Source organism: Micromonospora sp. NPDC000442 (assembly GCF_042898635.1).
Taxonomy (GTDB): domain Bacteria; phylum Actinomycetota; class Actinomycetes; order Mycobacteriales; family Micromonosporaceae; genus Micromonospora.
In genome coordinates this window covers 1-54,923 of record NZ_JBIAYZ010000025.1, presented here as the reverse complement: position 1 = coordinate 54,923, position 54,923 = coordinate 1, and the positions used below count along the sequence as shown (strand labels likewise).

At 69.1% G+C, this 54,923-nt stretch carries 55 protein-coding genes and 3 tRNA genes (1 of these 58 running past the window's edge); 35 read left to right on the top strand and 23 right to left on the bottom strand.

The window, feature by feature from the left end; genetic code table 11:
* Nucleotides 1–827, bottom strand: the 5' portion of a protein-coding gene (locus ACFY2A_RS27525; protein ID WP_387175841.1) for a MurR/RpiR family transcriptional regulator. The gene continues 4 nt to the left of window position 1, outside the view; the window shows 827 of its 831 coding nt (coding positions 1–827); the start codon lies at nucleotides 825–827; its stop codon lies off the left edge, out of view.
* 191 nt (nucleotides 828–1,018) lie between these two features.
* Here ACFY2A_RS27525 and ACFY2A_RS27520 point away from each other — a divergent pair, with 191 nt between their 5' ends.
* The 3 genes from ACFY2A_RS27520 to ACFY2A_RS27510 are packed head-to-tail and all read left to right on the top strand — an operon-like array spanning nucleotide 1,019 to nucleotide 5,685.
* Nucleotides 1,019–2,872 carry a trypsin-like peptidase domain-containing protein gene (locus ACFY2A_RS27520; protein ID WP_387175816.1) on the top strand — a complete coding sequence of 618 codons (1,854 nt, stop codon included), beginning with the start codon at nucleotides 1,019–1,021 and terminating at the stop codon, nucleotides 2,870–2,872.
* Complete coding sequence (locus ACFY2A_RS27515; protein ID WP_387175814.1) at nucleotides 2,872–4,677, top strand: hypothetical protein; 1,806 nt, start codon at nucleotides 2,872–2,874, stop codon at nucleotides 4,675–4,677. The genes ACFY2A_RS27520 and ACFY2A_RS27515 overlap by 1 nt, the downstream gene beginning before the upstream one ends.
* Nucleotides 4,678–4,701: 24 nt before the next feature.
* A complete protein-coding gene (locus ACFY2A_RS27510; protein WP_387175812.1) occupies nucleotides 4,702–5,685 on the top strand; it encodes a glycosyltransferase family 2 protein in 984 nt (327 codons plus the stop codon).
* Nucleotides 5,686–5,732: 47 nt separating this feature from the next.
* On the opposite strand, the gene ACFY2A_RS27505 is transcribed toward ACFY2A_RS27510, so the two are convergent.
* Genes ACFY2A_RS27505 through ACFY2A_RS27485 form a run of 5 tightly spaced genes read right to left on the bottom strand, consistent with a single transcriptional unit; the run spans nucleotide 5,733 to nucleotide 10,979 of the window.
* Nucleotides 5,733–6,443, bottom strand: coding sequence for an NDP-sugar synthase (locus ACFY2A_RS27505; protein ID WP_387175810.1), 711 nt, complete (start codon nucleotides 6,441–6,443; stop codon nucleotides 5,733–5,735).
* Nucleotides 6,440–7,456, bottom strand: a complete 1,017-nt coding sequence (locus ACFY2A_RS27500) for a GDP-mannose 4,6-dehydratase (RefSeq protein WP_387175808.1) — start codon at nucleotides 7,454–7,456, stop codon at nucleotides 6,440–6,442. The genes ACFY2A_RS27505 and ACFY2A_RS27500 overlap by 4 nt, the downstream gene beginning before the upstream one ends.
* Before the next feature lie 15 nt (nucleotides 7,457–7,471).
* The gene (locus ACFY2A_RS27495) at nucleotides 7,472–8,407 is read right to left on the bottom strand and encodes an NAD-dependent epimerase/dehydratase family protein (protein WP_387175806.1); all 936 of its coding nucleotides are present in this window, start codon (nucleotides 8,405–8,407) and stop codon (nucleotides 7,472–7,474) included.
* The gene (locus ACFY2A_RS27490; RefSeq protein WP_387175804.1) at nucleotides 8,404–9,423 is read right to left on the bottom strand and encodes a glycosyltransferase; all 1,020 of its coding nucleotides are present in this window, start codon (nucleotides 9,421–9,423) and stop codon (nucleotides 8,404–8,406) included. The genes ACFY2A_RS27495 and ACFY2A_RS27490 overlap by 4 nt, the downstream gene beginning before the upstream one ends.
* Before the next feature lie 26 nt (nucleotides 9,424–9,449).
* Entirely contained in the window at nucleotides 9,450–10,979 is a 1,530-nt protein-coding gene (locus tag ACFY2A_RS27485) for a lipopolysaccharide biosynthesis protein (protein ID WP_387175802.1), read from the bottom strand.
* A gap of 496 nt (nucleotides 10,980–11,475) precedes the next feature.
* Here ACFY2A_RS27485 and ACFY2A_RS27480 point away from each other — a divergent pair, with 496 nt between their 5' ends.
* On the top strand, nucleotides 11,476–12,420 hold the full coding sequence (locus tag ACFY2A_RS27480; protein WP_387175800.1) for an endo-1,4-beta-xylanase: 945 nt from the start codon (nucleotides 11,476–11,478) through the stop codon (nucleotides 12,418–12,420).
* A gap of 198 nt (nucleotides 12,421–12,618) precedes the next feature.
* Entirely contained in the window at nucleotides 12,619–14,082 is a 1,464-nt protein-coding gene (locus tag ACFY2A_RS27475) for a sugar transferase (RefSeq protein WP_387175839.1), read from the top strand.
* Nucleotides 14,083–14,146: 64 nt separating this feature from the next.
* Here the strand turns inward: ACFY2A_RS27475 and ACFY2A_RS27470 are convergent, their stop codons facing one another.
* The gene (locus ACFY2A_RS27470; RefSeq protein ID WP_387175798.1) at nucleotides 14,147–15,220 is read right to left on the bottom strand and encodes an LCP family protein; all 1,074 of its coding nucleotides are present in this window, start codon (nucleotides 15,218–15,220) and stop codon (nucleotides 14,147–14,149) included.
* Between the two features lie 105 nt (nucleotides 15,221–15,325).
* On the opposite strand from ACFY2A_RS27470, the gene ACFY2A_RS27465 reads away from it, so the two are divergent.
* From ACFY2A_RS27465 to ACFY2A_RS27455, 3 genes are all read left to right on the top strand, one after another.
* Entirely contained in the window at nucleotides 15,326–16,159 is an 834-nt protein-coding gene (locus ACFY2A_RS27465; RefSeq protein ID WP_363916649.1) for a class I SAM-dependent methyltransferase, read from the top strand.
* A 4-nt stretch (nucleotides 16,160–16,163) separates the two neighbouring features.
* A complete protein-coding gene (locus tag ACFY2A_RS27460; RefSeq protein WP_387175796.1) occupies nucleotides 16,164–16,982 on the top strand; it encodes an MOSC domain-containing protein in 819 nt (272 codons plus the stop codon).
* Between the two features lie 101 nt (nucleotides 16,983–17,083).
* Nucleotides 17,084–17,389, top strand: coding sequence for a hypothetical protein (locus ACFY2A_RS27455; RefSeq protein ID WP_387175794.1), 306 nt, complete (start codon nucleotides 17,084–17,086; stop codon nucleotides 17,387–17,389).
* A gap of 255 nt (nucleotides 17,390–17,644) precedes the next feature.
* Here ACFY2A_RS27455 and ACFY2A_RS27450 read toward each other — a convergent pair whose 3' ends face one another.
* The gene (locus ACFY2A_RS27450; RefSeq protein ID WP_387175792.1) at nucleotides 17,645–19,543 is read right to left on the bottom strand and encodes a CocE/NonD family hydrolase; all 1,899 of its coding nucleotides are present in this window, start codon (nucleotides 19,541–19,543) and stop codon (nucleotides 17,645–17,647) included.
* 270 nt (nucleotides 19,544–19,813) lie between these two features.
* On the opposite strand from ACFY2A_RS27450, the gene ACFY2A_RS27445 reads away from it, so the two are divergent.
* Complete coding sequence (locus tag ACFY2A_RS27445; protein WP_387175790.1) at nucleotides 19,814–20,809, top strand: expansin EXLX1 family cellulose-binding protein; 996 nt, start codon at nucleotides 19,814–19,816, stop codon at nucleotides 20,807–20,809.
* 79 nt (nucleotides 20,810–20,888) lie between these two features.
* Here the strand turns inward: ACFY2A_RS27445 and ACFY2A_RS27440 are convergent, their stop codons facing one another.
* From ACFY2A_RS27440 to bcp, 3 genes are all read right to left on the bottom strand, one after another.
* Nucleotides 20,889–21,437: a GNAT family N-acetyltransferase gene (locus ACFY2A_RS27440; protein ID WP_387175787.1), complete on the bottom strand. Its 549-nt coding sequence runs from the start codon at nucleotides 21,435–21,437 to the stop codon at nucleotides 20,889–20,891.
* A 92-nt stretch (nucleotides 21,438–21,529) separates the two neighbouring features.
* Nucleotides 21,530–21,616: transfer RNA gene (locus ACFY2A_RS27435), tRNA-Leu, on the bottom strand.
* Between the two features lie 99 nt (nucleotides 21,617–21,715).
* Complete coding sequence (gene bcp, locus ACFY2A_RS27430; protein WP_387175785.1) at nucleotides 21,716–22,192, bottom strand: thioredoxin-dependent thiol peroxidase; 477 nt, start codon at nucleotides 22,190–22,192, stop codon at nucleotides 21,716–21,718.
* Nucleotides 22,193–22,345: 153 nt separating this feature from the next.
* Between bcp and ACFY2A_RS27425 the strand changes: the two genes are divergently transcribed.
* The 4 genes from ACFY2A_RS27425 to ACFY2A_RS27410 are packed head-to-tail and all read left to right on the top strand — an operon-like array spanning nucleotide 22,346 to nucleotide 24,999.
* Nucleotides 22,346–23,062 carry an energy-coupling factor ABC transporter permease gene (locus ACFY2A_RS27425; RefSeq protein ID WP_387175783.1) on the top strand — a complete coding sequence of 239 codons (717 nt, stop codon included), beginning with the start codon at nucleotides 22,346–22,348 and terminating at the stop codon, nucleotides 23,060–23,062.
* Entirely contained in the window at nucleotides 23,059–23,445 is a 387-nt protein-coding gene (locus ACFY2A_RS27420) for a PDGLE domain-containing protein (RefSeq protein WP_387175781.1), read from the top strand. Before ACFY2A_RS27425 ends, ACFY2A_RS27420 begins: the two co-directional genes overlap by 4 nt.
* A gap of 5 nt (nucleotides 23,446–23,450) precedes the next feature.
* Nucleotides 23,451–24,221: a cobalt ECF transporter T component CbiQ gene (gene cbiQ, locus ACFY2A_RS27415; RefSeq protein ID WP_387175779.1), complete on the top strand. Its 771-nt coding sequence runs from the start codon at nucleotides 23,451–23,453 to the stop codon at nucleotides 24,219–24,221.
* Nucleotides 24,222–24,228: 7 nt separating this feature from the next.
* Complete coding sequence (locus tag ACFY2A_RS27410) at nucleotides 24,229–24,999, top strand: energy-coupling factor ABC transporter ATP-binding protein (protein ID WP_387175777.1); 771 nt, start codon at nucleotides 24,229–24,231, stop codon at nucleotides 24,997–24,999.
* On the opposite strand, the gene ACFY2A_RS27405 is transcribed toward ACFY2A_RS27410, so the two are convergent.
* Genes ACFY2A_RS27405 through ACFY2A_RS27390 form a run of 4 tightly spaced genes read right to left on the bottom strand, consistent with a single transcriptional unit; the run spans nucleotide 24,989 to nucleotide 27,870 of the window.
* Nucleotides 24,989–26,122, bottom strand: coding sequence for a hypothetical protein (locus tag ACFY2A_RS27405; RefSeq protein ID WP_387175775.1), 1,134 nt, complete (start codon nucleotides 26,120–26,122; stop codon nucleotides 24,989–24,991). The two genes, ACFY2A_RS27410 and ACFY2A_RS27405, sit on opposite strands and share 11 nt — an antisense overlap.
* Nucleotides 26,119–26,835, bottom strand: a complete 717-nt coding sequence (locus ACFY2A_RS27400; protein ID WP_363916673.1) for a thioredoxin domain-containing protein — start codon at nucleotides 26,833–26,835, stop codon at nucleotides 26,119–26,121. Before ACFY2A_RS27400 ends, ACFY2A_RS27405 begins: the two co-directional genes overlap by 4 nt.
* The gene (locus ACFY2A_RS27395) at nucleotides 26,828–27,316 is read right to left on the bottom strand and encodes a MauE/DoxX family redox-associated membrane protein (RefSeq protein WP_387175773.1); all 489 of its coding nucleotides are present in this window, start codon (nucleotides 27,314–27,316) and stop codon (nucleotides 26,828–26,830) included. Before ACFY2A_RS27395 ends, ACFY2A_RS27400 begins: the two co-directional genes overlap by 8 nt.
* The gene (locus ACFY2A_RS27390; RefSeq protein ID WP_387175837.1) at nucleotides 27,313–27,870 is read right to left on the bottom strand and encodes a sigma-70 family RNA polymerase sigma factor; all 558 of its coding nucleotides are present in this window, start codon (nucleotides 27,868–27,870) and stop codon (nucleotides 27,313–27,315) included. The genes ACFY2A_RS27395 and ACFY2A_RS27390 overlap by 4 nt, the downstream gene beginning before the upstream one ends.
* 299 nt (nucleotides 27,871–28,169) lie before the next feature.
* On the opposite strand from ACFY2A_RS27390, the gene ACFY2A_RS27385 reads away from it, so the two are divergent.
* The 3 genes from ACFY2A_RS27385 (at nucleotide 28,170) to ACFY2A_RS27375 (ending at nucleotide 31,676) form a co-directional block, all read left to right on the top strand.
* Nucleotides 28,170–29,834 (top strand): copper resistance CopC/CopD family protein, encoded by a 1,665-nt coding sequence (locus tag ACFY2A_RS27385; protein ID WP_387175835.1) that lies wholly within the window; start codon nucleotides 28,170–28,172, stop codon nucleotides 29,832–29,834.
* Between the two features lie 13 nt (nucleotides 29,835–29,847).
* Nucleotides 29,848–30,609: a YcnI family protein gene (locus ACFY2A_RS27380; protein ID WP_387175771.1), complete on the top strand. Its 762-nt coding sequence runs from the start codon at nucleotides 29,848–29,850 to the stop codon at nucleotides 30,607–30,609.
* Between the two features lie 140 nt (nucleotides 30,610–30,749).
* Nucleotides 30,750–31,676: a hypothetical protein gene (locus tag ACFY2A_RS27375; protein ID WP_387175769.1), complete on the top strand. Its 927-nt coding sequence runs from the start codon at nucleotides 30,750–30,752 to the stop codon at nucleotides 31,674–31,676.
* 276 nt (nucleotides 31,677–31,952) lie between these two features.
* Here the strand turns inward: ACFY2A_RS27375 and ACFY2A_RS27370 are convergent, their stop codons facing one another.
* Nucleotides 31,953–33,248 carry a glycosyltransferase 87 family protein gene (locus ACFY2A_RS27370; protein ID WP_387175767.1) on the bottom strand — a complete coding sequence of 432 codons (1,296 nt, stop codon included), beginning with the start codon at nucleotides 33,246–33,248 and terminating at the stop codon, nucleotides 31,953–31,955.
* Between the two features lie 73 nt (nucleotides 33,249–33,321).
* On the opposite strand from ACFY2A_RS27370, the gene orn reads away from it, so the two are divergent.
* A complete protein-coding gene (gene orn, locus ACFY2A_RS27365; protein ID WP_363916681.1) occupies nucleotides 33,322–33,912 on the top strand; it encodes an oligoribonuclease in 591 nt (196 codons plus the stop codon).
* Nucleotides 33,913–34,048: 136 nt separating this feature from the next.
* Nucleotides 34,049–34,124: transfer RNA gene (locus ACFY2A_RS27360), tRNA-His, on the top strand.
* A 167-nt stretch (nucleotides 34,125–34,291) separates the two neighbouring features.
* On the opposite strand, the gene ACFY2A_RS27355 is transcribed toward ACFY2A_RS27360, so the two are convergent.
* Nucleotides 34,292–35,560 carry an Ig-like domain-containing protein gene (locus ACFY2A_RS27355; protein WP_387175765.1) on the bottom strand — a complete coding sequence of 423 codons (1,269 nt, stop codon included), beginning with the start codon at nucleotides 35,558–35,560 and terminating at the stop codon, nucleotides 34,292–34,294.
* A gap of 126 nt (nucleotides 35,561–35,686) precedes the next feature.
* On the bottom strand, nucleotides 35,687–36,952 hold the full coding sequence (locus tag ACFY2A_RS27350) for an Ig-like domain-containing protein (RefSeq protein WP_363916685.1): 1,266 nt from the start codon (nucleotides 36,950–36,952) through the stop codon (nucleotides 35,687–35,689).
* Between the two features lie 187 nt (nucleotides 36,953–37,139).
* Here ACFY2A_RS27350 and ACFY2A_RS27345 point away from each other — a divergent pair.
* From ACFY2A_RS27345 to ACFY2A_RS27330, 4 genes are all read left to right on the top strand, one after another.
* Nucleotides 37,140–37,215, top strand: a tRNA-Lys gene (locus ACFY2A_RS27345).
* Nucleotides 37,216–37,421: 206 nt separating this feature from the next.
* Entirely contained in the window at nucleotides 37,422–37,862 is a 441-nt protein-coding gene (locus tag ACFY2A_RS27340; RefSeq protein WP_387175763.1) for an NUDIX domain-containing protein, read from the top strand.
* Between the two features lie 71 nt (nucleotides 37,863–37,933).
* Nucleotides 37,934–38,140, top strand: a complete 207-nt coding sequence (locus tag ACFY2A_RS27335; protein ID WP_387175761.1) for a hypothetical protein — start codon at nucleotides 37,934–37,936, stop codon at nucleotides 38,138–38,140.
* Between the two features lie 16 nt (nucleotides 38,141–38,156).
* The gene (locus tag ACFY2A_RS27330) at nucleotides 38,157–38,837 is read left to right on the top strand and encodes a YdcF family protein (protein WP_387175833.1); all 681 of its coding nucleotides are present in this window, start codon (nucleotides 38,157–38,159) and stop codon (nucleotides 38,835–38,837) included.
* Nucleotides 38,838–38,843: 6 nt separating this feature from the next.
* On the opposite strand, the gene ACFY2A_RS27325 is transcribed toward ACFY2A_RS27330, so the two are convergent.
* Nucleotides 38,844–40,070: a helix-turn-helix domain-containing protein gene (locus tag ACFY2A_RS27325; protein WP_387175758.1), complete on the bottom strand. Its 1,227-nt coding sequence runs from the start codon at nucleotides 40,068–40,070 to the stop codon at nucleotides 38,844–38,846.
* A 370-nt stretch (nucleotides 40,071–40,440) separates the two neighbouring features.
* Here ACFY2A_RS27325 and amcA (ACFY2A_RS27320) point away from each other — a divergent pair, with 370 nt between their 5' ends.
* The 5 genes from amcA (ACFY2A_RS27320) (at nucleotide 40,441) to ACFY2A_RS27300 (ending at nucleotide 43,006) form a co-directional block, all read left to right on the top strand.
* Nucleotides 40,441–40,608 (top strand): multiple cyclophane-containing RiPP AmcA, encoded by a 168-nt coding sequence (gene amcA, locus ACFY2A_RS27320; protein ID WP_387175756.1) that lies wholly within the window; start codon nucleotides 40,441–40,443, stop codon nucleotides 40,606–40,608.
* A complete protein-coding gene (locus ACFY2A_RS27315; RefSeq protein WP_387175754.1) occupies nucleotides 40,605–40,952 on the top strand; it encodes a hypothetical protein in 348 nt (115 codons plus the stop codon). Before amcA (ACFY2A_RS27320) ends, ACFY2A_RS27315 begins: the two co-directional genes overlap by 4 nt.
* Nucleotides 40,949–42,085 carry a cyclophane-forming radical SAM peptide maturase AmcB gene (amcB, locus tag ACFY2A_RS27310; RefSeq protein ID WP_387175752.1) on the top strand — a complete coding sequence of 379 codons (1,137 nt, stop codon included), beginning with the start codon at nucleotides 40,949–40,951 and terminating at the stop codon, nucleotides 42,083–42,085. The genes ACFY2A_RS27315 and amcB overlap by 4 nt, the downstream gene beginning before the upstream one ends.
* Nucleotides 42,082–42,267: a multiple cyclophane-containing RiPP AmcA gene (gene amcA, locus ACFY2A_RS27305; protein WP_363916693.1), complete on the top strand. Its 186-nt coding sequence runs from the start codon at nucleotides 42,082–42,084 to the stop codon at nucleotides 42,265–42,267. The genes amcB and amcA (ACFY2A_RS27305) overlap by 4 nt, the downstream gene beginning before the upstream one ends.
* 70 nt (nucleotides 42,268–42,337) lie before the next feature.
* Complete coding sequence (locus ACFY2A_RS27300; protein ID WP_387175749.1) at nucleotides 42,338–43,006, top strand: pentapeptide repeat-containing protein; 669 nt, start codon at nucleotides 42,338–42,340, stop codon at nucleotides 43,004–43,006.
* 118 nt (nucleotides 43,007–43,124) lie between these two features.
* Here the strand turns inward: ACFY2A_RS27300 and ACFY2A_RS27295 are convergent, their stop codons facing one another.
* Nucleotides 43,125–43,577: an NUDIX domain-containing protein gene (locus ACFY2A_RS27295; protein ID WP_387175747.1), complete on the bottom strand. Its 453-nt coding sequence runs from the start codon at nucleotides 43,575–43,577 to the stop codon at nucleotides 43,125–43,127.
* A 355-nt stretch (nucleotides 43,578–43,932) separates the two neighbouring features.
* On the opposite strand from ACFY2A_RS27295, the gene ACFY2A_RS27290 reads away from it, so the two are divergent.
* Nucleotides 43,933–44,139 (top strand): hypothetical protein, encoded by a 207-nt coding sequence (locus ACFY2A_RS27290; protein WP_387175745.1) that lies wholly within the window; start codon nucleotides 43,933–43,935, stop codon nucleotides 44,137–44,139.
* A gap of 224 nt (nucleotides 44,140–44,363) precedes the next feature.
* On the opposite strand, the gene ACFY2A_RS27285 is transcribed toward ACFY2A_RS27290, so the two are convergent.
* Nucleotides 44,364–44,606: a hypothetical protein gene (locus tag ACFY2A_RS27285; RefSeq protein ID WP_387175743.1), complete on the bottom strand. Its 243-nt coding sequence runs from the start codon at nucleotides 44,604–44,606 to the stop codon at nucleotides 44,364–44,366.
* Between the two features lie 38 nt (nucleotides 44,607–44,644).
* On the opposite strand from ACFY2A_RS27285, the gene ACFY2A_RS27280 reads away from it, so the two are divergent.
* The 3 genes from ACFY2A_RS27280 (at nucleotide 44,645) to ACFY2A_RS27270 (ending at nucleotide 46,654) form a co-directional block, all read left to right on the top strand.
* Nucleotides 44,645–44,812, top strand: coding sequence for a hypothetical protein (locus tag ACFY2A_RS27280; protein ID WP_387175741.1), 168 nt, complete (start codon nucleotides 44,645–44,647; stop codon nucleotides 44,810–44,812).
* 277 nt (nucleotides 44,813–45,089) lie between these two features.
* The gene (locus tag ACFY2A_RS27275) at nucleotides 45,090–45,644 is read left to right on the top strand and encodes an RNA polymerase sigma factor (protein WP_387175739.1); all 555 of its coding nucleotides are present in this window, start codon (nucleotides 45,090–45,092) and stop codon (nucleotides 45,642–45,644) included.
* A complete protein-coding gene (locus ACFY2A_RS27270; RefSeq protein WP_387175737.1) occupies nucleotides 45,644–46,654 on the top strand; it encodes a CU044_5270 family protein in 1,011 nt (336 codons plus the stop codon). Before ACFY2A_RS27275 ends, ACFY2A_RS27270 begins: the two co-directional genes overlap by 1 nt.
* 68 nt (nucleotides 46,655–46,722) lie before the next feature.
* Here ACFY2A_RS27270 and ACFY2A_RS27265 read toward each other — a convergent pair whose 3' ends face one another.
* A complete protein-coding gene (locus ACFY2A_RS27265) occupies nucleotides 46,723–47,961 on the bottom strand; it encodes a PQQ-dependent sugar dehydrogenase (RefSeq protein WP_387175735.1) in 1,239 nt (412 codons plus the stop codon).
* Nucleotides 47,962–48,094: 133 nt separating this feature from the next.
* On the opposite strand from ACFY2A_RS27265, the gene ACFY2A_RS27260 reads away from it, so the two are divergent.
* Nucleotides 48,095–48,553 carry a hypothetical protein gene (locus tag ACFY2A_RS27260; protein ID WP_387175733.1) on the top strand — a complete coding sequence of 153 codons (459 nt, stop codon included), beginning with the start codon at nucleotides 48,095–48,097 and terminating at the stop codon, nucleotides 48,551–48,553.
* Between the two features lie 231 nt (nucleotides 48,554–48,784).
* On the opposite strand, the gene ACFY2A_RS27255 is transcribed toward ACFY2A_RS27260, so the two are convergent.
* Nucleotides 48,785–48,919, bottom strand: a complete 135-nt coding sequence (locus ACFY2A_RS27255; RefSeq protein WP_387175731.1) for a hypothetical protein — start codon at nucleotides 48,917–48,919, stop codon at nucleotides 48,785–48,787.
* 173 nt (nucleotides 48,920–49,092) lie between these two features.
* On the opposite strand from ACFY2A_RS27255, the gene ACFY2A_RS27250 reads away from it, so the two are divergent.
* The 3 genes from ACFY2A_RS27250 (at nucleotide 49,093) to ACFY2A_RS27240 (ending at nucleotide 54,802) form a co-directional block, all read left to right on the top strand.
* The gene (locus tag ACFY2A_RS27250) at nucleotides 49,093–50,457 is read left to right on the top strand and encodes an endo-1,4-beta-xylanase (RefSeq protein ID WP_387175729.1); all 1,365 of its coding nucleotides are present in this window, start codon (nucleotides 49,093–49,095) and stop codon (nucleotides 50,455–50,457) included.
* 4 nt (nucleotides 50,458–50,461) lie between these two features.
* Nucleotides 50,462–51,943: an RICIN domain-containing protein gene (locus ACFY2A_RS27245; RefSeq protein ID WP_387175727.1), complete on the top strand. Its 1,482-nt coding sequence runs from the start codon at nucleotides 50,462–50,464 to the stop codon at nucleotides 51,941–51,943.
* 162 nt (nucleotides 51,944–52,105) lie between these two features.
* Nucleotides 52,106–54,802, top strand: coding sequence for an RICIN domain-containing protein (locus tag ACFY2A_RS27240; RefSeq protein WP_387175725.1), 2,697 nt, complete (start codon nucleotides 52,106–52,108; stop codon nucleotides 54,800–54,802).
* The last annotated feature ends 121 nt before the right edge of the window (nucleotides 54,803–54,923 follow it).

Below are 54,923 nucleotides of genomic sequence, written 5' to 3'. Positions count from 1 at the left end.
CCGAGGAACAACTGTCGACGGGCCGCTGAGGCTTCGAACGCCTCCAGCCGCCGCTGGGTCTCGGCCGGGGCGGCGTCGCAGATCGCCTGGAGCAGCACCATGGCCAGGGTCATCGGAGCGGTGTGCAGGTCGAACACGAGTTGCGCGCCGACCGCGGCGGAGAGCACCACGTCGGCGTGCTCGGTCGCCGGGCTCACCGGCGAGTCGGTGATCGCGACGACCGTCAGCTGCGCCTCGCGGGCCGCACGCAGCGCGTCCAGGGTCTCCCGGGGGTAGCGCGGCAGCACGAACGCCAGCAGCGCCCGCGCGCCCGCCTCGGCGGCCTGTTCGAGGCGGTCGGTGAGCAGGCTGCCGCCGTCGTCGAGCACCCGCACGTCGGGATGCACCTTGGCGGCGAAGTACGCGAAGTACGCGGCCAGCGGCGCGGCGGAGCGCAGGCCGAGCACCGGCAGCGGCCGGCTGGCCGCCAGCAGACGCCCGGTCTCGGCGATCCGCTCCCGGTCGGCCAACTGCCCGGCCAGCCGGTCCAGGTTGCCGATCTCGGCGCGTACCGCCTGCTGAAGTTCGTTGCCGGCGGTGGCCGGGCCGGGCGCGGCGGCGGTCAGCTCGCGCAGCCGGCGACGCAGGGCCGGGTAGCCGTCGTGGCCCAGCGCCACCGCGAACCGGGTGACCGACGGCTGACTGACCCCGGCCAGTTCGGCGACCTCGGCGGCGGAGAGGTAGCCGATCGCGGGGGCGTGCTGCACCAGACAGTGCGCGATGCGCCGCTGCGTCGGGGTGAGCCGGACCCCGTCGAACAGGCCGACGACCCGCTCCGCCGACGCCATGGCAACTCCCTCATTCACCCCGTGACTCTATGCATGAAAACTTTCATCCGGCAAGCTGATCTGCCCATTCCATTGTGGACGACGTCTGGTCTGCGGTTTCGGGACCGCCCTCGGAAATGGGGCGACCAGCGGGCAGATAGGGGTGCGGCAGGTGGATAGGATCCGCACCGCGGTCGAGTAGAGGAGTTGCCATGCAGCCGGACGGCCCCTACCGGTACACCCACCTGCTGGGCGGGTCGCCGGTCGGTAAAGCGTGGGCGGCCGTGGACGGGCAGGGTCGCTTCGTCACGGTGGCCGTGCTGGACGCCACCGTGGCCGCCACCGCAGGCTGGCGTGAAGCGTTCGCCGGCACCGCCAACAGTCTCGCTCAAGCACCAGGTAATGCCCCCTTCGCGTACGCGGACTTCTCCGCGCCCGCACCCTGGGTCGCCTACTCCGCCGAGGCTGGCCCGGCGGCGGAGCAGTTGTTCCGAGCCCTCGGCGTCGACTACCAGCCCGTGCCCACGTCTGCCCCTCCCGTGTCCGGTCCGCCGCAGCCGGTTTCGGGTTTGCCGCAGTCCGTGTCCGGTGCGCCGCAGCCGGTGTCCGGTGCGCCTCAGCCGGTGAGCCCGGTTCCGACGCAGCCCGCCTACTCGGCCCCGATTTCCGGCGCGCCAACCTCCCCCAGCTCTGGTCCGTCCGTCGACGAACGGGGCTATGACCCGTTCACCGCGCCGGCCCGCCGCATCCAGCCCTCGACGCCATCAAAGCGGCGAACCGGACTCTGGGTTTCGCTGGCCAGCCTCGTACTGGTGGTGGCGCTCGGCTCGGGTGTCGCCGTCTGGGCGCTTGCCGGTGACGACTCCGAGCCGCCGTCGAGTCCACCGGCGGCCGGTCCCTCGGCGTTTCCCAGCGGAGCCCAGGTCGAGCCGGGTTTGCGGCCGTGGGCGCAGGCGGTCCCGTTCAGCTCGGAGGAACGAGCACTGGCCGCAGCCGCCCCGTCGCTCGTCTTCGTGGAGGCGGTCTTCACCGGCTACGTGCGGGACGCCAGCACGAACGTCCCCGTTCGTAGCACGCCCATCATTTTCACCCGGCGGTGCAGTGCCTTCGTGGTCAACCCGGACGGACATGCCCTCACCAGCACGTCCTGCGTGCAGCCGACCGAGGAGAACGCCAGACAGATCGCCCTCGATGCGGTGGCCCGAATGCTCGTACGCGAGCGGGAGTTGACGGATGCGGAGGTCCCGGGCTACGTGCAGACCAACCTGCCCAAGGTCCGATTCACCGGAATCGAACCGGACAGCCCACCGGCTGGCGAGGTTTTCGCGCAGCTCAATACCGCCACCGGCAATCAGACAACCTCACCGGCCATTCCGGTCGAGGTTGTTCGCACCCTGCCTGCCGAGGCGGGCAACACCGCACTCATCAAGCTCACCCAGGACAACCTGCCTGCGGTGGAACTCAACCCGTCGGCCGGGCTCGAGGAGGGCGGCACGGTGCTCATCATCGGGTTCGCCACCACTGACTCGGAGTTCCGCACTGCGACCTACCGACCGCAGTCGAAACTGGTGACGATCAGTGGGTCGGGGCGGCGGGGGCCAGTGTCGATCCACCGGATCAGCGAGGACCTCGGCAGCGCCTCCCACGGCGGCGTCGCCCTTGACCCCAGCGGTCGGATCGCCGCGATGGTCGACCAGGATCATGCTCGCCCGGACCGGGCCAACCGGGTGCTGTTGCCCGCATCCACGGTCAGCGGCCTGCTGGACGAGGCGGGCGTCGAGAACACGCTCGGTGACACCGACAAGCTGTACCGAAACGCTCTGGACTCCTACTTCGCTGGTGACGACGGCACCGCGATCGCTGAGCTCGAGCGGGTCGCCGAGTCGTCCCCCGGCAATCTCCTTGCCCAGGCGTACCGGCAGAACGCCATCGAACGACAGCAGAACCAGGGCACCCCGACAGGCGGGTCGTCCTGGATCACGGTGCTGCTCGTGTCCGCCGGTGCGGCCGTCCTTGTCGCGCTGATCATCCTCGTGGTGCTGATGGCGCGTCGGAGGTCGAACTGATGCCCAGCGCGTCTCCCGTTGCGGTGCCGGACGCGGGCACCGTCCCGGCACGCCGGGCCTCCCGGATCCTCACCACCGCCATCGTCGTCCTGGTCGGTGTGCTGCTGGTGCACGTACTGGTCGAGACCTGGGCTCAGGTGCTCACCGGTCCGAGCAGCGAGGACCCTCGGGCGAACCTGGAGAATGCGGCCCAGTGGCCGAAGCACGTCAAGACGGGGTTGTATCTCGGCCTCGCAGCGGTGACGGTGACGAAGGTCCTCCTCGACCGACTATGGCAACGCTTCCGCACCTTCGCCGATCTTGCCCTGGTCGTGCTGGGTCTGGTGATGTTGCTCGCCGGTGTGGTCAATGACTCGTCGATGACCCTGATGGGGGAGGCGCTCTTCGTCTATTTCCGTGGCGTCATCGTCTTCTACGCGTTACGGGCCGCCGATCTGAACTGGGTCCTGGTTCGCCGGATGCTGATTCCGGTGGCCGTTGTGCTGGGCGTCAACGTGGTGCTCGCCCTCGTCCAGATGGTGATCGGTCATCCGGCGTACACCGCGCTCGGTTGGGTCGATCTCACCTGGGCCGACCAGAGTCGGGCGCAAGGGCTGCAGCCCCACCCCAACCACCTCGGGCATCTCCTCGGGCTCGCTCTGCTGGGCTTCATCGCCTGGGTCGCGGTGAGTGGCCGGGTCGGCCGCAGTTGGTGGATCGTCGCCTCAGTGGCGGCACTCGCCATGTCCGCGACCCAGTCCCGCGAGTCCCTGCTGGGCGTGCTGGCCGCGGGGCTGTTGATCGCGGTGTTGGTGCGAGGAAGCGCACGACGGGTCCTTGGCGTCTGTCTCATCGTGGTGCTGTGCACCGTCGCGCAGATCGCTGTCCGTCCGGACAACCGCGCGGAGTGGGAGCGCCGGTTGGAGAACACCCTGACCGGATTTCGGAACCCAGCCGGTAGCGAGCCGGAAAGGGTCACGCCGCCGGCTGCCACGGCCACTCCGTCCGTGCCGTCCAATGTAAAACCATCCAGTCGACCGGGTGACGCCGAGGCGACCCCATCTGCCGAGCCGTCGCCACGTGCGACCAACCCGTCCGCACGACCCACGGCTACGTCCCAGGCGAGCCAGGGAACGCCGCAAGCGACCACGTCGGCGAAACCGTCCTCGGCCGCCCCGTCGCCAGCACCCGTACGCGAGATCCGGGTCCTCTACCTTCAGCAGGCGGCGCGGATCCTGCCGCGCCAGCCGATCCTTGGCTTCGGCATCGGCCAGTTCGGTGGCATCGTGGCCGAGAAGGACAACCCCAACTGGCACAAGAATCCAAAGTTCGGCCCGGAGGGATTCAACCGGTACGGCTTCCAGGCTGTCCAGGTCGATTCCTTCTGGCTTCACCTCGTCATGGAGGTGGGCCTGCTCGGGCTTGTCGTCTACCTCGTCTGGCTGGCTGCGGTCGCCCGGCCGTTGGTGCACCGAGCCCGACACGATCGACGCTCCAGACGGGCGAGCCCTCAGGCCACGATCTGGGGCATCGCCGCGATCGTGTTCGCATGTGTCGTCGGATTCCTCTCGCCGTCGATGGAGGACCCGTTACTGCCGCCGCTGCTTTGGGCGATCGTCGCGGTGGGCTGGTGGGCGACCCGTCAGCCCGGAGACACGGCGGTCACTACCAGGGCCACCGGGGTGCCGTCCCCGCTACCGGCCGCCCGCAACGGCGAGGAGGCCGACACGCAGATCCTCTCCACCGACGAGATTCTCGCCCAGTCGCGGCAGGTACGTCGGTCGACTGACTTCGGTGCAGAGGGCGTGAATCGGACGTTCGGTTGACCCCCATCCACTTTAGGTAGTGGTGTGGGGTATCGCCGATCGCTAAACTGCCATCTGCCGCCGGAACCTGTCGACGTTGCGGCCACTCGTAGCAGGTCGCCGATGCGCCGGGAGCGAGTGACCAACACGGGGGTGGAGTGCGACATGGGTGAGGTAGGCGTGCGTAAGAGCATGCCGGCTGTCGATGCACCGACCGTCGGCTTCATGGAACCCGTGCGCGAAGTCAAACCTGCGATCTCTGTGTGCATCGCGGTAAGAGACCGGCCGGATCTCGTCGTCAAGTCGATCCGAAGCGTGCTCGCGGGCAGCTTCGGCGACTTCGAGGTGGTGGTGGTCGACGACGGCTCGGCCGTGCCGGTCCAACAGTGCCTTGCCGAGGCGGAACTTCTGGCCGACCAGCGCATCCGGCTGGTTCGTCAGAAGCCACTGGGGATCAGCGCCGCGCGCAACAATGCGTTGCGGATCGCTCGTGGAAGATGGATCACGGTCCTCGACTCGGACGACGAACTGGCCGGGGATGGGTTGGCACGGATCCAGGAGTTCGTCGCCGCCACCGGCGCCTCCTGGATTTACACGGACTACGAGGAATTCGTCGGGGAATCGGCGAAGAGGATTAACCTGCCCACGTACACCAGCAGCCGTCAGATGCTCTGGTCCGTGCTGGCTCGGCCGAGGCTGCCCTTCAAGCACTCCGGGATGTCGATCGAGCGGGAGCTGTTGGTACAGCTGGGTGGGTACGACGAGCAGTTGCCCATCAAGGTCGATGTCGAGCTCGTCCTGCGTGCGCTCACCAGTGGCGTCCAGCCCCGGCACCTTCCGCATCCGGTCGTGCGGTTCCACCGGCACCCGGGCAGTATCAGCCGTCGACGTTTCACCGGCCTGATGGTCTGGTTCGACCTCATCGACCGTTACCGCCGACCGAAGGTGCCGGGTCTGGCCCTCGGGATCAAGGCGATCCGCGCGGGCAGCGAGATCGGCAAGTGGCTGGTCTCGTCACTCGGCCGATAGGGAAGTCGAGCCGGCGCCGCCAGGGCGACGGCTCGACCGCTACCCGGTCACGCCTGGGGGAGGAAACCGCTCGGGTTCTCGGTGAACATCTTGTTGGCCAGGCTGTAGTCGTCCACGCGACCGATGTCGAGCCAGAACCCCTGGTGTCGCCAGCTCCGGATCCGTTGGCCTTTGGCCAGTAGATCAAGGATGAGTTGGGGCATGTCGTACGGGCCTGCGGGAATGTTGGCCAGGGCGGCAGGTGACATGGCATAGGCACCCATTGACACGTCCAGTTTCAACGTCGGCTTCTCCTCGTATCCCACGAGATCGCCAGAAGCGTCGATCTTGAGTACCCCCAAGTCGATCTTCTCCGCCCGGGTGTGGACGCTTACGGTCACTGTGGCGCTGCCGGCCCGGTGCTGCGCCATCAACGCGGTGAAGTCGAGGTCGGTCAGCAGATCGCCGTTCATGACGAAGAAATCGTCGGTCAACTGATCAGCGAGCTGCCGTAACGGCCCTGCAGTGCCCAGCGGCTGATCCTCCCGCACGTAGTCGATGTTGATACCCCACCGACGCCCATCTTCGAAGTAGCCCTCCAACAGGTAGGCCAGGTGGCCGGTAAGCAGCGTCACCTCGTCAACGCCGTGCGCCTTCAATTGTCGGAGCAGGATCTCCAGGATGGGGAGGTCACCAACCGGCATCAGCGGCTTGGGGAAACTGGTGGTGAAGGGGCGGAGCCGAGTTCCCCGTCCACCGGCCAGGATCACGGCCCTCATACCGCGTACCGGTCCACGTCGAAGCGGTCCAGATGGGCCCGGACGTACTCGATGACGTCCGCCAGACCTGCTCGAAGACCGACTGTCGGTTGCCACCCACATCGCTCCCGCGCCCGGTCGGTCGCCGCGACCAGTTCGAACACCTCGCTCTGCGGCGGACGTAGCCGCTTGTCGTCCGCCACCACCTCGATCTCCGGCCGTCCGGCGATTTCTCCGATCAGCCGGGCAAGATCGCCGATGGAGATACCCCGGCCGTTCCCGATGTTCGTCACCTGGCCGACGCAGGCATCCGAGGAGGCGACCGCGAGGAATCCGTTTACCGTGTCCGAGACATGGGTGAGGTCGCGTACCGGGCGTAGGTCACCCAATGCGATCTTGTCTCGGCCAGCGACCACCTGCGCGGCGATCGTCGGAATGACGGCGCGGGCGCTCTGCCGCGGACCGTATGTGTTGAAGGGGCGGATGGTTGCCACCGGTACATCGAACGAGCGGTGAAACGACTCGGCCGTCGCGTCCGCGCCGATTTTCGAGGCCGAGTAGGGGGACTGGGGCTGGAGCGGATGATTCTCGTCAATCGGCGTGTATCGGGCCGTGCCGTAGGTCTCCGAGGTGGAGGTGTGCACGATGCGGCGGGTCCCCAGGTCACGCGCAGCTTCCAAGACGTTCAGAGTGCCGGTGACGTTGGTTGCGACGTACGAGGCGGGGGCGACATAGCTGTAGGGGATGGCGATCAGAGCTGCGAGATGGAAGACCGCGTCGCACCCGTCCATGCTGCGGCGCACCGCGAAGGGGTCAGTGATGTCCGAGTGCACGATCTCGACCGCGCGGAGTACGTGCGGATCCACGTCGCGGAGCATGCCGATGTCGGACCGTCCGGTGTAGCGCACCATGGCCCGTACTTCCGCACCGGCGCGGACCAGCCGCTCGGTCAGATGGGAGCCGATGAACCCACCAGCACCCGTGACGAGGATGCGACGCCCCGCCCATTCCTGGTCTTTCGTCGACGCGGTCATGCGTTGCCTTCCTGGTCAGTCGTGGGCCGGGCGGTCGGTCAGTTCGGTGAGCAACTCGCGGAGACTCTCCCGCAGCGGTATCTCGGCCTTCCAACCCGTCCGGGCTGCGAGCCGCTCCGCCGAGCCCACCTGGAACCGGATGGCGCTTCGACCCTCGATGAGTTCCACGACGCGGTGGTCCAGATTGGCGAGGTCGAGCAGTGTCTCCAGCACGGTACGGACGGTCACCCCGGAACCCGAGCAGACATTGTAGATATCTTCGGCCTGGCTGATCTCAGCCAGTTCCACGTACGCTCGCGCGACATCCCGGACATCGGTGAAGTCCCGCACCGCATCGAGGTCCGCCACCTGGACCCGATCACTGCGGCCGGCGAGAACGGCGGCGATCCGGCTGGCCAGGGCACCTGCCAACGTCGCACTGCTCTCGCCTGGACCGACATGGTTGAAGGGGCGAGCCACTGTGACTCGGAGCCGGCCATCCGCAGCCATAGCGAGCGCAAGTGATTCCGCAGCCGCCTTGGCATGCCCGTAGGTATTCAACGGGCGGGGCAGCGTATCTTCGCTGATCGGGTTCTCGGCCGACGGCACGCCACCGTACTGTGCCGCCGACCCGGCCAGCACCAGGTGCGGCGGCGTCCCGACGTCGGCGGTGCGCAGTGCCCGGCAGAGGTTGTACGTCGACTCCACGGCGTCCGCGACGACGTCCGTCAGGGAGCCGTTCCGCTGAGGAACGGTCGCGGCCAGATGCAGGACGACAGTCGGTCGAATCGCATCGACCGCTGCCGCGACCGCTGGCGCATCCCTCAGGTTGAGCTGGAGGTACCGTTCGCCCGCCGGTACCGTCCGCTGCCGGCGTCCCACGCCGACGACGTTGTGCCCACGGGCGACAAGCTGCCGGCGCAGATGGTGACCGACCCATCCATGTGATCCGGTGACCAGCGTCGTGGTCATGATTTCAACAAATCGTGGTAGATCTCGGTGATCCGGTCGGCGACAAGGTGCTCGTCCAACCAAGCGTTCTGCTCACGGCCGTCGGCCCGGGAGCCGGCGTCCAGTACCTCGGTCACCCGGTCGGCCAGGTTCTCGACCAGGCTGGACCGTTCCGGACCGGTCACCCCGCCGGAGGGGAATCGGACCACGGCCCCGGGCCGTACCCCGGACAGGACCTCCTGGACATCGCCGACATCCACCGAAACGACCGGAAGGCCCATCGCCGCTGCCTCCTTGACGACGGTCGGAGAACCCTCGCTACCCGGGCGGGAGGTGAACAGCAACACGTCGGCAGCGTCGTACTTGCGGACCAGATCGGCTTCGGGTTGGCCGGGTGTGGAGAGGATCAGCTCACGTACCGACGGATCCCGCTGCCTCAAGCGGGTCACGACCTCATGGAACAGGTCATAGCCCTTGACCGGCCTGCTCGGATCGGCGCCGAACAGGACCACTCGGTCGGTGCCCGAGATGCCGAGTGCCTGCCGGGCGGCGCTCCGATCACCCGGCTGGAACAGCCGAAAGTCGACGCCGTTGGCGACGACGTGACCAGCCGGATCCCGCGCGGTCTCGGCGAGCCGCCGAGACACGTAGATCCGTGCCCGGCTGCCGCCCCAACCCAGCCGCGTCATGAATCGCTGGCGGGGAACGTTGATGTCGCTGCCGTAGAGCGAGAGCACGCGGACCGGGTGACCGGCGAATCGGGTAGCGGGCGCGGTCATGCCGTAGTGCACATGGACGACGTCGTAGCCTCCCGTCCGCGCCCGCCGACGTACCCTGGGTGCCGCCGTGAGGTAGTCCCACTTGCCGCGCGACTGGGCGACGACTTCCACATCGACGTGATGCCCGCGGCTGCGCAATGCCGCGACCTGACGTTGTACGAAGATGCCCCGGTAACTTCCATCCTCCGGCCAGAGGTTGGTGACCGCCAAAATCCGGAGCGCACGGTCGGTGGTCCCGTGCTGGTGTGCGTTGTTCACTGCTTCCCCTCGTGACATGAAGCGATTCAGCCGGCTTCCGTCGCGGAACGCCGGCGCGCCTGAAGAACTCCGAGCAGTGCGCGGAGGTCGGACCGCAGCACCGCAGCTGCCACTGTCAGCACGCCGACACTGATCGCGGCAGCAGACCAGGTCCAGGTCCGCATGAGGTCGGAATGCGCCAGGAGCGCCCCACCCGTCAGCAGCCCGACACAACGCACCAGGATCGGGCCCCATTGGAGCCGGTGCAGACGCTGGACCGCGATCACGGGGATCGCCGCGGTGACCGTCGTGCCCACCAGGTAACCGACGGCGATCCCGGTCGCGCCCAACGTCGGTGCGGTCCAGGCGGCCACAGCCAGGCCGGTCACGCATCCGACCACCGCGGAGGCGACTGGGATCCGGGTACGGGCGGCGGCATCGCTGGCGAGCGCGTTTACCGATGGCACCTGAAGGATGCCGATGAACGAGGCACAGAGCATGACCCGGAGAACCTGGGCACCATCGGCGTACGCACTGCCGCCGAAGAGGGTGAGGATGAGCGGGGCGGCCATCAGTCCGGCCAGAAAGAGCGGCGTCATCGTCACGGCCAGTGCTCGGGTCGCCGCGTCGACCTGGCGTCGCACCGCGCCGGTGTCGCCCGCACCTTGGGCACTGGCCATGGCCGGGAACAGCGCGAGGGCCAGTGCCCGGGGAAGGAAATAGAGAGGAGCTGTCAGGGCGATCGCGGCAACCAGGTAGGCGACCTCCGCCGGAGTGACGAACTGTCCGGCGAGCAACTGGGTGCCTTGAAGGAAGCCAGCGCTGGCGAGGGTCCCGATGCTGGCGAGCACGGTGAAGGTGACGATCTCCCGCCGGTGGAAGCGGCCACCGGTGGGCACCACCTCCCGACGCCGGTGCAGACGCAGTTGCCAGCGGCTCAGCACGACGAAAAGCCCGTACCCCAGGCAGAGCGGAAGCAGGTAGGTCGTCCTGGCGGTGACGACGACGGCCACGGTGCTTGCGACGGCGAGCAGGGAGGTGCCCACCTCAATGCGCGCGTACCTGGCGACCAGGCCGTGCCCGTACAGGGCAGCCTTGTCCAGGGTGTACAGCGAATAGGTGATGGTTAGCAGCGCTAGGGAGGCCAGGTCCCACGGCTTCAACGGGTGGAACGCATTCACCGCGATCGTCGTCGCCGCACCGAGCACCAGCGACGCGACCAGCCCGAGCCGGTAGAGAAAACGGTGCACCGCCCACGCGCCAGCCACGTCGCCGGCTCCACGATGGAAGGCGACGAACTTCGACAGACCACTGGACACTCCGCCGGGCAACACGAGGCTTGCGACCATGCTCGCCGCGAGCATGATGCCGACCAGACCATAGGTGGTTCGGTCGGTTGAGTGACTGGTCAGCGAACCATGCACGAGTCGCGTGCCGCCGACGGCCATCAGCGCGAGCATGGACAGGGCACCAGCCCGGACGATGGCCGAACCGGCGCGACCGGAGGATGGTCCGGCCACGACGGGCTCGGCCTGCTCGGCCTGCTCGGCAGGCGAGGAAGCCAGCTGGCTCGGCATGGGTGGCGCGCCGACGGATCCGCCAGCGGTTTGCCTGCCGTGGGTCACTGTGAGTTCACCCGATTCGTCGAGAGGGCCACCACCTGGTGACGGCGTCGCGTGTAGCGGTCAGGGATCGTACCGACCTGATCCCGCCCCGCTGGCGCCAACCGGACGGCACCGCCCCGCCACCCCGTAATATCCTTCAGACGCATCAGTTGGGCCTCGTCACTGGCGTCGCTACCTTCGTCTGAGGATGGTAATGGCCGAAGAGGTCAGCTCCCGCACCGTGACAACGGGTGCCGCGCGCTCGGCCTGGTCGCCGAAGCTGCCGCGATCCGCCGCACCGACCGCTGTGCCGACCGTCCGACGGATCGGCAGATGGGCCACAGCGGGGCTGACGGTAATGGCACTGTTCCTCGTCGCCTGTGCAGCATATGTGGGTTGGGACCGGGACGTGGGGCAGGCCGATCCTCCGTCCGGCCAGGATGCTCCGGCCCTCACGTTGCGCGGCCTGATGCCCGAAAACGTGCGGATCGGAGCAGCGGCCGACGGTGCGTTGCTCGATGCGGATCCCCGGTACCGCGCCACGCTCGCGGCGGACTTCAATGCCATCACCGCAGAGAACGCGATGAAGTGGGCCAACCTGGAGCCGACGCCGGGCGCGTACGACTGGACGGCGAGCGACCGCCTGATCTCCTTCGCGCAGGAGAACGGCCAGGCGGTGTACGGACACACGTTGGTGTGGCACAGCAGCGTTCCGCCATGGGTGTCGGAGGCGTGGTCCGCCGAGCGGCTCAGGGCGGCACTTCGGCAGCACGTCGTGACGACGGTGACCCGCTATCGCGGCCAGGTGTGGGCCTGGGACGTGGTCAACGAGGTGCTCGCGGAGGACGGGAGCCTGCGCGACTCCATGTGGCTGCGACGGCTCGGGCCGAGCTACATCGCCGACGCGTTCCGTTGGGCGCACGAGGCAGACCCCGACGCTCGCCTGTTCATCAACGAGTACGGCGTGGAAGGGCGCACCAAGAAGGCAAACGGACTGTTCAAGCTGGTCCGCGGGCTGAGGGCCGATGGGGTACCGGTGCACGGAGTGGGCTTCCAGGCCCACCTTCGCCTGGATGCCGTCCCCGAGGACCCGATCGGGAACATGCGACGGTTCGCCGCTCTGGGTGTCTCGGTTGCGGTCACCGAGCTGGACGTACGCCTCGCGCTACCAGCCAAGCCCGAAATGCTCCTCGATCAGGCCCTGCTCTACCAGCACATGCTCAGAGCGTGCCTTGCCGTGTCGACCTGCGAGTCGTTCACCGTGTGGGGGTTCACCGACGCCAGCAGCTGGATCTCGGCGCACTACCCCGGGTACGGCGCGGCCTGTCTCTACGACAAGGACATGCGGGCGAAACCAGCGCGCGACCTTTTGCTGCATGAGTTGCGGACTCACGCGGATGAAACGCCGAGCTGATCTTGCCGATCAGTTCGAGCCGATTCGCCACTAGGCAGGCATCCGGTCAGCGCATAAGGTGCATCTCGCGATTTCCTACGGGGGCGAAGTGAAAGGAAGATCGTGTCCGTGCAGACTCAGTTCCTGGCGACCGTAGCGTCCCAGCGTGCGCCTCGCTTCGACCCGGATCTAGGGGTCATCACGCCGCCGTCGAACGGGATGCCCCGGTCGGTCTTCGGTCGTCCGGTCGCCCCCCGGGCGAAGTGGCGACGGCGCTACATGACCTGCCTGATCCTGCTGGACTTCCTCGCCGCGTTGGCCGCCAGCCGCACGGTCGTCACGGTGTTCGACGACGCGGACGCGGGATTCTGGGACGAGCGGATGCTCGGTGGGGCGGTGAGCACCTTCGCACTGGTGGCAAACGTCGTCGTGCCGCTGATGTGGATGACCATCCTCGCCGGTGCCGGCGCGTACGACCGACGGGCGCTCGGTCGTGGCACGGAAGAACTCAAGCGGGTGGTACGAGCCAACGTGGCGATGGCCGCCGCGGTCTCCTTCCTCGCGCTGGGGTTGAAGAAGGACCTCTCCCGGGCAACGGTCGCCGCCATCATCATCGGCCTGCTGGTGTACACCGTCTTCTTCCGCTTTGTCGCTCGGGTGGTGCTGCGCCGGATCCGGCGGGTCAGCCAGCGAGCGTCGCAGAAGGTGCTGCTGGTGGGTCGGCTCTCCGACGCGCTGGCGGTGCACGAGGTGGTGACCCGCAACTCCGGCGCGGGACTGCGCCCCATCGCCATCCACCTGCCCAAGCATCCCGGTACGCGCGAGCGGGTGCAGGCTCCGGTCCCGGTCTACCTCGGCTGGGACCTGGTGCCGTTGGTGCAGCAGTTGGGCGCCGACACGATCGCGGTCTGTGGCCCGGCCAGCCTGGAGTCGTACGAGCTGCGCAAGCTGGCCTGGCAACTGGAGGGCACGGGCCTGGACCTCGTGGTGGTGCCGCAGGTCACCGACGTCACCGGCCCGCGAATCCACGTCCGCCCGATCGAGGGCCTGCCGCTGCTCAACGTCGAGGAACCGACGATCTCCGGTCTGTCGCTGCTGGCCAAGAGCCTGATCGACCGGATCGCCGCGCTGTTCGGGTTGATCGTGTTGAGTCCGGCGCTTGTCGGTATCGCACTTGCCATCAAGTTCACCGACCCGGGCCCGGTGATGTTTCGGCAGTCCCGGATCGGCCACCAGGGCAAGGCGTTCAAGGTGTGGAAGTTCCGCACCATGTATACGGACGCGGAGCAGCGGCTGGAGGCACTGCGAGCGCACAACGAGAGCGACGGCCTCCTGTTCAAGATGAAGAACGATCCGCGGGTCACTCCGATCGGCCGTCATCTGCGTGCACTGTCGCTCGACGAGCTGCCACAGTTGATCAACGTGTTGGTGGGGCAGATGTCCCTGGTCGGTCCGCGTCCGCTGCCCACCGAGGACGACGACTACCGTGGCGATGTCCGTCGTCGGCTCCTGGTGCGTCCCGGCATCACCGGGCTCTGGCAGATCTCCGGCCGGTCGGACCTCACCTGGGAGGACGCCGTCCGGCTTGACTTGCACTACGTCGACAACTGGTCGTTGGTCTACGACCTCGGCATCCTCTGGCGCACGGTTCGGGTGGTCCTGGACCGGCGGGGCGCGTACTGACGCCTACCCGAAAGCACAATGTCAATGGGGTGGCACCTGGGCGTCCAGGGCGCCACCCCATCGGTCACTTCTTGCCGGCGTTGCTGATGATCTCCTTGACCGCGTCCCGGCGAACCGCCTCATAGAACGGACCGACCCGCTCGTCGTCGGCGAACACGACGCTCTCCGAGCCGACCCGTCCCGTGCCCTTGGTCGGGCTGGTCAGGAAGAGGAGATTGCCACCGCGTAGCTTGCGGTTCTCGGTGGCCATGTCCAGCAGGGACAGGTCCTTGTCAACCGAGAGCGAGCCGGACGTGGCCTGGAGGAACGAATTCAACCGGGCCGGATTGGTGAGGATGCCGCCCGAGGTGGCCTTGTTCAGGATGGCCTTGATCACTTGCTGCTGGTGCTTGATCCGGGTGAAGTCGCCGTCGGCGAACTGCTTGCGCTGCCGGGAGAAGTCGAGCGCGGCCGCGCCATCCATCGTCTGCAGACCGGCCTCGAAGGTGCGGTGCGGCGGATGGATGGAGGTGAACCGCTTCTCCGATTCCACCTCGATGCCGCCGAGGGCGTCGATGATGTCCTTGAATCCCGCGAAGTCCACCATGACCACGTGATCGATCCGGACCTTGGTGAAGTTCTCCACGGTCTGCACCATCAGCGGCACGCCGCCCCAGGCGTACGCGGCATTGATCTTCGCGTCGCGACCGCCGCGACCCTCCTTCGAGCGAGGCACGGCGACCCAGGTGTCGCGGGGGATCGAGATGAGCTGGGCGCTGGCGCGGCCCTTGGGCAGGTGCGCGAGAATGATGGTGTCGGTCCGGGAGCCGCCCGGGTTCTCCGGGTCGCGTGAGTCGCTTCCGAGAATGAGTATGTTGCGGGCATCCGCGGCGACCACCTCGGGTCGGGTCTCCTCGGGCACGTTGTCGAACGCGTCGACCCGCTCGATGTCGGACTCGACGGACTTGAGGTAGAAGCCGCTCGCCACCACGCCACCCACGCCGAGCAACGACAGCACCAGCAGCACGATCAGCGTGATCCGCAGCCAACGTCGGCGAGGCTTGTCAACCGACCCGCCCGTCGTCTCCGAACCGTCGGTGTCCCCCGTCGGCAGGGTCTGCTCCGGGGCGATGGTCCCCACCTGCTCACCACTCGACATGGCGGTGATGCTACTGACTCCATGTTCCGGCTGTGTGCCCCTGTCCAGCCCATTGAAGCGGGCATTGTTACTTCGCTGTTTCCGTACGTCTGGTAGAACGCAGCGGTGGATGCCGTCAAGCTGCGCCGGGCGATCGCCCGTACCCGCCTCGCCCCCGTCGCCGCCTTTCCGAAACGCCTGGTCGCCGTCGCGCGGCACGACGCGAAGGTGCTGCGCACCTCAGCCCGCTGGCTGGTCGCCTCGCGGGAGCATCACAACTACACGTACGAGCTGACAAAGCTCAGTCGCCACCATCTCGCCTGGTTCGTCAGCGTCGTCTGCGAACTGCCGGTCAAGCAGGTCCGCAAGTACCTCGCCGAGATTGAAGCCGATGACGCGCTGCGGCAGCACATCAGCTCCGCCATCGCGGGCGCCGCCCGTCGCGGTCTGGCCGACAAGCAGGTCCGCTACGCCCGCCGCATCGGCTGGTACGCGATGGTCCGGGCCAAGCGACCGAAGCACATCGTCGAGACCGGCGTCGACAAGGGGCTGGGCAGTTGCGTACTGGCCGCCGCGCTGCTGCGCAACGCCGCCGAGGGACATCCCGGCCGGGTCAGTTCCATCGACATCAACCCCGAGGCCGGCTACCTCGCCCGCACCGCACCCTGGTCGGAGGTGATCGACCTGGTGATCGGCGACTCGGTCGAGTCGATCACGGCGCTGGACCGGCCAGTCGACCTGTTCCTGCACGACAGCGACCACAGCCGCGCCTACGAGCGGCGTGAGTTCGCCGCCGTCGAGCCGAAGCTGGCCCCGGGCGCGATGCTGCTCACCGACAACGTCACCCACACGAACGTGCTGGCCGAGCACGCCGAACGCACCGGGCGGCGGTTCCTCGCCTACCGGGAGACGCCGGCGAACCACTGGTACCCGGGCGACGGCATCGGCGTGGCATGGTAGCCAGGTGCGGCTGAGCGGGATCACCACCTATCCGGTCAAGGGCTGCCGTGGTCTCGTCCACGGCGCGGCCGCCGTACGACCGTGGGGGTTGGGCGACGACCGACGGTGGATGCTTGTCGACGCCGAGGGGGTCGGCGTCACCCAGCGTGAGGCCACGTCGCTGGTCCGGGTGCACGCCCGGCCCGGCCCCGACGGGCTGCTGCTGCGCGCCGACGGCCACCCCGACCTGGTGGTGCCCGAACCGACCGACGTCACGCCGGTACCGGTGCGGACCTTCCGCTGGCGGGTGCTGACGGTCGAAGCGCTGCCCGCCGGGCCGGCCGCCGACGCCTGGTTCGGCGCGCTGCTCGACCGGCCGGTCCGGCTGGTCCGGCTGGCCCGACCGGCCCGGCACATCCCGCCGGGCGACCGGAAGTACGACCCCGGCGACCAGGTCAGCTTCGCCGACGCGTACCCGGTGCTGCTGGCCAGCACGGCGTCGCTGGCCGCGCTCGGCGACTGGCTCGCCGCGGGCGGTGCGCAGCCGGTGCCGATGACCCGCTTCCGGCCCAACCTGGTGGTCGACGGTGCCCCCGCCTGGGCGGAGGACGAGTGGGCCGGGCGCGGGCTGCGCATCGGAGCCGTCCGCTTCCGCGCCGCCGAACCGTCGGCCCGCTGTCTGGTCATCACCACCGACCAGGAGACCGGGGTACGCGGCCGGGAGCCGCTGCGAACCCTCGCCCGGCACCGCAACATCGATCGTAAGGTCCTCTTCGGACTCAACCTGGTGCCGTTGGAGGCGGGTGAGGTGAAGCTCGGCGATCCGGTGGAACTGGCCGACTGACCAGGTGGACACGGCCCGGCGACGACCGGCGGACAGCTCTTGCCGCCGGGCGGCCGGCGGATCGATGATGGCCGAAGGGGACCTCGACCAAGGAGTCTGAGATGTCGGTGATCCATCATCCCCGGGTGGCGTGGGACGTGGCCCGGACGCTGGTCGGGGCGGTACCCGACGATGAGCGCTTCCGCAGCATCGCCGGTGAGGTGGTACGCCTGCTGGGCGAGGGGATGGCACAGTCGCTGCGGGAGACGCGGGACCGGCTGCGCTCGGCTCCCGACGACGGCCGTGACCTGGTGGAGGCCGGCGTGTGGCGGGTCCGGATCGAGGACGCGCTGCGCAGCCACCCGGACGCCGTGGAGCCGCTGCGCCGGCTGGTCACCACCGGCCAGCCGAGATGGATCCCGTCTTAGCTTTCGCTTAGCTCGCTTGTCCGGGCGGTCGAGTCTCCGGCAGCATGGCTGCACGTGACCGACGGAATCGGCGGCCCCGCCGGCCGGACACCGGCTCAGCGTCCCGCGCTGCGTCGTTGGCTGGCCGGCGGGGCCGTGGCCACCCTCGCCACGCGTAATCCAGGGCCCTTTCGCAGCACCAGCAGGCTGCGGTACCCGCCGACACGACCGTCGGGCCCGCGCCGGTCTTCGGCGCGGGCCCTCGGGGTGAGAAGGTCAGCAGGCTCCTAGGTCAACCCAGACGCCGTACTGACCGGTGGTGCCCGGCTCCTGGTTCTGCGTCCACCACTGGGCACGCCAGCGGTGGCCGTTGTGCGACACCACGTCGTTGGTGTTGTAGACGGCGGCGGGGCTCCACGCCGGGTCGGCGCAGGACGGGGCTGGCGCGACGGTCAGCGGCAGGATCGCCCGGCTGGTCCCGAGCGCCACCGTCAGCTGGCCCGCCAGCGGGTCCGAGTGGACGAACGCGTTCAGGTTGCCGGTGAGAATGAGACCGATCTGGCTGCCTGCGGGGAAGACGTAGTCCTTGGGCTCCAGCAGGACGGTGCCCGTGGCCTGTTGCCCCGGAGTCAGGGGAGTGCCGGTGGTCAGCGACAGGCGGTTCTTGGCATCGAGCGAGCCGCGTGCCACGACGCGGGTGACCGACCCGCCGGTGTAGTGCACGAGCAGAGCCGTGAGCGGGGTGCTCGTGGTGGCCGAGGTGAACGTCACCTCGATCCGGGCGGCGCCGGAGAGCCGGCTCTCCGAGGCGAGGGTCGGCCCGAGATACGCCAGCCGGTAGCTCCGCACGGTGCCGGGGCTCGCCACCATCGTCGACTCCGCCACCGCGCCGGAGCTGGTGAACTGCTGGCTGCCCGCTCCCGCGGTGGTGGTGAGGCTGCCGGCGCCCCCGTTGCCGGCCGGGCCCAGGTACAGCGACGTGTCCGTGGTGCCGGCCGGCGGCCACCCGGTCTCGTTCACCTGGGTGCCGTCCGGTCGCGCGATGGTGGCCTGCGGCTCGTTCATCACACCGTTGGCGATGTCGTACAGCCAGTAGTCCATCCACCGGCCGACCGGGTCCTTGGACTCGCTGTAGAACGGGTCGACGTGCTCTCCGTCGTGCAGGTACACCTTGCGCGGGACGTCATGCGTGACCAACTCGTCCCAGTAACGGCCCCACTGGGTGGTCTTGACGTTGTCGTCACGCTGCCCGTGCACGAGGAACACCGATGCCTGGACCTGATCCACGTCGTTGCGGTAGTTACGTTCCGCGAAGAACGGGCTGTAGTCCCACTCGGCCAGCGTCTCACCGTCACCGATGGCCTGGTACTGGGCCGTGCAGTTCACCAGGGACTGGTCGTTGCCCCAGCGGGAGGTGAACCCCTCCATGTAGCGGACGCTCCAGCTGCGGTACCCGATGCCCTGGGCCCGGGTGTAGTCGTACCAACTGGAGATGCTGCTGACCGGCACGATCGTCTTGAGCCCGTCGATGCCCGTCTCGGCCACCTGCGTGGCCAGGGTGCCGTCGTACGAGGTCCCGTACATGCCTACGTTGCCGGTGCTCCACGACGCGACCGCAGCGGTGCCGTCGGCGTAGCTGGCGGTTGTACGGCCGTTGAGCCAGTCGACGACGGCGGCCACGCTCCGCTCGTCCGACTCGCCACCGACCGACAGGCACCCGTCGGACGTGCCCGTACCGGCGATCTCGACCTCGAGCACCGCGTAGCCTCGCGGTACGAAGTACTCGTCCAACCAACCGCTCCAGTGAACGGCCGGGTCACCGATCGGGTCGGTCACCGTGCTGCGGCGGGCCGCCGGGCTCTGGACCGTCCAGTACGGACTTGCCTTGACGATCGATGCGACCTGCATGCCGTTGGCCGTCTCCGCCGGCCGGATCAGCTGGACGGTGATGGTGTCGAGCAGGCCGTCACCGTCGCTGTCCATGTCCGAATCGACATGCACCGTCTCGTTTATCGCGTTGGCCAGGGAGAAGACCGGTTGGGTGGCGCCGTCCTCAACAGCGATCTCGGGTGGGGCCGCCGCCGCCTGACCGGGTGCGAAGAGCGCGCCCGTCGAGACTGCCAGTACCGCGGCGAGAACGCCTGCCGGCCGCCTTGCTCGTGCGTGTGCAGACAATGATCATCCGTTCGGTCATGTGCCACCCACGCCCTCATCCCCGCGTGGATGGCATTCCTGTCGATTACGGAATGCGCATCCATGCACACCGTGTCAGGGATGCGGTCCGCCGAGAACCCGTTTGTGATCAGTGTCCAATTCGGAGTTCGGGCCTTCCGGCCAACGCACCGGCATGGTTCGCTACGGGAACCGCGGGTGGGTGTTGCCCAAACTTAGTTTTCAGTTAGCTCGCTTGTCCGCCAGCCCGCCGGTCCGGCAGCATCGGTCCTCATGATCGACGCCACCACCGCCGCGGACGAGCCTGGGATGCCTGCGTCCCGTCCTGGTCTGGGCCGCTGGCTCGCCGGTGGGAGCGTCGCCGCCCTCGCCGTACTCCTCGGGGTCACCCTTGCGGTGCGCTCGGGCGCCGCGCCCGCCTGTGCCGCGCTCCGCGCCGTCGGCGGGCTGCTGGCACCGCCGGTCGCCGGGCCCGAGTACAAGGGCAAGGCGACCTTCTACGACTCGCGTGGGGCCGGCGGGAACTGCTCGTACCCGGCCGCCCCCGCCGACCGGCTCTACGTGGCGCTCGGCACCGACGAGTACGCCGCCGGTGCCGCCTGCGGCGGATACCTGGAGGTGACCGGGCCGAAGGGCACCGTACGGGTCATGGTGATGGACCGGTGCCCCGAGTGCGGACCTGGCCACATCGACCTGTCCCGGGAGGCGTTCGCCCGCATCGCGGACCCGGTGCAGGGCATCGTCGACGTCAGCTACCGACTGGTCGTCGATCCGCCGCTGTCCGGTCCGCTCACCTTCCGGATCAAGGAGGGCGCGTCGCAGTGGTGGTTCGCGGTGCTGGTGGCCGGCCACGGCAACCCCCTTCGCTCGGTCGAGGTGCGGCAGGGCGGTTCGGGCCAGTGGCGGGCGGCCGCTCGGGAGAGCTACAACTACTGGCTGATCGACTCCGGCGCCGGGCCCGGTCCGTACCAGATCCGGGTCACCGACACCCGTGGCCACCGGGTCACCGCCACGGGCGTCAGGATGGCGCCGGGCACGGTGCAGCGCAGCTCCGTTCGGATGTACGGGAGCAGCTCACGTGGGTCCGTCACGGCCACCGGATCACCGTCGGCGCGTGCGAAGCCGTCCGTCAGCGCGTCGACCCGCGCCTCCGCCCGCCCGACGCCGTCGGCCGAAGTGACGACCGGTTCGACCACGTCGGTCGAGCCGACCGCGGTTGACGCGTTCGCGCCCGCACCGCTCGCCGCGCCCTCGCCCGGCTGCGGCTGACGCTGCGACCGGCCGAGCTTCCCCTGGCGGCCGGAGTGTCGACCGGCCGCCGGCCGCCGGAGCTGTCCGCCGGGGCCAGTCAGCCGGTTGTGCCTTGATCCTGCCGGTCTTCCGTCACGCCGAGCCACATCAGGATCTCGTCGCGGTCGTCGCCGGGGGCGACCCGGATCGCGGCGGGCCAGCGGCCGACCTCCCGGTACCCGAGCCGCCGGTAGAAACGGTCGAGCCCGAACCCGTCGCGCACGGTGACGTGCAGCGCCGCCAGCCCGAGGCGGCGAGCCACCCGTTCGGCCTCGCGCATCAGCGCCTCGCCGAAACCACGCCCCTGCGTGTCCGGATGCACCATCACCCGGGTGAGCACCCGCAGGTGCGGCTTCAGGTGGAACCGGGGATCGGTGAAGATCGCCATGGCGACCAGCCGGTCGCCGTCGTAGCCCAGCAGCAACCGGTCCGGCCCGTCCGCGATGTCGGCCAGCGTCGGGTCGGCGATGGTGCGGACCTCCGCGGCGGTGACCGGTGCCACGAAGCCGACCGCGCCGCCGGCGTTTGTCACGTCGACCCAGAGCGCGACGATCCGTTCGCGCAGCTCGGCGGTCAGTTCGGGGTCGAGGACGAAGTGCAGACTCACGCCCGTCATCCTCGCCCGGTCACTGTCCCGGTCGCCGGTGATGGTGACGAGCCCGACAGCGCTGTGATCCCTCTTGTCGGGGGAGCGTCCAGTGGTGCGGGAGGGGGGACTTGAACCCCCACATCCTTTCGGACAATAGGACCTAAACCTATCGCGTCTGCCGATTCCGCCACTCCCGCCGGCCTGAGTGATTCTAGAGCGACACCTGGCCGTGTCGAGCCCGGCCCTCCCTCCGTCACCACCGGCCCGACGCGTGTCGCGCCGACCGGTACGACGATTCAGTCCAGGCCGAGGTCGCGGCGCAGCTTGGCGACGTGGCCGGTGGCCTTGACGTTGTAGAGCGCCCGCTCGATGCGGCCCTCCTCGTCGATGACGAAGGTGGACCGGATCACCCCGGTGACGGTGCGGCCGTACATCTGCTTCTCGCCGTACGCGCCGTAGGCGGTCAGCACGGTTTTGTCGGTGTCGGCGACCAGCGGAAAGGTGATCGCGTCGCGCTCGCGGAACTTCGCCAGCTTCTCCGGCTTGTCCGGTGAGATGCCCACCACCTCGTATCCGGCGGCCTGCAACGAGGCCAACGAGTCGCGGAAGTCGCAGGCCTGCTTGGTGCAGCCGGGAGTCATCGCGGCGGGGTAGGCGTACAGCACGATCTTGCGACCGCGCAGGTCGGCCAGGGCGAGCTGCCCGCCGGTGTCGGTGGGCAGGCTGAACCCGGGCGCCGGGTCACCGGGGGAGAGGCGGGCGGGTGCGGTCATGGCACGACCCTACCGTCGGGTGGCGTCGCCCCGGCCGGCACGGCACGGCAGCGAGGCGTACGGCACTGTTGCCAGGTATTGGCAACAGCATGGTGCGGGAAATACGCTCACCCCTGCTGGCGGGCACGGGTCCGCCGGCACGTGGGAGGTCACGTGGAAACCCTGGCGATGCACATCTCCAACGGCATCATCAACGGCCCGGTCGCCGCGGTCTTCGCGGTGATCGCGCTGGCGGCGATGGCGTACTGCGTCATGCGTGGCCGGCAGGACCTGGACGACCGGCTGGCGCCGATGGCCGGCCTGGTCGCCGCGTTCATCTTCGCCGTGCAGATGCTCAACTTTCCGATCTTCACCGCCGGGGTCAGCGGCCACCTGCTCGGCGGTGCGCTCGCCGCCATGCTTGTCGGGCCCTGGGTCGGCGCGCTCTGCGTCGCGGTGGTGCTTGTGGTGCAGGCCCTCGTCTTCGGTGACGGTGGCGTGGCCATGCTCGGCCTCAACATCACCAACATGGCCGTGATCGGCATCGCCGTGGCGTACCTGCTGATCGCGCTGCTGCTTCGGGTACTGCCCCGCACCCCGGCCGGGTTGGCGGCCACCGCCTTCGTCTCCGCGCTGGTCAGCGTGGTCGTCGCGGCGATGGGCTTCGTGTTGCAGTACCAGCTCGGCGGCACCACCGATCTCGGCGGCAACCTGGCCGGCCTGGCCGGCACCATGGCCGTGTCCCACCTGTTCATCGGCGTCGGCGAAGGGCTGATCACGGCCACCACCGTGGTCACCGTGGCGAAGGTCCGCCCCGACCTGGTGTACGCGCTGCGCGCCCTGAAACCGGCCGCGCCGGTGACCGTGCCGACCGTCGGAGGTGTCCGGTGAGGAAGTGGGGTTTCATCGTCGGTGGACTCCTCGTCGCCCTGCTGCTGGCCGGCGTGGTCAGCAACTTCGCCTCGTCGCATCCGGACGGGCTGGACTCGTCGCTGCGCGAGGGCTGCACCTTCGACGCCGACGACGAGATCACCGGCGGCAGTTGCCCGGCGCAGCAGGAGCAGGAGCACGAGATCGGCGGACCGCTTGCCGACTACGGCATCGCGGGTATCGACAACGATTTCCTCTCCACCGGGCTCTCCGGCGTGCTGGGCGTACTGCTGACCTTCGCGGTGGCCGGCGGTGCCTTCTGGCTGGTCCGCCGCCGGCAGCCGGGGGCGGAGCACGCGACCCGGCCGGAGCGCACCGACCCGGCCGCCACGAGCGGCGGGTAGCCGAGGTGGGGGCAGGTCACGCCCACGTGCTGTACCGGGCGGGCGACTCCCCGGTGCACCGGCTACCGCCGGAGGTCAAGATCGCGGCGATGGTGGCGTTCACCATCGCCGTGGTCGCCACCCCCCGCGAGGCGCTCTGGGCCTTCGGCGCGTACGCCCTGCTGGTCGCGGTCGTCGCGGCGCTGGCCCGGGTGAACGCCCGTTGGCTGCTGCTGCGGTCGACAATCGAGCTGCCGTTCGTGCTCTTCGCCTTCGCCCTGCCGTTCCTCGGCGCGGGCGAACGGGTGGACGTGGCCGGGCTGCACCTGTCGGTCGACGGTCTCTACGGCGCATGGAACATCATCGCCAAGGGCACCCTCGGCGTGTGGGCGTCACTGCTGCTGGCGGCGACCACCAGCACCCGTGACCTGATCGTGGGGCTGGACCGGCTGCGCTGCCCGCAGATCCTCACCCAGATCGCCACCTTCATGCTGCGCTACCTCGACGTGCTTGTCGGCGAGGCCCGGCGGATGCGTCTGGCCCGGATCTCCCGGGGCGACGACCCGCGCTTCGTGTGGCAGCTGCGTGGCTTCGCCGCCGGCATCGGGGCGCTGTTCCTGCGCGCCTTCGAGCGCGGCGAGCGGGTCTACCTGGCGATGCTGTCGCGCGGCTACTCCGGCCGGATGCCGACGGTGTGGCAGGGCACCGCGGCGGCGACGACCGGGCAGTGGCTGATCGCGGCCACCGTACCGGTCCTGGCGGGCACCGTCGCCGCCACCGCCGCCGTCCTGACATGATCGAAGCGTGCAGCCCACTCCGCCCAGCCTGGACGTCCGTGGCGTCCGGTACGCCTATCCCGACGGCCATGTCGCGCTGCACGGCGTCGACCTGACCGTGGCGCGCGGCGAGCGGGTCGCGCTGCTCGGCCCCAACGGAGCCGGCAAGACCACGCTGGTGCTGCACCTCAACGGCATCCTGACGCCCACCGAGGGCCACATCGCGGTCGGTGGGCTGACCGTCGGCCCGGACCGGGCGACGCTGGCGGAGATCCGCCGCCGGGTGGGCATCGTCTTCCAGGATCCGGACGACCAGCTCTTTCTGCCCACCGTGGCCGAGGACGTGGCGTTCGGGCCCGCCAACCTCGGGCTGCGCGGGCCGGAACTGGCCGCCCGGGTGGACGAGGCGCTGGCCGCGGTGGGCATGTCCGAGCACCGCGACCGGACCCCGCACCATCTCTCCTTCGGGCAGCGTCGCCGGGTGGCGGTGGCCACCGTGCTCGCGATGCGGCCGGAGATCCTGGTACTCGACGAGCCGTCGTCCAACCTCGACCCGGCAGCACGGCGGGAGCTGGCCGGCATCCTGCGTACCCTGCCGGTGACCCTGCTGATGGTCACCCACGACCTGCCGTACGCGTTCGAACTCTGCGACCGCTCGGTCATCCTCGACGGCGGGCGGATCGTGGCCGACGGGCCGACAGCCGTCCTGCTGGACGACGAGGAACTGCTCGCCCGGCACCGCCTCGAACTGCCCTACCCGTTTCGTCCCACCCCGGGCCGCGCGCCGGTCAGGGAGTAGCCGCGGCCGGTGCGCGGCGGGCGGCAGCGTGCAGGCGCAGCAACGCGGCGGCCAACCCGCCGGCTCCGGCCACCAGCACCAGGACAACCAGGACCCGGGCGACAGTCGGCGGCCACGGCACCGGCAGCACGGCCCGGGCGAACCCGGCGGCGTTCGTAACCCCGGCGAACAGGGCCAGGCAGACGCCGGCCAGCGCCACCACGAAGTCGACGTCGGACCGGAAGGCCGACGCCTGCCGCCCGGTCCCGGCGGACGTCCGCGCACCCGTCGCGGCGGGTCCACCTCCGCCGCGCACCGTGCGCGCTCCGGCGGCGATCGCACCCAGTCCGGTCAGCAGCGCCCAGACCGGACCGGTAAGCAGGCCCGTCAGCACGCCGCCGAGACCCTGTGACCCGGCGTCCAGGGTCCGCCCGAGGGCGAGCGCGACAGCCGCGATCCCGCCGACGATCAGCAGCCCGCCGAGGGCGACAAGCGCCCGCCGGCCGGGGCCGGAGGCCGCCGGCAGCACCCCGAGCGCACCGACCGCCAGCGCACCGACGGTCGCCACCACCCACCAGGTGTACGCGTCCGGCGGCGGTACCCAGTCCAGGGTGCCGCGGATCTCCAGCGGCCCGTCCGCGTCGCGTAGCGGTACCACCCAGTCGCGTACCCGGTGCTCGCGGTCGGGCGCCGCGCGGACCTGGGCGGGCGGTTGCGCCTCGCGCCACAGGGCCCGCTGGTCGTGCCACCGGGCCGTCGTCCCGCCGTCGACGCGACGCCAGCGCGGTTCGGCGGCCGGGTCGGCCTCGGCCGGCAGGGCGGTGTCGCCGACGATTGTGCGGTTGAGGTAGGTCGCGGGCGAGCGGGAGTTCTCGTAGACGCCGTCCGGTCCGACCCGCAGGTACGGCTCGCCCGAGTAGCCGATCACCTCGACCGGGGTGTCGCCGGTGTTTGTCAGTTCCAGCCGGGCACCCGCCTCGACGACCCGTACCCGCAGGTCCGGGCGGCCGACGTCGGTGACGGCCACCCGGTAGTCCGTGCCGTTCGGCGCGTCCGCGCCATGGGCGAGGGCGGGGGCGGCGGTCGCGAGGGTCGCGGTGACCGTGGCGGCGAGCAGCAGCCCGGCCCGGGTGAGCACTGTCACCGGCCGGCCGCCTCCACCGCTGCGGTGATGTTCTCCGGCGTCCACTCCCGCACCGGCTCCCCGTCGACCAGGATGGTCGGCGTGCCGGTGACGTTGGCGCGGCTCGCCTCGGCGGTGACGTGCTCCGTCCACGGCTGGTACTTCCCGTCCCGGACGCAACTGCCGAACGCGTCGCGGTCCAGCCCCACCTCGACCCCGATGTCGATCAACTCGTCGTTGCTGAGCCCGGCACCGCCCTCCGGTGGCTGCCGTTCGAACAGCGCCTTGCTGAACTCGGTGAACCTGCCGCCTTCGGCGGCGCAGCCGGACGCGGCCGAGGACCGGGTCGAGTACTCGGTGCTGGAGTAACGGTTGAGGTAGGCCACCGGGTGGTACACCACCCGCACCTTGCCGTCGGCGACCAACTGCTCGATGGTGGCACCGCTGGTCTGCTCGAACTGCTTGCAGGCCGGGCAGAGGTAGTCCTCGTAGATGTCGACGGTCACCGGCCCGGACCCGACCACGACGCCGGTGCCCGCGTCGTTGGCGCCCGGCGGCGCGGTGAACTCGTCGGACTCCTGACTGGACCAGACGCTCCAGCCGATCAGGCCGGCGATGACCAGCACCAGCACCGCGCCCAGGGAGATCCACAGGGTTCGTTTGCGGCGCCGCTCCCTAGCCAACTGCTCCCGGACCACCCGGGCCGCGTCCTTGCGCCCCTTGCGACTACTCATTGTCGTCCTCCACCGGTTCGCCCGTCAGCGCGCCGTCGGCGGAGACGGCGGTACGGGGCCAGATCAGCAGGAACCCGGCCAACGCCAGGAAGCCGATGTCCCGGAGGATCTCCGGGAGATAGCTGGGGCTCTCCCCGGCCGGCAGTTCGCCGCCCACCCCGAAACAGCCGCAGTCGATGGCCAGCCCGCGCGACCAGGCCGAGACGATGCCCGCGATGAAGACCAGCAGCAGGGCCGCGGAGACTCCGGCGGCCAGCCTGGTGGCCAGGCCGATCAGCAGCAGCAGGCCCAACGCCAGCTCGACGAAGGGCAGCGCCGCGCCGACCACCATCGCCACGTCGTACGGCAGCACCTGGTAGGCGTTCACCGCACGACCGGAGGCAGCCAGGTCGCCGACCTTCGACCAGCCAGCCCACAGCCACACGACGGCCAGACCGAGCCGGACGGCGAGACCGAGCCAGGTGCGCAGTTTGGTGTTCATCCGGCCAACGCCTCGCCGACCGCGTCGACCAGTTCGGCCCGGGCCCGCGCCACCCGGGAGCGGATGGTGCCGACCGGCACCCCCTCCACCGCGGCGGCCTCGGCGTACGACAGGCCGAGCAACTGGGTCAGCACGAAGGCCCCGCGCCGTTCGGCGGCCAGCCGGCGGACCAGGTCCGTCGCGCCGAGCTGGCCGGCCGGGTCGGGGTGCGGCACGTTGGTGTGCGCGTGGGCGGTGAGACGTTGATCTAGTCGCCGCCGCCGTACCACGGTGCGCAGGTGGTCGGCGCAGGTCCGCCGGGCGATGCCGAGCAACCAGGTGCGCGCGCTGGACCGGCCGGCGAAGGCGGGCAGCGCGCGGAAGGCCCGCAGGTAGGTTTCCTGGGTGAGATCGTCGGCGCTGTCCGGATCGATAAGCGCCGCGGCGAACCGCCACACCTCGGCCTGGGTGGCGCGGACGAACGCGGCCTGGGCGACCGGGTTGCCGTCCCGGGCGGCAAGCGCCCACCGGGTGGTCGGGTCGACGGTCGGGTCCGGCTCCCCGTGCGGCGACATCCGGGCAGGTCGCCGGGGTCGGCCGTCGGCGCGGTCCGTGCCGACGGTGCCGGTGTCGGCGGTGGTGGGGGTGTCGCGCGGGGCGGGGATCACGACAATTTAGGTTACGCGGCGCAACGGCGAGCAGCAGAGTCCTTCGGCCCTTCCATGGGGTGCGCCACTCCGGGAACTTTTCCGGCGTTGTGACCGACTATCCGCCTATGACGTCCGGTCCGGTTCCCGCGCGCCCGCGCCCGATCACGGGAAATCGGGATCAATCGATGGGTGTGGCTCGCCTGGAACGGGTGTCGTCGGCGACCATGGGCGGCATGACTGCCGCCCATCGCCGCCGGTTCGCCCGGCTGGCCGCGACCGCCGGCCTGTTGGTCACCGTCGTGGCGCTGCTGCTCGTCTCCGCCAGCCCGGCCAGCGCCCACGCCGTGCTGTCCAGCAGCAGCCCGGCCGCCTCGGCCGTGGTACCCGCCGCGCCGGCCGAGGTGGTGCTCACCTTCAGCGAGACGGTACGCAAGGTGCCGGACCGGATCCGGGTGATCGCGCCGGACGGGTCCCGGGCGGACCAGGGCGAGCCCACCTTCGCCGGCAGTGTGGTCAACATCCCCGTCGACACCGGTCGCGGAAACGGCACCTACCTGGTCACCTACCGGGTCATCTCCGCGGACAGCCACCCGGTCTCCGGCGCGTTCACCTACTCGGTGGGCGCGCCCTCCGAGCCGCCGGTGGACAGCGGCGACGACGGCCGGGCCAACCCGGTGGTCGGCAACGCGGTCAAGGTCGCCAAGTTCGTCGGCTACGCCGGACTGCTGCTGGTCATCGGCTCGGCGCTGGTGCTCGCCCTGCTCTGGCCGCGCCGGCTGTCCCGACGCGGGCCGGCCCGGCTGGCCTGGACCGGCCTCGGGCTGGTGGCGCTGGCCACGGTGGCGGCGGTCCTACTCCAGGTGCCGTACACCAACGGCGGCGGACTGTTCGACATCACCGGTGACGGGCTGAGCCTGGTGCTCGGCAGCGCCTTCGGCGCCGCTCACCTGGTCCGGCTCGGCCTGCTGGCCGCGGTGGCGTTGCTGCTGCGCCCGCTGCTGGCCGGCCCGGTGGGCCGGCCAGACCTGGTGATCCTGGGCGTGCTCGCGGTGGGCGCGCTGCTCACCTGGCCGATGGCCGGGCACCCGGCCGCCTCGCCCGCCCCGGCGGTGTCGGTGCTCGTGGACGCGGTGCACCTGGGTGGTATGGCCGTCTGGCTGGGCGGCCTGGTGATGCTCGCCGTGTTCCTGCTGCCCCGGGCCGACGAGCGGGAACTGGGGGCGATCCTGCCGATCTGGTCACGGTGGGCGGCCCTGGCGGTCTCCGCGTTGCTGCTCGCCGGCACCGTCCAGGCGCTGATCGAGGTGGCCACCCCGGCGGCCCTGGTGAACACCACGTACGGCCGGCTGGTGCTGGCCAAGATCGGGCTCTTCGTCCTGGTGATCGCGGTGGCCGCCTACTCCCGTCACCTGGTACGCACCCGGGTCGCGGCCAGCCGACCAGCCCCGGTACGCCGGGCGATCTGGGCGGAGCTGGCGATCACCGCGATCGTGCTGGGGGTGTCGGCCACCCTGGTCCAGACGACACCCGCCCGCAGCGTGGCCACCGATGTGGCCGCCACCGACAGCGGGTACTTCAGCACCACGGCGACCAGCTCGCTCTACTCCATGCAGATCGAGGTGTCGCCGGCTCGCCGGGGCAACAACTCGGTGCACCTGTACGCGTACACGCTGGACAACCAACCCCTGCCGGTCGTCGAGTGGCAGGTCACGGTCGCCCTGCCGGCGGCCGGGATCGAGCCGATCCAGGTGCCCCTGCTGCCGCTCACCGACAACCACGCCACCGGCGAGATCAGCCTGCCCGCGGCGGGCGAGTGGGAGCTGCGGGTCACCGCGCGTACCACCGAGATCGACCAGGCCACGGTGACCGCCACCGTGCCCATCCGATAGAGAGGTTCCATCGATGCTCCGTCACCGGCGTTTCGCCGCCACCGCCGCCGCTCTGACGCTCGGCGCCGTCGCCACGGCCGTGTTCGGCTTCGTGGCCCCAGCGTCGGCGCATGTCACGGTCAACCCGCGCGAGGCGACCCAGGGCGGGTACGGCCGGCTCGCGTTCCGGGTACCGAACGAGAGCGACGCCGCGTCGACCACCAAGCTGGAGATCTTCCTGCCGGAGAACGCGCCGGTCGGCTCGGTGTCGACCATGCCGGTGCCCGGCTGGACGGTGGCCGTGGAGAAGCGGCAGGTCGACCCGCCGGTGCAGGTGCACGGCAGCGAGATCACCGAGGTGGTCTCGAAGATCACCTGGACGGCCGGCGAGGGAGCCGCAATCGCTCCCGGCACCTTCCAGGAGTTTCCGATCTCCATGGGCCCGCTGCCCGAGGTGGACCAGATGATCTTCAAGGCGTTGCAGACCTACTCCGACGGTGCCGTGGTGCGCTGGATCGACGAGCCGCAGCCCGGTGGCGAAGAACCGGCCGCCCCGGCGCCGGTGCTCACCCTCGCCGCCGCCGATGCCGACACGCCGACGACGGCACCGGCCGACTCGGCCGCGGCGGCGCCCGACGACAGCGACGACGAGGACGGCAACGGCTTGGCGGTGGGCCTCGGCGTCGCCGGGCTGCTCGCCGGCCTCGGCGGCCTGGTGCTCGGTGGACTGGCCTTCACCCGCACCCGGCGCTCCAGCGAAGCGACCCCGGGCGGCGAGTCGACGACGACCTCCTGAGCCCCACCGCGTCACAGGCCCGCCGGCTGATCCCGGCGGGCCTGTCCGCTTTCGGCGTCCGTGCCGTGGATATCCGCTGATTGGCGGGTCGGCGTAGGTAAGGTCGGCCGGGTGTCCGGCTACAGAGGGGAACAGGGCGCATGCGTTTCGTGTGGACGCTGACCGGAATGCTGCTGCTGACCGTCGGCACCGCCGCGCTGATCGGTGCGGCCGCGCTCGGGCTGCTGACCGGGCACGCCGGCCCCGACGGGGCGTTCACCGCCCGGTTCGAGACCGTGCAGACCCCGGGTCACGCGGTGGTGGTGACCGACCTCGACGCGCTGGTACGGCAGGAGGTGCCGTTCGCCCGGGGCGGGCAGGCCCGGGTACGGCTGGACGCGCGTACCCCCGACGGGCCGGCCTTCGTCGGGCTGGCACCGGCCGAGGAGGCGCAGCGGTGGCTGGCCGGCGCGCCGCACGCCGCGGTCCTCCGGATGTCGCTGGCCAGGGGGCCGCTGCCGGTCCGGCTGGAGCAGGTGACCCCGGCGGCGGGGACGCCGCCCACCGTCCCGGCCGCACCCGCCGCGCAGACCTTCTGGGTACGCGCCGGCTACGGCACGCTCGAGTGGAACCCCGGCGACCTGGCCGGGCAGCGGCTGAGCCTGGTGCTGATGCGACCCGACGGTGGGGCGGGGGTGACCCTCGACCTGGACGCGGAGCTTCGGGCCGGCTGGATCACCCCGGCCACCTGGGGCTCCCTCACCGGCGGCACGTTGCTGGTGATCCTCGCCGCGTTGGTGCTGCTGCGGCCGCTCCGGCCGCGCGAAGTTGTCTTCGTGGTCGAGCCGGACCAGGTGCCGGTGCTCGCCGGACGACTCGGGATCAGCTCGCTCACCGGCCTGGGTGCTCCGCCGCCGCCCGGCCCCCGCAGACTTCCCGAGCGTCAACTCGTCCCAGTCGCCGCCACGGTTCCCGCCACCACGAGCCGTCCCGCGATCGGCCCCGTCCCGCGCCCCGCCACCCTCGCCGAACTCCCCGACCCATACACCCCGCCCCGCCCCCTCCGCCCACCCGCCCCCCCAACCTGACCCCCGCGCCCCGCGCCCCCGCGCCCCCGCGCCCCCCCGCGCCCCCCCGCGCGCCGATCTTGCACTTATGGTCGCGACGAAAGGGATAAAAGCGGTGTATCGACGACCAAAACTGCAAGATCGGCGAGGAAGGGGTGGGGGTGGCGTGCGTGGCCGTGACTGCGGGATTGGCGGGAGTGGGGTGGGCGGGGCGGCCCTCCGTGCTGCCGACGCGGAGGGCCGCCCTTCACCGGGGGTTATCGGTGTCCGTGGGGCTTTGGTAGCCCTGAGACCAGATTACCGATGAATGGGTGTCTCGGGAAGAGTGTCCGACTTTGCGCGCTGTCGCCTCGGCACCTGGGCGCCGCGACGCACCGGCAGGACGACCAGCAGTACGAGGCAGAGCCACACGTACGCGTTGCGGAGCAGGAACTCCCACGGACTGCCGGTGGGCGCCGGGGTGATTCCCCAGTCGTAGAAGGACACCACTCCGTACACGATGATCGCGGTGACGGTGACGGCGAGGATCACCAGCCGGCGGCGTCGGCGTGCCCCCGCGACCGTGCGCGGATCGGTGTCCAACGCCGCGTCGGCCAGGATCATCACCGCCGGGATGAACCAGTAGATGTGGTGCGTCCAGGTGATCGGGCTGACCAGCGCCGCCACCAGGCCGGTCAGCGTCAGGCCGGTCAGCGCGTCCCCGGCCTGCGACGCCCGCACCGCCCGCCACAGCCCGTACCCGGTGACCACCGCGACCAGCAGTAGCCAGATCAGCCGGCTCGGCTCCTCCGGGGCGGTGAGCCGGCTCAGCAGTCCGAACAGTGACTGGTTGCCGGTGTAGTCGGTACGGCCGACCCGGTCGGTGGCCCACAGCTCGTGCGTCCAGAACCGCCACGAATCACCGGGCGCGACCGCCGCGGCGAGCAGGGTCGCCCCGGCCGCGGTCGCCACGGCCACCACCGCCGCCCGCCACCGCCGGGTGGCCAACAGGTAGATCACGAAAATGGCCGGGAACAGCTTGAGCGCCGCCGCCAACCCGACGCCCACGCCGGCCCAGCGGCTGTCTCGGGGTACGGCGAACAGCAGGTCGGCCAGGATCAGCACCACCAGCAGCATGTTGATCTGCCCGAAGGTGATCGTCTCCCGGGTGCTCTCCACGCCGAGCACGATCAGCACGCCCACCACGAGGGTGAACAGATGGGGCAGGCGGTGGCGACGGATCACCGGGTCGAGCAGCCACTTCGTGGTGACCACCACGCCGAGCAGGGTCAGCCCGGTGAAGATCGTCACCGTGGCGCCCAGCTTCAACCAGGAGAACGGCAGCAGGACCAGAGCGGCGAAGGGCGGATAGGTGAAGTACAACTCGCCCTGCACCCGGTCCGGTTGTACGTAGTCGTACAGCGGGTTGCCGGCGGCCCACCAGTCCATGGCCGCCATGTAGATCTTCAGGTCGAAGAAGTTGTGGGTGCGTCCCGGCAGGTAGAGGGCCGGGAGCACCGCCGCCAACGCCAACGCTCCCACGACCCGGCGGGCCGTACGGCTGCCCTGGTCGTCCAGGTCGACGCTGGGTGGTGTGGCGGGTTCGGCGGGCACGGGGAAGACCCTAGCGGTCGGTGACCGTGGCGGCGCGCAGCCACGAGAGTTGGGCTGCGCGTAGGCTGTCCCGGTGGCTGATCTTCTCGTCTGGATCGACTGTGAGATGACCGGGCTGGACCTCGGTGGCGACAAACTGATCGAAGTCGCCGCGCTGGTCACCGATCCCGATCTCAACGTGCTCGGTGACGGCGTCGACGTGGTGATTCACGCTGACGACGCCGCGCTGGACGCGATGCCCGAGATCGTCCGGACGATGCACGGCAAGTCGGGGCTGACCGACGAGGTACGCCGTTCCACCGTGACCCTGGCCGAGGCGGAGGAGCGGGTGCTCGACTACGTCTCCCGCCACGTCAAGGACCCGCGTACCGCCCCGCTCTGTGGCAACTCGATCGCCACCGACCGTGGTTTCATCGCCCGGGACATGCCCCGCCTCGACGCCCACCTGCACTACCGAATGATCGACGTGTCCTCGATCAAGGAACTGTGCCGCCGCTGGTACCCCCGCGTGTACTTTGGTCAGCCCCAGAAGGGCCTGGCGCACCGGGCCCTGGCCGACATCCGGGAGAGCATCCGGGAGCTGGAGTACTACCGGCGCACCATCTTCGTGCCCCTGCCCGGTCCCGACGTGGAGAGCGCCAAGGCCATCGCCGGGCAGCTCTGACCTGCCTCGGGCTGCTGCGGCGGCCTGGCGCGGACGCGTCGCACCCCCGGCGGCAACCCGCTGGACGTGGTCGGCCGTGGTGGGGGTATGATTTCACCGCACCCGCCCCGGGCTATCGACCGGGCGCGGCGGCATGGTGGCTGTAGCTCAGTTGGCAGAGCACCGGGTTGTGGTCCCGGTTGTCGTGGGTTCAATTCCCATCAGTCACCCCACCGGTCAGGCCCCCTCCACGGAGGGGGCCTGACCTTTTGGAGTGACCGGCGGCCGGGTCTGCGGCCCGCTGCGGGGAGCAGCCACCCCGGTTGCGGCGTGACGCGGTATGCCCGCCGGCGGAGGCCGCAGGTTGCGGCATGTCGTGGCACCGGTGCCGGCGTGAGGGTCAGGCGCCAGGGGCCTCGCTCGCCTCGACGTCTGGGTCGGTTTCGTCGTTGGCTGCCGGCTCGTACGGCAGGGCGCTGCCCTTGACGTACTCGTCCCAGCTCATGTTCCAGTCGGTCCAGCCGTTGCCGAGCTGGAGCTTGCGCTCGGTGCCCTTGACCACGATCGGGTCACCGACCTTCGTGTTGTTGAACAGCCAGGCGCCGTTGGCCATCGAGACGTTCACGCAGCCGTGCGAGACGTTGGTCGTGCCCTGCTGCCCCTCCGACCAGGGTGCCGCGTGGATGAACTCGCCACCCCAGGTGAGCCGCTGCGCGTAGTCGATCTTCGTCCGGTACCCGTCCTCGGGACCCAGTTCGTCGTACGTGTCGAAGACCGTCTTGCGCAGCTTCTCCATCACCACCATGGTGCCGCTGGAGGACGGGGTGCTCTTCTTGCCCAGGCTCACCGGGATCGTCTTGATCTTCTCGCCGTTCTTGGTGACGGTCATCCGCTTGGTCCGGTTGTCCACCGTCATCAACAGCTTCGGGCCGATGGCGATGTCGACGGTCAGGTCGGCCCGGCCGTACCAGCCGTCGCCCAGCGGCAGCCCGCCGGCCTGCACCCGGTACGACACCTTGCTGCCGGCCTGCCAGAACTCCTTCGGCCGGTACCGGACCTCGGTCGGGCTGACCCAGTGCCAGATGCCCTCCTGGGCCGGCTCCGAGGTCACCGTCATCCGGCGTTGCAGGTCGGCGCGGTACTTCTCCGGGATGTTCCGACCGAATTTCACGATCAGCGGCATGGCCACCCCGACCGTCTGGTCGTCGCCGAGGAAACTGCTGATGCGTACCTGATTCTCCGGCTCCTTCATCACCGTGAAGGCGCTGGTGGCGGTCGCCGGCAGGCCGTCGTCGCCGGTCGCGGTGACGGTGGCGGTGTACGAGGCGCCGTAGGTCAACGCCTTCGACGGCAGCCAACTCCGGCCATCGGCGGCGAGGTCGCCCTCGACCGCCTCGCCCTCGGCGTCGGTCAGCTCGACCGTGACGTCCTCGGCCTGCTCGGCGGCGAAGGCGATCGCTGCCGACGCCGGCACGTCCTTGGCGTCCGCCGCCGGCTCGCTGATGCTCACCGACGCCTTCGCGGCCGGCTGATCGGCTCCGTCCTGCCAGCCCGGCCCCTTGTCGCCACCCTTACCGCCGGTACAGGCGGAGGTAAGTGCCAACGTCACGGCGAGCATGCCCGCGACGAGCACCCCCCGCCTCCGGTTGCGCTGGTCCCGAACTCGCATGGTGTCCTCACAGTCGTGGTCCGCTGCCCGTCCACATCACTGACGCACCAGTTCACGTACCCGTTGCGACAAGTGAACCGAAACACGTGGAAGCGGGATGTCCGGATAGTGACATATTTCGTCCGGTCATACGGCCGGACCGGCGCCACCGTCCGGAACTGGCAGCGCACTGCCCTTGACGAACTCCGACCAGCTCAGGTTCCACGCGGTCCAACCATTGCCGGCCGCCAGCTTGCGCTCGGTGCCGGCGATGGTGATCGGATCTCCGATCTTCGTACGTTGGAAGAGCCAGCGGGCGTTCGCCATCGAGATGTTCACGCAGCCGTGCGACACATTCTGCCGCCCCTGGACATTCTCCGACCAGGGTGCGGCGTGGATGTACTCGCCGCCCCAGGTGAGTCGCTGGGCGAACTCGATGTCGGTGACGTACCGGTTCTCCGGATCCGGGTCGTCCATCGTGTCGAAGACGGTCGCTTCCTTCTTCTCCATCACCACAAGCGTGCCGCTGGACGAGGGGGTCTTCTTCTTGCCCAGGCTGACCGGCAACGTCTTGATCAACCGCCCGTCCTCGTACACCCGCATCTGCTTGTCCGAGTTGGTCACCTTCATCTCGAAGGCCGAGCCGATCTTCGCGGTGGCGTTGCGGTCGACGTTGCCAAACCGGCCGTTGCTCAGCGGAATACCGGCCAGCGCGATGCGCACGGTCAGCTTGGTGCCGGCCTTCCAGTACTCCGGCGCGCGGTAGTACGCCTGCGTGCCGTTGCTCACCCAGTGCCAGGCGCCCGGCTGCGGCGGGTCGGTCTGCACGAACATCCGCTTCTGCACCTTGGCCCGGTCCTTCTTCGGGATGCCCGGGTGGAACTCCGCCACCACCGGCATCGCCACCCCGTACGTCCGGTCGTCGAACAGGTACAACCCGGAGGTGATCATCGAGCCCGGCTTGGCCATCGTGGTGAACGTGCTGGTGCCCTCGCTGACCGTGCCGTCCGGCCCCTTCGCGGAGACGGTGGCGGTGTAGCGGGTGGACCATTTCAGCGGGGCCGACGGAACCCACGAGGATCCGTCCGTACGCAGCTTGCCCTTTACCGTCTTGCCGTTCTCGGTCTTGAGGGTGACCTGCGACACCTCGCCGCCGTCCGGCAGCTTGGCACCGATCTCCACGGAGACCGGCCGGTTCTTCGCCCCGTCGGCCGGGCTCACCGCCAGCGGCGGACCACTCGACACCTCCGGCGCCCCCGGTGCTCCCGGCGTCTCCGTGCCGGTCGTCGTCCCTGGCGTCTGACCGGGTACGAACTCGGCCGCTGCGCGATCCTCGCCGCAGCCCGACAATGCCAGCGACGCCACCAGCCCCAAGGCGCTCAACAACGCCCCGGCCCGCGCGAACCTGCCCATCCCCACCCCTGTCCTAGCGCACCTGGCGGACATCGTGCCGTATCGCTGCCGCCCGGCATCACCCCGGTCCCGCACTTTGCGAGGGGTTTTCGTCAAATGTCCGGAAAGCTCGACCGAAGGGAGGACCCGGGGATCGGATTGGAACCCGGTTCAGGGTGCGTGCTAGTGTTTCCCCCGTTGTCAGCGAGCGCCGCTAGCTCAACTGGCAGAGCAGCGGACTCTTAATCCGCGGGTTCGGGGTTCGAGTCCCTGGCGGCGCACCATCGAGCAAGGCCCTGACCTGGTAGAACTCTGCCAGTCGGGGCCTTTTTCGCGTACGCCGGGGCGGGTGGTCGCTCGCCGGGTGCTCGGGAGCCGTTGGACCGGGGCGGCGTCGGTGGGACGCGGTGTGACGCCAGCGGTCAGGCTCAAAGATCACACGGGTTCGCTGCCGCCCGTGCATCGCCTCGGGTGGGGATAGGGGTTGGTCGTGCGTCGGATCGTGCGTAGGTCGGTGCGGGCCATCCTGCTGGACGAGGACGACCGTCTCGTGCTGATCAAGCGGATCAAGTCCGGCCAGGCGCCGTACTGGACGACGCCGGGCGGCGGTCTGGAGCCGACGGATGTCTCCCTGGAGGCTGCGCTTCGCCGCGAGTTGCACGAAGAACTCGGTGCCGAGGCGGAACGGTTCGCCCAGGTGTTCCTGTTCACCGCACCCGCTGGTGAGGGGGTTTCCGTCCAGCACTTCTTCGTCTGTCGGCTACTTGAGCTGCGGGAGGATGCTCGAACCGGGCCGGAGTTCGATGATCCATCGCGTGGTGGCTACCAGCTCGACCTAGTGACGATCGAGGAGCTGCCTGCGGTGGATCTCAAGCCGGAAGGGCTGACCGAGTTCATCACCTCCAACAAGGAGGCTTTGGTCTCGGTGTAGGCAGCTTGGGCAGAGCATCCTTGCTTGGAGTCGGCGTCGCCCCGCTGCCGCATAACCCCTACGCTGGCGGCATGAGGGAACCCAGTGCGGACCGGACCTACGCCACGCCGGATGACCTCCCGGTCTCGGCTTTGCTGCCTGAGCTGCTGCGGAGTGTTCGTGAGGGGCAGGTCGTCTACCTCGGCGAGCAGGATGAACCGGTCGCCGCTGTCGTGCCGCTGGAGGTAGCGAGGGCGGGCCTGGCGGCACTGGGCCGATCCGACGAGGGGCTGCGGTGACGGTCCTGCCTGGTACCTGTTGATGAATCAGCGCCCGGCGGCGCCGGCTGAGTCGATCCCCGACGAGATCCGCATCGATGTGGAGACGCTGTGGCGTTACCACGACATGGGCCACGAGCTGCGGCCGTGTGATGTGGGGATCGGGCTGGGCAGCCATGACCTTGGTGTCGCGGTGATCGCGACTCGCCTGTTTCACGAGGGGCTGTTTCCCTGGATCGTGTTCACCGGGGCGAACGCGCCGACGACGGTGGAGCGGTTCCCTCGCGGCGAGGCCGTGCACTACCGCGAGTACGCGATGGAGCAGGGCGTGCCGGCGGATTCGATTCTCGTGGAGCCACGGGCGACGAACACCGCCCAGAATCTGGAGTACACGCGGCAGCTCCTGGCCGAACGACGTGTCCCGGTGCGGTCAGTGCTGATCATGTCGCGGCCGTACCAGCAGCGTCGTGCGTACGCCACCTGCAGGCTGATGTGGCCGGAGGTCGACGTGGTCTGCGCGTCGAACCCGTTGGCACTCGACGAGTACGTGCGCAGCATCGGTGACCCGCGGCGGGTGGTGGAGATGCTGGTCGGTGACACCCAGCGGATCGAGGTGTACGCCGAGCGCGGGTTCGCGATCCCACAGGAGATGCCGGACGAAGTCCGGGCCGCCTTCGAGCGACTGGTGGCGGCCGGTTACACGAGCCGGCTGGTCTGACGACGGCTACCAGCGTGGTCCACCCGACCGGACGCCCATCCGTTCGCTGAGTTCGACGGCCAGACGGGGCGGCCGGGGGCGGATGAGGATGTTCCGGACGAGGTCGCGGGAGAGCCGGTGGTAGCGCACCTGGTCTGGGCCGATGACCTCCGCGTCCAGGAGCGCGCTGAGGGCGTCGTCGATGCGGTTCCAGCGCGCCAGCGCTCGCGCGGTCTCGATGGCGTGGCGGACCTGCCGCTCGATAGGCAGGGCACCGGTATCGAGTGGGGTACCTATGGCGATGGCGCGTTGGACGTCGCCGAGTTCCATCGCCACGGTCGTCTTGTGGATCGACACGTTGGTGGGGCCGAAGGCGGTCCACACGTGGTTGGCGTCGGCGCCGAGTCGGGTCGCTGCGGCGTCGGCTTCGGCGATGTGGATGTCTGCGGAGGCGCGGTCGTCGTCCCGAGCTGCGGCGAGGGCGCAGACGAGGTGCAGGCTGCCGTAGACCGACAGCAACTGCGCTGCGGGCTTGGTCAGCCGTGATTCGAGAAACTGTGCTGCGGTGGCGGCGAGGCCTCGGGCCTGCGCGTATTCGCCGATCGCAATCAGAGAGTGCGCGGCGGAGCGGCTGAGCGAGCCGATGACGACGTAATCGTCGCTGGCGTTGGCGGCGGCCAGCCCTCGACTGGCCGCGGTCCAGGCGAGATCACCTTCGCCGAGCTTGGTGAGGAACAGCGCAGCGAGCTGGTGGGCGTAGGCGGTCATCGCGTGTGCGCGCTGGCCGTCGTCTCCGTCGTAGGCCTCGGTGGCCGTCAGGCAGTCGTGGATGAGGTACGGAAGCCGGCGAGCGAGGGTGCCGTATCGCGAATGCTGGTAAGCGGTCCAGATCTCGGCCACATCGTTCTCGATCTCACGCATGGCAGGCGCATCGACAGCAGCCGGGCTGGACAGGGCTGGCGCGAGGTGCCGGTAGTCGTGGAGCGCGGCGCGCAACGCGGGAATGGTTTCACGCCCTGACTCGTCGGACCACTCGAACAGACTCGGTGCGCCGATGAGGTCCCCAAGAGAGACATCGAGGGCCTTGGCGATTGCGCGAATGACCGAGAGGCGGTCCAGGTCGGCGCGGTTCGTCTCGACCTTGCGTAGCCACTCCTGGGTCTTGCCGACCAGTCCGGCCAGCACCTCCTGAGAAAGCCCTCGCCGCCGCCGGTAGAAGGCGACGCGCTGGCCGATGGTCATGTCGTCCGTCATTCCTCGCACACCACCACCCTGCCCGCTGATGTCCGCCTGACCCGGTACGAATTTTCCCGGTCCCTTCGACAGGTCGCCCCTACGTTCAGTGCACCCCAGGCCACCGTCGCATGTCGATGCCTAGGCCTGGATCGCCTGACAGAGAGCTGCGGATGGAGGAATCGATGACCGGCTTACCCAAGTGCGGCTCGAATCGCCGGCTCGGACTGTCCTGGAGCGCACCGTATCGGAGTCTTCCTCGCCTGCGTACCGCCATCGGGGCTGCGTGGGTGAGTGATCGGCGGTCTGCCCGAGGCCGCCGTGCGGCGGCGGTGGGCTCGCCCTTCCCCCGGCGAGCCCACCGCTCACCATCTCGAACGGACGTGCTGGCATGACGGTGTACGTCTCGCGTCATGCGAAAGCCGACCACCTCTGGCGACGGACGTTGATCGCCGAGGGCCCTGCGCCACAAACGACTCGCCCGGCTGATCCGCCGCTGCTCACCCACGCCTGGCGTCAACTGTTCGAGCGGCAGGTCCGGGAAGCCGGCCGCCGATGACCGGCGACCGGGGCCAGAGCCGGGCCCGAGCGAATGGTGCAGCCGTGTTCCGGCAGGAACATCTGCCATTGCAGCCATTGTGGCTTTGCCGGCGGTGCGGTCAGCCGTGGCCGTGCGGCGCGGCGAAGCTCGCCCTCGCGGTCGAGTACCGGGACAGCCCGGTGAGCCTGTTTCTCTACCTGGCCAGTTGCCTGCACGACGCGATCGATGACCTGCACCGGCTCAATTCCAGTGAGGCGGGTGGTACCGCCTCACTGTTTGACCGGTTCCTCGGGTGGCCCGCCCGCACCCACGCCTACCGAGCGAACACCGCCACGGCGATCGGGAACGAGGAGACTTCGTGAACGGCATCGGCCTCATCAGCGTCAATCGTCAGCCGGCGATCGCCAGCAGGTTCCACACGCTGGTCGTGCAGCCCACCAGCTTCTGCAACCTCGACTGCACCTACTGCTATCTGCCCGACCGCAGATCCCTCCGACTGATGAGCGATGTCGTCGCGCAGGCCTGCGCCGAATCGATCGCCCAGCAGAACAGCAGTCATCCGGTCAGCGTCGTGTGGCACGGCGGCGAGCCGACTGCTACACCCACCGAGACTTTTCAGCGGCTGCTTACTCCGTTTGAGGATCTGCGGCGCGACGGCCGGGTGCGTCACGAGATCCAGGCCAACGGCACCCTCATCAACCAGCGGTGGTGCGACCTGCTCGCCACCCACGACTTCGAGATCGGGATAAGCATCGACGGTCCGGGCACGCTGAACGGCAACCGGCTCGACCGGGGCGGCAGGGCAACGACCGCCCGGACGATGCGTGGCATTCAGACGCTCGCCGACAACGGCCTGACGTACTCAGTGATCTGCGTCGTTACTCCCGAGACCATCGACCATCCCGACGACCTCGTCGAGTTCTTCGCCGGTCTGCCGGGCTGTGAGTCGGTGGGTTTCAACATCGAGGAGCAGGAAGGGGCCGACCGCCTGCCAGTCTCCGAGGAAGCCGCCTACCGGTTCTGGCACCAGATCGTGCGGTACCGGCTTGCCGGCGGCCTGCTGCGGATCCGCGACGTGGACCGCCTGGCCGACTACCTCGCCACCACCCGCGCCGGGCTTGTCGACCAAGTCCCGTACGAGCCGATCCCCACCGTCTCCCACGACGGCCAGGTGGTGCTGCTGTCACCGGAACTGCTCGGCATCAAAGACCCGCGTTACGCGGACTTCATCGCAGGAAACGTGCTCCACGAGCCGATCGGGGACATGCTCGCCGATGCCAGGGAGCTGCGATACGTCACCGAGTTCGTGACCGCGCTCAACGAATGCGCCGACCGCTGCGGCTTCTACGACTTCTGCCGGGGTGCGCAGGCCGGCAATCGCTACTTCGAACACGGCACCTTCACCCCGCGGGAGACCGCCTACTGCCGCACGACCCGGCAAGCCCTGATCCGCGCTGCTGCGAATCACCTCACCCCTCAAGGAGGACCCTCATGACCCACGCCCTCACCGCGCTTCTCGACGCCCCGCCGGACCGTCTCGCCCTGCTCGGCGTCGACCCGACCCGCGCGGTAGCGTCGATCGACGCGGCGAAGTTCGACAACCGTCCCACCTGGGACAACAAGGGGAAGTTCGACAGCCGCCCCGCCTGGGACAACTGGAACAAGAAGAAGTCGTAGCCCGCCGACCGGCGGTGCGATTCGACGTGGGGTGGCGTGCCCACCCTGCGCCCGAACAGGTTGAGGAGACATGCGGACGACCACCGTGGGCGACGTGACCCTTCTCCTGCCCGACCTCGATCCGGAGGACCTCGACCAGGTCAGCGATCTGTCCGACGATGACGTCCGCGACGGCCTCGTCGATGGGGTCTCCTGGCGTGGTGAGCAGCTTGCGGAGCAGAGCGTCCGAGGCTGCCGGATCACCGGCGCGGACCTCGGTGAGGTCAGCTGGGAAGCGGGGGCTCTCTATGGGTGCGAGATCGTCGGCACGGACTTGTCCGGCGCGACCCTCAGCGGTATCAGCATCGAGCGATGCTCGGTCACCGGATCCCGGTTCACCGGCACCCGGTTCACCGACGTCCGCCTCAAAGACGTCCTGTTCGACAGTTGCCGGTTCGACTACGCCACCCTGAATCGGGTCAGCGTGGCAGGTTCGGTGGCCTTCATCAACTGCACCCTCAGCCATGGCAGTTGGTCGTCCTGCCGCCTGTCCGGCGTTGCTCTGCGTTCCTGCGATCTGAGCGACCTGGAGTTGGAATCCTGCCGCCTCGACGGTGCCGATCTGCGGGGCAGCCGGTTGCATCACTTCAGGACACCGTTGGACAACGTTCACGGCGTCGTTCTCGGTGAAGACCAGCTTCCTGACCTCACCCGCTTAGCCGTCGACGCGCTGAGTATCGTCGTCCGCGCCGAGGGCTGACCGAGGCCGAGGCAGATGATCGCCTGAACATAGGTCGAGGCCGTCCTTGCCTGGGTGTCCACCTCAAACTCCGCGTCGCCTGACCTGACCTGCGCACCTTCTGGTTCAGCGCGGCCGATTACCTGCTTGCGGTCGCACGTCCGTCCTCGAGGTAGACGCCGCCATGTCCGATGGCGGTAACCGCTGCGGCTACCCGCCGAGCCAACCTAGGAATCAATACCTCATCGAGGCGTTCCGGGTCGACGAAGTCGTACCGGTCCAGCTCGTCGGGGCACAGGCGGATCGTCGCGATCTGGTCCGGCGTGAGGACCCCGCCGTCGAAGACGAACATGAGTCCGCCGTCCCACGGTGGGCTGGCCGGCACCCAGTCGACGCACAGCAGCGCTCCTGCGGACACCGGCAGGCCCAGTTCCTCTCTGACCTCGCGGACACATGCGTCCGCCGGGGACTCGTCTGGTTCCACGGTTCCGCCGGGGATCTCCCACACGTCCTTGTAGGTGGGGTGGACCACCAACACCCGTCCGGCGTCGTCGCGCAGGATGATGCCGGCGGCTGCGCGGACGCGCGTCACGTTGGCAATGTAGGAGAGATCAGGTTCGGTCTGTGTCTCGGCCACGCGACCGACCCTACGGGCCCGCCTCGCGTGTTTCGCCTGGATCGAGCGGGTCCGGTGACCCTGGTTGTCGAGCACTCCAAGCAGGCCGGCCCGGCACTGACGCGAAAGAACGCCGCGCTTGCCCTCTACGGCCCGGCCGGGACGACGCCGAAGGTGGCCGGGGACAACGTCCAGGGATACGACGTGTTGTTCTACGACGCGTCGGGCAAGCTGGTGCTGGGACGCCAGGTCAAGACGTTCGCCGGCAAATTGAATCAGTTTCCGGGCCGGCTCAGCGATGCGGCGCCCAACATGCAATACGACGCCCAACATGCAATACGACGGAGAGCTGCTGGTTCAAGTAGCGCCCGGTGTCGACGCGGCGGCGGTGGAGGGCATGATGAAAAGCTTCTGGGGCAACCGCTCCGATGCGCGGCTGGCCGCCTACCAGAACATGTGGGTGGCGTTTCGGTCTCCGGACGGAAGGCCGCTGGGCTTGTGGATGCCGGGCGCGCGTGGCATGGGCGTGCCGGGCTGAACGGGGGGACGACCTGTGGGGATAGACGCCAGCCTGTTCTGCCTCTGCCGACGAGTCCGCCTCTTTCTCGGCAAGCCGGTGCGTAACTCGTGGGACGACATCATCTACTTCGCCTACGCGCACCCGAATGCGCCCAACCACAGTCAGTCGCGGGAGATGTCGGGGGCGTTGTGGAAGATCTTCGCTGAACACGTCGGTCACCAGTTGCAGGTGATCTACGACTCTCAGTTGGAGTACGACGAGATGTGGGAGCCGCCCGGGCCGCCAGCCAAATCGGCGGCGACGAGCCTGGCGACATCGAGTTCGGTGACTACCTTGCCGGCTGGCCAGAGGATGACTTCGCCGACTACCCGAGTAATGGGTGGGATGTGTCGAAGGTCGGCTACCTGGCCTGTTTCCGTTGTCGGGAACGGCTCTGCCTGGGGCAGGCGGTGCGCGGCGTCGACGGTCGGGTGTTGTTTCTCCACGGTGGTGGTCCGGAGGCTCCGCCAACTCTCGGCAGCCGGTGCTCAACCGGGCGGCGTGGCGGTTTCTGGCCCGTCACGCCACGCACGAGCTGCCGATCGTCGTCGGCCCACCGTACGACCGGGACATCGACCGGTACGTCGAGATCGGCGGCCGGCGGCCTGACGACGTTCCGTTTGACGACTACCTGGCCAACTGGCCCGGGTAGTCCAGGTGACTGGACTGCGGGATACATCGGCTTGGCACAAGCGGCAGAGCCAGACAGCACCCGGACCTTACTCGCCGACCTCGCTACATCCCAGGGGCGAGACGGCGATTCCCGCGTCGCGTCGGCGGCGTAGGAGGCTCAGGACCGATCTGGGTTTCGGCTATCCGACCGGCCCTACCGGGATGCCTCAGTACGGCTGGAAAGAAGCTCACCGGTAATCGTTGGACCCATCGCGACACAAGCCAGGGTGAGAGTTGCCGAGGCAATGGGGGTTCGGGTGGGTCCACCGAAGAAAAGGGACGAGGGCTGGTTCACCGGCCTCTACGTCGCCGAGTACGCGAACGTCGTGAGGTATGGCCTGCGCCGGCTCCCGGACTCCGACACGTCGGCGGAGCTCGCGCAGGAGGTCTTCGTCGTCGCCTGGCGTCGTCGTGAGGAGGTGCCGGACCGCAGCCTGCCCTGGCTGTACGGGGTGGCCCGGCGGCTCCTGGCGAACCACTGGCGGTCGCGGCGCGGCGCCCCCGATGTGCTGCCCATCACTGGTGCCGACCTGGCGCGGGTCGCCAGCTCGTCGGGTGCCGATATCACCGTCGGGGTCGCCGACGTCCGGGCCGCGCTGACCAATCTCAGCGAACTCGATCAGGAAATTCTCCGGCTGATCGGCTGGGAGGATTTGACGGTGTCCGAGGCGGCGCAGGTTCTCGGCTGCACTCGGGCGACCGCGGCGGTGCGCCTGCATCGCGCCCGCCGCCGCCTCGCCGAAGCGATGTCGGACCGGCCCGCTCAGTCTCGGCACCGCCCCGTGCTGGCGACCACGCGAGAGGAACTGTGATGTTCGGAGCAGAGCGCACCCGTACCCTCCTCGGCCCGGTGGACCCGGCCCGGACCGCCGCCGTCGCGCCGCCACCGGTCTCGGCGCAAGAACTGGTCAACCGCGCCGGCACCACCGAGATGGACGCCGGGCGTCGTCGCGTACGCCCGACCCGCCGGCTGGTTCTGACGGCGGGGACGCTGGCGGTCGCGGCCGGTGCCGTGGCCGTTCTCCAGCCGTTCGACAGGCCCGCACCGGACGTTCCGGGCGGGCCCGGGATTGCAGCGGGATCGGTGCTCGTGCCGGTCTCGTACCAGTTCGACACGGACCCGCCGGAGGCTGGCCCGCAACTGCGCGCGCTGGCGGCCACGATCAAGGACGCGGAGTACGAGCATCTCGATGGGCGCTACATGTACCACCACACGAAGGTGTGGGGCGATCCGGTGATGACCTCCGCCGACCGCCGTCACCACGTCGCCCTCGCTGGCGAAACAAGGGTCTGGCAGGCCGCCGACGGGACCGGCAGCCAGATCAACAAACAGTTGGAGCCGCAGTACCCCGATCAGGAGTCCCGCGACTACTGGCAACGCAACCTGGCCTCGCTACCCACAGTTGACGCCACGGCGGCTCCGGCCATGATCCCGCTGCCGCCCATGGAGCTGACGCCACCGTCGGCCGACCCGTCGCAGCTGCGCGAACTGCTCAAGGTCGAGTACGGGCCGGGCGCCGCGAGTAAGGAGGTCAGCACTCTCTACGCGCGGTTCGTCGTACCGCGTGCGGCCCGAGCGGAGATTCTGCGGGTCCTCGCCGACGTGCCCGGCTTCCGCTGGCGGGGGCAGGTGACGGATCGCGCCGGTCGGGCCGGAGTCGCCATCACCTTCGACGACCGCGAACACGACGCGCAGTCTCTCCTGATCTTCCATCCGAAGACAGGTGAGCTGCTCGCCCACGAGCGACTGACGCTGTCGCCCGTGCGGATCAGCGCGTACAAGGTGATCCTCGATGCCGCCTGGACCGATCGAATAGGTTGAACGCCGAACTGCGGGGCCGCTCCTTCCGGGAGCGGCCCCGCCGCAATCTCGGCTGCCAGAGCTGGGGATCAGCCGTTCGCCGGCTCGCCGCTCGGTGCCGGCTGGACGCGCTCGAACCGTACCCGGCTCAGCCAGCCCGGCAGGTCACTGAGTACGTACAGTTCGCCGTGCACATCGGCGTCGATGGCGGTCGGCTGGATGGGGAAGTTGCCGATGATGGCGGACTCGTAGCCACCCCAGGGCTTGGGGCGTACGGCGAAGGCGGTGGTCGAGCAGTAGTCGCTCGCGACGTAGGTGCCCCAGGCTTCCGGGGTGGCGGATCCTCGGTACACCACGCCGCCGGTCACCGAGCAGCTCTCCGTCATGTAGTGCTCGTACTCGAAGACCGGGTCGGTGTACTTCACGCCCGGCCGGCACTGCTCCGGGTCGAACACCGGGGTGCCCTCGCGGCAGGACCAGCCGAGGTTCGCCCCGCCCTGCCACGGGCGGATGTGGTTGATCTCCTCGACCAGGCCCTGGCCGACGTCACCGATCCAGAGTGAGTTGTCGACCTTGTCGACGGAGAACCGCCACGGGTTGCGCAGCCCGTAGAGCCAGATCTCGGGGCGCGCGTCGCGGTTGCGGACGAAGGGGTTGTCGGGGGGTACGCAGTAGGGCTTCGCCCCGCAGCTGCGGTTGACGTCGATCCGCACGATCTTGCCGAGCAGGGTGCCGAGGTCCTGGCCCGCCTTGTACGGGTCGTTCGCGTGGCCGCCGTCGCCGAGGGACCAGTAGAGGTAGCCGTCGCGGCCGAACGCCACCTGTCCACCGTTGTGGTTGTTGTACTCGGCGTGCTCCTGGGTGAGCAGCACCTGTAGCCGCTCAGGAGCGGTGATCGGCAGTCGTGCCAGGGTCAGGGTGCCGTCCGGGAGGCTGGTGTAGGCCACGTAGAGCATCCCGCTCCGCGTGAAGTTCGGCGCGGGGGTGATGCCGAGGAGGCCGCGCTCGTTGCCCGACGTGTCGACCAGGGCGGTCAGGTCGAGCACCGGCTCGGCGGCCAGGCCGGTGTCGGGGTGGTAGGAGCGGACGGTGCCGTTCTTCTCCGCGATCAGCATCCGGCCGTCCGGCAGCCCGGTCAGCGCGATCGGGCGCTGAAGCCCGAAAGCCACCTGTTCGGCTACCACGGTAAGTTCGGTGAGGGGCACTTTGCCGGGGCGGGGTGCGCCGGCCGTGGCGGTGCCGGCGGCCGACGCCGACAGGAGCGCGGACAGGACCAGGGCGAGCAGGCCGGCCAGTACGGGTACTGGGCGCCAACGCGGTCGCGACATGTTCTCAGCTCCTTAAGCAGGTGGTGGGAGTGCGCAGGCTGGGAGCGTGCCAACACTACATCAACTCTTATCAATGCATTAGGTGAGACGTGGAATCGACGGCCGGTGGAGTGGTCTTCGTACGATGACCGCCATGGATGTTGCGATCGTGACAAACGCGGTCGTGGCCGCGGTCAGCGATCTGCCGCCCGACGCCCGTAAGCATGTGAACCGGATCGCGTTGTACTACAACGGCCTGGGTCAGATGTTGGCCTTCAACGTCGTCGACCCGGCGCTGTTGATCGGCACAGGTGGGTTCCGCGCCCGGGAGGCGTGGAGCGTGCTGGAGCCGTACATCCTCGCCGAGCGGGCGGCGCGCGGTGAGTCGTACCTGGCGAACTTCGAGCATCTCGCCGTGCTCGCCACCGAGACGCCGTGGTCGACGGCGGTGCGCAAGCTGGGCCTACGCCGGTTCGACCGCTACCCGGCCGACCTGGGCCTGACCGGCCCACCGGACGGATCAGCACCCGACGCACCCGGCGGCACCGCCCCGGCGGCACCCGTCCCGCCGCGCGACGTCAGCTCCGCGGGCTCTGCGTCGCCGTCGAGTTGAGGCCCGGGCCGGAGGGCAGCGTTCAACCGGCTCGCGAGCGACCGAATTTCGTACCCCTCGTGCTGGGGCTCGCCGCTGCGCGTGGCGGAAGGGGCGGACGGGCGGTGAGTGCCGAGGTCTTCCGCGGCGCGGCTCAGAGCGGGCTCACGGCGGCGCGATGTTTGCGTGCACATTGCGTATGGAGGTCGAGGACGCAATCGATGTGGTCCGCTGTCGTGGATCTTCAGTCCATCAGTTCTCCAGATCGACGGCGCTGCTGTTGATCCACTTGTCCAGCGCGGCCACCTTGGTAAACGCGGGTCGCTCCCGGATCGATGGGCTCAACTTCTTGAGTGCCCCGTAACTTTGTGGCAATCTCACTGCCATCGATGCGTAGCGTTGTGTCGTCTCTTGTGGTCTGCCCCTTGAGCACATGAGTCGCCGGGCGATGTTAGCGCTAACCCGTCGAAGTGACGCGACTCTGGAAGGTGCTGAGACACATGAAGAATCTCGTACATCCGAGCGGTTCTCCGCGACGAAGGTGGTCCACCACGGCGACGATGCGTGCGCTGGCGGTCGGGTTGCTGGTGGCCGGTATGGCGCTGGTGCCCGCCGGTCCCGCCAGCGCGGGCACCACGTTGGGCACCGCGGCGGCGGAGAAGGGCCGCTACTTCGGCGCAGCCGTCGGTACGTACAAGTTCAACGACAACACGTACATGACGGTGCTGAACCGCGAGTTCAACAGCCTGGTCGCCGAGAACGAGATGAAGTGGGACGCGACCGAGCCGCAGCGGGGCGTGTTCAACTACAGCGCTGGCGACCGCATCGTCAACCACGCCCGCTCGCAGGGAATGAAGGTGCGCGGGCACACCCTGCTGTGGCACGCCCAGCAGCCCGGTTGGGCGCAGGGTCTGTCCGGCGGTGACCTGCGCAACGCCGCGATCAACCACGTCACTCAGGTGGCCAGCCACTTCCGAGGGCAGATCTACTCCTGGGACGTGGTGAACGAGGCGTTCGCCGACGGTGGCAGTGGCGCGCGGCGGGACTCGAACCTGCAACGCACCGGCAACGACTGGATCGAGGCCGCGTTCCGCGCCGCCCGCGCGGCCGACCCGGGCGCCAAGCTCTGCTACAACGACTACAACACCGACGGCATCAACGCGAAGTCGACAGGCATCTACAACATGGTGCGCGACTTCAAGCAACGCGGCGTCCCGATCGACTGCGTCGGCTTCCAGTCCCACCTGGGCACCACGATCGCCGGTGACTACCAGGCCAACCTGCAACGCTTCGCCGACCTCGGCGTAGACGTGGAGATCACCGAACTGGACGTCACCCAGGGCGGCAACCAGGCCAACATCTACGCCACGGTCACCCGCGCCTGCCTGGCGATCTCGCGCTGCACCGGCATCACCGTGTGGGGCGTACGGGACTGTGACTCCTGGCGCGGCGGCGACAACGCCCTGCTCTTCGACTGCGCCGGCAACAAGAAGCCCGCGTACACGGCGGTCCTCGACGCCCTCAACGGCGGCAGCACCCCGAACCCGACCGGCAACAGGTTCCGCAACGACGCATCCGGACGGTGCCTGGACGTCAACGGGGCGAGTTCGGCAAACGGCGCACAGATGATCATCTGGGACTGCCACAACAACGCCAACCAGCAGTTCACCCAGAACGGGCGGGCGTTGCAGGTGATGGGCAAGTGCCTGGACGTGCCGAACAACGCCGCCGCCGGCACCCGGGTGCAGATCTACGACTGCCACGGTGGGGCGAACCAGCAGTGGGTGATCAACAGCAACGCCACGATCAGCAACGCGCAGACCGGGTTGTGCCTGGACGTCAACGGCGCCGCCACCGCCAATGGCTCCGCGGTGATCGTGTGGGGCTGCCACGGCGGCGCCAACCAACGCTGGACCCGGGCCTGAGCTGATGAGCGCGACAGTCGGCACCGCACAGAAGGGAACGACTATGGACCTGTCCCGCTCACGTCGCCACCTGAGCCGGATATTCACCTGCGCCCTGGCCGCTCTCCTGGCGGTGCCGACTGTCGTGCTCGGTAATGCCTCACCGGCCGCCGCCGACACCAGCCAGTTCCGCGGTGTCAACTGGGCGAGGTTGGGAGACAACTTCCACGGCGGACCGCTGGTCCTGCACGGTCTGAGCAGCTCCGACAACTACGCGACGGTGGTGGCCAAGGCCAACGCGATCTACACCGGCTTCCAGAACAACCTGGACGCCAACACCGTACGGTTGCCGATCAACACCTACACCGTCGGTACGAACTGGTGGAATGCGTACACCGGCGCGATCGACGCCGCCACCGCGAAGGGCCTCAAGGTCGTCCTCTCCTACTGGGACGACGGCGTGGCCGCCAGCGGCGGTCGGATCGTCAACACCACCGCCTTCAACAACATGTGGAACACCGTGGTCGCCAGGTACGGCAGCAACGACCTGGTGTACTTCGAGCCGATGAACGAGCCCGGCGGGCACAGCGCGGCAGACTGGGCCAACGTGGTGAACAACTGGCTCACCGCCCGTCCGTCGATCCCGCGCCACCGGGTCTTCGTCAGTGGTGCCGGCCTGAACACCGACATCAAGTCGATGTGCGCCGACCGTCGGCTCGACGGGACGATCGTGTCGCTGCACCACTACACCTTCTTCAGCGGCGCGAAGACCTACGACCAGTGGGTGACGTTCCTGCGGGACGCGATCGGCTCCTGCGCCGCCCGTACCGTGATGGACGAGTTCGGTGCGCCGATGGACACCGGGCTCAACTACCACGACGCCACCAGCACCGACAACTTCGTGCGCTACTTCCGCGCCACCACCGAAGTGCTGCGGGAACTGCGCATCGGCTCGATCTACTGGCCGGCCCTGGGCGGCAAGGTCACCGCCGGCCAGGGCGACGACTGGTACGCAATGCAGAAACTGCACGGCACCGGCACCAACCTCACCCTGAGCACCCCCAACGCCAGCGGTCTCGACCGCCTCCGGTACGGGTGGGGACTGACCGGCGGCGGCACTCCGGACCAGGCGAGCCGGCTCCGGAACGTCGGCACCGGGCAGTGCCTGGACATCCCCGGCGCCACCACCGCAAACGTCCAGGTCCAGGTGTACGCCTGCAACGACACCGCCGCCCAGCGGTGGACCGTGACGGCCGGTGGGCAGATCAGCGCACTCGCCGGCCAGCGGTGTCTCGACGCGTACAACCGGGGGACGACGAACGGCACGGTCGTCGGCACGTACGCGTGCAACGGCGGCGACAACCAGCGGTGGACGATCGGCGGCGACGGCACGATCCGCGGCGCGCAGTCCGGCCTCTGCCTGGACGTGAACACCACCACGTCCAAGGTCCAGCTCTGGTCCTGCTGGGGCGGCAACAACCAGAAGTGGCAGGTGGAGAACGCCTGACTCGGCTCACCCACCCGCGCTCGTCAGGGCGGGTCCGTGCTGTCCGTGCCCATTCGGCGGCGCGGTGTGTCAAAGGCTTCCGGGTGGCGGCCCGACTGTCGCTGGCCGGGGCGTAACGCCTCGGCGAGGCACGTCTCGTCGACGGGAGCGGAGGGAGTGGAGATGAGATCCTTTGTCCGTACCGGAAGAGGTCCATTACTTGCGCTAGCGGTGTTCGTCTCCGCCGCGGTGCCAGCCGTGGTCGCAGACCAGGATCCGGCTTCGGCCGCGGTCCAGGAGACGCTCTATGTGGCACCTGGGGGAAACGACGCCAACCCCGGCACGATCGCCGCACCGTTTCGAACCCTGCAGCGGGCCCGGGACGTGGTCCGTACGAAGACCGCGACGATGACCGGTGACATCCAGGTCTACCTTCGCGGTGGCAGCTACCCGGTGAGCAGCACGATCGAGTTCGGGGCGAGCGACTCCGGCACCAACGGCCACCGGGTGATTTACGCCGCGTATCCCGACGAGGCGCCGGTGCTTGAGGCAGGCGTGCAGGTGACCGGCTGGACCCAACACAGCGGGAACATCTGGAAGGCGCCGCTCGACCGGGCCAACAAGCTGCGGGCGCTCTACGTCAACGGCCAGCGGGCTCACATGGCGGCCAAGACGATCACATCCGGGGGCTGCCACGGCACGTACACCATCACCGCGGGGCAGGCCGACTGGGCGTGGGAATCAGGCTCGCAGTGTGAAGGCGCGAGATACAACCCGGCCGATTTCCCGGCGATCTCCCGGAATCAGGAAGACATCGAGATCGAAACGGCCACCACCTGGACCACGGCCATCGTCGGAGTTCGGCAGGTGACGACGAGTGGTGACGGTCAGAGTCGTATCGCGCTGTTCCAGCAGCCGGGTGCCGCCATCGCGCAGGGGGCGTTCAACGGCAACGCCCAGATCAACGGTGCACACAAGGTCATGAACGCCTACGAGTTCCTGGACACGCCGGGCGAGTTCTACTTCGACAAGTCCAGCCGGACGCTGTACTACTACAAGGCTGGCGCCGACAACATGTCCACCGCGTCGGTCTTCGCGCCCAACAACGTGACCACCGTGCTGCGGGTCGCGGGTACCTCGACAAGCAACCACGCGCGCAACATCACGTTCTCCGGCCTCACCGTGCGGCACTCCGACTGGAACCTGTTCAACGTCGCCGGCTCGGTGTTCAAGCAGGCCCAGCAGGGCAATCTGGGCGCGCAGGCGTACGCTCGCGGCAATTTCCACGTCTACTACTACCGCAACGTCGACGTCACGCCCGGCATCATCCACATGCAGAACGCCAGCGGAATCCGGTTGGAGCGGAACCGGATCGCGCACACCGGTGCCGACGGCATCAACATGATCAACGATGTGACGAACACGCAGTTGGTCGGCAACTACACAAACGACATCGCCGGGTCGGCGATAAGCGTGGGTCACCCGCAGCACGTCTACGTCGGCGACCACACGTCGAGCAACCGCGAGAAGTACCCGCCCCAGGTCGAGGGACTTCCGAAGAACATCGAGATCCGGAACAACTACATCCACGACAGCTCGGTGCTGTTCAACGGGCACGGCGCGGTCGCGGCGTACTTCGCCGACACCTTGACGGTGCAGCACAACCGCATCGAGAAGGCCCCGTGGGCGGGTATCACGATGGGCTGGGGGTGGTGGAACTTCGACGGCTCCTCAGGATCGATCGCGCCCAACCGGCCCACCACCACGGCGAAGAACAACACCATCAGCCACAACCACATCATCGACACGGTGCAGCGACTCAGCGACACGGCACCCATCTACACGCTGGGCAGCCAGCCGGGGACCGTCATCCACGACAACTACTTCCAGGGCGTTCCGGCTGGCCACAAGTACGGACTCCACCCGGACGAGGGCTCGGCGTTCATCACCTTCCGGGACAACGTCCTGAGCGTGGACAAGAACATCACCTGGATGATCAACTCAGACGACTTCGGCCGCAAGCACGATCTGAGCATCACCCAGACGTACGGCCCGATCAACAAGGTCTCCAACAAGAACCTGCCCAACAGCACCATCCACGACATCCTCGTCTCCTCCGACTACGTCTGGCCGGCGGCGGCCTATGGAATCGCGGTCAACTCCGGGCTCGAAGCCTCGTTCCGGGACATCACCCAGCCGCGCAACCTGCCCATTCAGGACTACGTCCTACCGGCCAGCACGTTCGTCGGCAGCGGCACGTCCTCGATCCCGATCCGCAACGGCGGCGACCCGACCAGATCGCTGTGGCTGGCTCCCTCCGGCACCACCACCTTCACCGCCGGGCCGACGATGACCAGGGCGGACGGCAACGCCACGTCCATCGCGGTGCCGACGTCGTCGGGTGACTACCGCCTCTACGTCGTCGACGCGCAAGGCAACCGATCGGCTCAGTCGACCTCGATCGTCCGGCGGCAGGGCACCGGTGGTACGTCGGACACGCAGCTCGTCGGCGGCCAGTCCGGCCGTTGCATCGAGGTCCCCGGCGCCACCACCACCAACGGCACTCAGGTGCATCTGTGGGACTGCTCCGGCGGCTCGCACCAGCGGTGGACCTACACCGCGAGCAAGCAGTTCACCGTGTACGGCAACAAGTGCCTGGACGCGAATGGTGCCGGCACCACGAACGGCACCACGGTCATCATCTGGGACTGTCACGGCGGTCTCAACCAGCAGTGGAACGTCAACGCCAACGGCACCATCACCAATGTCCAGTCCGGACTGTGTCTCGATGCCAACGGCGCCGCCACCGCCAACGGAACGAAGATCATTCTTTGGTCCTGCAACGGCGGCGCGAACCAGCAATGGAGTCGGCGCAGCTGAGAGCCGCATCCCGGGGGGGCGGGCCCCGCGGGGGCGGGCCCCCCCCCCGGGGGCCCCCCCCCCCGCCGCGCCCCCCCCCCCCCCCCCCCCGGGGGCGCGGGGGGGGGGGGCCCCCCCGGGT

What these genes read in the sequence shown, in the direction of transcription:
- ACFY2A_RS27315 (WP_387175754.1), top strand. Translation starts at nt 40,605, where the DNA reads ATGACCGGCGACCGGGGCCAGAGCCGGGCCCGAGCGAATGGTGCAGCC.
- amcA (WP_363916693.1), top strand. Translation starts at nt 42,082, where the DNA reads ATGACCCACGCCCTCACCGCGCTTCTCGACGCCCCGCCGGACCGTCTC.
- ACFY2A_RS27375 (WP_387175769.1), top strand. Translation starts at nt 30,750, where the DNA reads ATGCGTTTCGTGTGGACGCTGACCGGAATGCTGCTGCTGACCGTCGGC.
- ACFY2A_RS27265 (WP_387175735.1), bottom strand. Translation starts at nt 47,961, where the DNA reads ATGTCGCGACCGCGTTGGCGCCCAGTACCCGTACTGGCCGGCCTGCTC.
- ACFY2A_RS27255 (WP_387175731.1), bottom strand. Translation starts at nt 48,919, where the DNA reads ATGGCAGTGAGATTGCCACAAAGTTACGGGGCACTCAAGAAGTTGAGC.
- ACFY2A_RS27520 (WP_387175816.1), top strand. Translation starts at nt 1,019, where the DNA reads ATGCAGCCGGACGGCCCCTACCGGTACACCCACCTGCTGGGCGGGTCG.
- ACFY2A_RS27245 (WP_387175727.1), top strand. Translation starts at nt 50,462, where the DNA reads ATGAGCGCGACAGTCGGCACCGCACAGAAGGGAACGACTATGGACCTG.
- ACFY2A_RS27455 (WP_387175794.1), top strand. Translation starts at nt 17,084, where the DNA reads ATGTCGGTGATCCATCATCCCCGGGTGGCGTGGGACGTGGCCCGGACG.
- ACFY2A_RS27400 (WP_363916673.1), bottom strand. Translation starts at nt 26,835, where the DNA reads ATGAGTAGTCGCAAGGGGCGCAAGGACGCGGCCCGGGTGGTCCGGGAG.
- ACFY2A_RS27500 (WP_387175808.1), bottom strand. Translation starts at nt 7,456, where the DNA reads ATGACCGCGTCGACGAAAGACCAGGAATGGGCGGGGCGTCGCATCCTC.
- ACFY2A_RS27505 (WP_387175810.1), bottom strand. Translation starts at nt 6,443, where the DNA reads ATGAGGGCCGTGATCCTGGCCGGTGGACGGGGAACTCGGCTCCGCCCC.
- ACFY2A_RS27335 (WP_387175761.1), top strand. Translation starts at nt 37,934, where the DNA reads ATGAGGGAACCCAGTGCGGACCGGACCTACGCCACGCCGGATGACCTC.
- ACFY2A_RS27485 (WP_387175802.1), bottom strand. Translation starts at nt 10,979, where the DNA reads ATGCCGAGCCAGCTGGCTTCCTCGCCTGCCGAGCAGGCCGAGCAGGCC.
- ACFY2A_RS27480 (WP_387175800.1), top strand. Translation starts at nt 11,476, where the DNA reads ATGCCCGAAAACGTGCGGATCGGAGCAGCGGCCGACGGTGCGTTGCTC.
- amcA (WP_387175756.1), top strand. Translation starts at nt 40,441, where the DNA reads ATGACGGTGTACGTCTCGCGTCATGCGAAAGCCGACCACCTCTGGCGA.
- bcp (WP_387175785.1), bottom strand. Translation starts at nt 22,192, where the DNA reads ATGACCGCACCCGCCCGCCTCTCCCCCGGTGACCCGGCGCCCGGGTTC.
- ACFY2A_RS27250 (WP_387175729.1), top strand. Translation starts at nt 49,093, where the DNA reads ATGCGTGCGCTGGCGGTCGGGTTGCTGGTGGCCGGTATGGCGCTGGTG.
- ACFY2A_RS27470 (WP_387175798.1), bottom strand. Translation starts at nt 15,220, where the DNA reads ATGTCGAGTGGTGAGCAGGTGGGGACCATCGCCCCGGAGCAGACCCTG.
- ACFY2A_RS27270 (WP_387175737.1), top strand. Translation starts at nt 45,644, where the DNA reads ATGTTCGGAGCAGAGCGCACCCGTACCCTCCTCGGCCCGGTGGACCCG.
- ACFY2A_RS27300 (WP_387175749.1), top strand. Translation starts at nt 42,338, where the DNA reads ATGCGGACGACCACCGTGGGCGACGTGACCCTTCTCCTGCCCGACCTC.
- ACFY2A_RS27385 (WP_387175835.1), top strand. Translation starts at nt 28,170, where the DNA reads ATGGGCGGCATGACTGCCGCCCATCGCCGCCGGTTCGCCCGGCTGGCC.
- ACFY2A_RS27290 (WP_387175745.1), top strand. Translation starts at nt 43,933, where the DNA reads ATGCAATACGACGGAGAGCTGCTGGTTCAAGTAGCGCCCGGTGTCGAC.
- ACFY2A_RS27240 (WP_387175725.1), top strand. Translation starts at nt 52,106, where the DNA reads ATGAGATCCTTTGTCCGTACCGGAAGAGGTCCATTACTTGCGCTAGCG.
- ACFY2A_RS27475 (WP_387175839.1), top strand. Translation starts at nt 12,619, where the DNA reads ATGCCCCGGTCGGTCTTCGGTCGTCCGGTCGCCCCCCGGGCGAAGTGG.
- ACFY2A_RS27355 (WP_387175765.1), bottom strand. Translation starts at nt 35,560, where the DNA reads ATGCGAGTTCGGGACCAGCGCAACCGGAGGCGGGGGGTGCTCGTCGCG.
- ACFY2A_RS27325 (WP_387175758.1), bottom strand. Translation starts at nt 40,070, where the DNA reads ATGACGGACGACATGACCATCGGCCAGCGCGTCGCCTTCTACCGGCGG.
- ACFY2A_RS27390 (WP_387175837.1), bottom strand. Translation starts at nt 27,870, where the DNA reads ATGTCGCCGCACGGGGAGCCGGACCCGACCGTCGACCCGACCACCCGG.
- ACFY2A_RS27445 (WP_387175790.1), top strand. Translation starts at nt 19,814, where the DNA reads ATGATCGACGCCACCACCGCCGCGGACGAGCCTGGGATGCCTGCGTCC.
- ACFY2A_RS27380 (WP_387175771.1), top strand. Translation starts at nt 29,848, where the DNA reads ATGCTCCGTCACCGGCGTTTCGCCGCCACCGCCGCCGCTCTGACGCTC.
- ACFY2A_RS27515 (WP_387175814.1), top strand. Translation starts at nt 2,872, where the DNA reads ATGCCCAGCGCGTCTCCCGTTGCGGTGCCGGACGCGGGCACCGTCCCG.
- ACFY2A_RS27350 (WP_363916685.1), bottom strand. Translation starts at nt 36,952, where the DNA reads ATGGGCAGGTTCGCGCGGGCCGGGGCGTTGTTGAGCGCCTTGGGGCTG.
- ACFY2A_RS27260 (WP_387175733.1), top strand. Translation starts at nt 48,095, where the DNA reads ATGGATGTTGCGATCGTGACAAACGCGGTCGTGGCCGCGGTCAGCGAT.
- ACFY2A_RS27395 (WP_387175773.1), bottom strand. Translation starts at nt 27,316, where the DNA reads ATGAACACCAAACTGCGCACCTGGCTCGGTCTCGCCGTCCGGCTCGGT.
- ACFY2A_RS27495 (WP_387175806.1), bottom strand. Translation starts at nt 8,407, where the DNA reads ATGACCACGACGCTGGTCACCGGATCACATGGATGGGTCGGTCACCAT.